Below are 55356 nucleotides of genomic sequence, written 5' to 3'. Positions count from 1 at the left end.
CGGCGGGATCTGCGATTGCGGCGGCGGGGCATCGCCATAGGCCAGCTCGGCCGGGATGCGCAGCGTATACTTTCCGCCCTTCTCCATCTGCTTGAGCCCCTGGTAGAAGCCTTCGACCATCTGGCCGGGCTGGATCAGCATCGGGATTCCGTCAGGGAACACGCCCGGAGGGAACGGCGAGGAATCGGCTTCATCGAACACCGTGCCATCGTCCAGCATGCCCTTGTATTTGATAAAGGCCACATCGCCATCGGACGGGCTGGCGCCGGTCCCAGCGGTGATTTCTTCGACTTCGATTCCCGTCGGCAGGGCCGACCACGCAATGCCCGCACCGATCAACACCGCTACGATCACCCCCAGCCACAGCTTGGTGAGCGAGCCTTTTTCGATCGGCTGGATGGGTACGCGGGTAACTTCGGCCATGGATATCAGTCCTGCTGCATGAAAACGGGCGCCGGATGCGGGAATGCAAAAGGGCGCGGAATCGAACCGCGCCCTGATGGCTTATCGTGAAGATGCGTTCAAGCTGGAAAGCTTGGCCACAGACGTCTTACTTGACGCCGTCGCGTTCCATCCGCTTGCGCTCAAGCTTGCGCGCACGGCGCACGGCAGCAGCCTTTTCACGGGCGCGCTTCTCGCTCGGCTTCTCGAAGTGGCGGCGCAGCTTCATTTCGCGATAGACGCCCTCGCGCTGCAGCTTCTTCTTGAGCGCGCGGAGAGCCTGGTCGACATTGTTATCGCGAACGATGATTTGCATAAATTCCTATACCTCACAGCAATGAAACAGTGCCCGCATGCGCGCGGGTTGCCCCACTTGAAATTCAACGAAAATGCGCCGAATCCGCACCGCGGTCGGCCCTATCGAGGGGCGCCCTAGCCAAATCACTCGCTTTTGGCAAGGCTTAGCACGCAAAAAGCGCCGCTAGGCAGCAGGCCCAAGCGCCGTTAAGGAGGGCCGCAATGTCCGCCGCCCTATCTCCATTCGCCGCCAGCCTCAACGTCGCCATCGGCGGCGGAGTGGGCGCGCTGCTGCGCTACCAGCTGGGGCGCGGCATGACGCACTGGCTTGGCCCGCAGGTTGTCACCGCGTTCCCTTGGGCCACGCTCGCCGCCAATGTGATTGGCAGCCTGGCAATGGGCCTCCTCGCGGGATGGCTGGCGCGCCACGGATCCACGCATGGCGAACAATGGCGTCTGTTGCTGGGTGTGGGCCTGCTGGGCGGGTTCACCACTTTCAGCGCTTTCAGTATGGAATTGATGGTGCTGATCGAGCGCGGGCAGGCGGCGACCGCCCTGACCTATGCCGGGGTATCGGTGCTCGCCGGGCTGGTGGCGCTTTATCTCGGCCTGATCGTGATGCGGGTGGCAGCATGAGCCAGCCACGACCATCAAGCGAGGTGCGCCAGTTCACCATCGATGCCGATGACGATGGCGTGCGGCTCGACCGCTGGTTCAAGCGTCACTTGCCGCAGATCGGCTTCGGCACGGTCTCCAAATGGGCGCGCACCGGGCAATTGCGCGTCGATGGCAAGCGGGTGAAGCCCGAAGATCGCCTCAGCGCCGGGCAAGTTCTGCGCGTACCGCCCGGCGGGGAGGAGGCTGGACGCACCAAGCCCAGGCCCCAACGCCAGCTTTCGCCCGATGAGATCGCCGAAGCGAAGGCGATGGTGATCAAGGAAACGAAGAGCGCGATCGTGCTCAACAAGCCGCCGGGCCTGGCCACACAAGGCGGCAGCAAGACCCACAAGCATGTCGACGGATTGCTCGACGCCTTCGTCGAGGGCGATGCGCCGCGCCCGCGCCTGGTCCACCGGCTCGACAAGGATACTTCCGGCGTGCTGCTGATCGCGCGCACGCCCGGCAGCGCGGCAAGCTATTCCAAGCGCTTTTCCGGGCGCAGCGCACGCAAGATATACTGGGCGCTGATCGTGGGCGTGCCCGATGTGAAGGAAGGCACGATCGACGCGCCGCTCGCCAAGCAGCCGGGCACTGGCGGCGAGAAGATGCATGTCGACATGGAAGGCGGGCAACCGGCCAAGACGCGCTATCGCGTGGTCGATACCGCGGGCAAGAAAGCCGCCTGGGTCGAGCTGGAGCCGCTGACCGGGCGTACCCACCAGCTGCGCGTCCATATGGAAGCGATCGGCCATCCGATTGTGGGTGACGGCAAATATGGCGGGCAGGATGCCTTCCTGACTGGCAGCATCAGCCGCAAGATGCACTTGCACGCGCGGCGGCTGGTGATCGGCGAACCGGGTGGCGGCAAGCTGGACGTAACCGCAGAGCTTCCCGAACATTTCGCGGCAAGCATGGAGCAATTGGGCTTCGATCCGGCGATGAGCGATGCCTCGCCGGTGCGCGAGGACATCACCGAAAAGACCCGCGCCGAGAAGAAGCAGGCCGCGCGCCAGCATGCCAAGCAGTACCGCAAGAGCCAGCGCGGCCCGCGCCGGGCGCGCGGCGGGGCCAGCAAGCCCAAGGGGCCGGCGAAGGGCAAGAAGCGCTGATGCATCCCAATCCCGCCTATCACACCGATGATCGCGAACTGATGGAAACGCTGATCGAACAGATCGGCTTTGCGATGGTTTTCGCGCAAACGCCCGACGGGCCGCGCGTCGCCCACACTCCGGTGCTGTTGCTGCGCGAAGGCGATCAGGGCACCAACAGGCTGCAATTTCACCTCTCGCGCGGCAACGCCCTGACCCGGCATCTCGATGGCTTGACCGCGCTGGCGGTCGTCAACGGGCCGGAAGCCTATGCCAGCGCGCGCTGGTACGAAGACCCGACGCAGGTGCCGACCTGGGATTATGTCAGCCTGGAGCTTGAGGGGCGCGTGCGAAAGCTGGATGACGCTGAGCTGTTCCAGCTGCTGGAGCTGCTTTCTGCGCGGCAGGAAGCACGGGTTGAAGGCGGGGAGCCATGGACCATGGCCAAAACGCCACCGGAAAAGCTGCGCAAGCTGCTCGGCGCGATTGCCGGCTTCGAACTGGAGATCCAGGCCTGGCGGCCGACCTTGAAATTGCACCAGAAGGCACCGCAGCACGAACGCAAGCGGGTGATCGCCGGGCTGGAGGCGCAGGGATCGCAGGCGGTCGCGGCCTTGATCGGGGGACTGGCCAAATGAGCCGCCGCCTGGCGATCTTCGATTGCGACGGTACGCTGGTGGATGGGCAGGCGCATGTGTGCGACACGATGGAGCAAGCCTTTATCGAAGCAGGCCTGCCTCCGCCCGATCGCAACGAAGTGCGCCGGTCGGTCGGGCTGAGCCTGCCGGTCGCCATCCGCAAGCTCGCCCCCGAAGTGGACGATGCGCTGAATGCGCAGCTGGTGCATGCCTACAAGCAGGGCTTCTTTGCCCGCCGGCAGGAAGGGTTGATCCATGAGCCGCTTTATGACGGCATCCATGATTTGCTGCACAGGCTCGCGAGCGACGGCTGGCTGTTGGCCGTCGCCACCGGCAAGTCCGAACGCGGGCTCAACGCCTGCCTTGCCCAGCACGGGCTGACCGAATTGTTCGTCTCGCTCCAGACCTCGGACCACCACCGCTCCAAACCGCATACCGATATGCTGGAGGCGGCGCTGCTGGAAGCTGGCGTAGCGGCGAATGCGGCGGTGATGATCGGCGATACCACATTCGATATCCTGATGGCGCGCGATGCCGGGGTGCGCGCGCTGGGCGTGGCCTGGGGCTATCACACGCCCGAGGAATTGCTGCAGGCTGGCGCCGAACACATCGCCGGCGTGCCGTCAGACCTGGAAAAGCTGTTGTGATCGACGATCAGGAAGCCTTGGCACGAAAGCGCTTCATGGTCATGAACCTGATGCGCGTGAGCGGGTTGGTACTGGTGCTACTGGGCATCGCCATAGCTCGCGGCGTGATCGACCTGCCAGCTCCGGTCGGCTGGGTGCTGGCCGCGATTGGCCTGTTCGATTTCTTTTTCGTGCCTTCCTTGCTTGCAAGAAGCTGGCGCAAGAACGACCGATGAAGCGCTTTTATCGCAATGTAGAGGTCGCCGCAGGCGATGGCGGCTGGCAGGTGCAGCTCGACGGGCGCGGCCTCAAGACCATCGGCGGCAAGCCGCAGCTTGTGCCCTCGCACGCACTGGCAGAGGCGCTGGCGCAGGAATGGGCCGAGCAAGGCGAAGAGATTGACCCTGCCTGCTTCATCCTGCGCGACCAGGCCGATTATGCGATCGATATCGTCGCGCCGGATCGGGACGCGACGATCGCCACCCTGCTGGGCTTCGGCGAAACCGACACGCTGTGCTATCGCGCCGATCCGGACGAGCCGCTCTACCCCCGCCAGCTGGAAGAGTGGGAGCCGCTGGTCGAGCGGATTGAAGCGCGCCATGCCATGCGCTTCACCCGCATCAGCGGGATAATCCATCGCCCGCAGCCGCCCGAAACTTTGGCGCAATTGCACGCGCAGTTGGAAGAGTTCGATCCCTTCACGCTGGCAGGACTGCACGGCATGGCATCGCTCGCCGCGTCGCTTTGCATCGCACTGCTGGCGCTGGAGGAAGACGCCGACGCCGCCAGCCTGTGGCGCGCCGCCAGCCTTGAAGAGGAATGGCAAGCCGATTTGTGGGGCCGTGAAGAAGAGGCGGAAGCACGCCGTGCAAAGCGCCAGCGCGATTTTCTGTCGGCTGAGGAATTCGTGCGGCTGGCGCGCAGTTAGCGCGGCCTATTTCGCCCAGTCCGCAACCTGCCGCGCCACTTCATTGGCAGCGCGGTTGAGCGCCGCCCCCACCGGACCAGGTTCGGCCAGCACGCCTTCCTCGACCGCTTCGAACCGTTGCTGGCGCACAGAGCCGTCTTCGCCCAGCAGCGTGGCATCATAACGCACCACGACGGCGGACCGCGACGCGTCATAGCCGAATTCGGTAAGGCTGCCGCGCAACTGCATGCCGCCGCGCGCGGCCGGATCGCCGCCGGCCAACACAACCTTCTCGCTGCGCACGCGGATGGTTTCCGCCAGCACCCGCCGGAATAGCTGCGCGGGCCGCTCCACCCACACGGCATGCTTCAAATAGGCCAGGTTGGAACTGTCGATCTTCACCGGCACGCGCAGCACGTCGATCTCGGCCGGGACTGTTGGCTCATGCAGGGCAATCGTTTCCGCTTGCGAGGCATTGAGCGCGCTGCCCGCCGGGGCCGACATTTCAGGGGTCAGCGTCAGCAGACTTTCGGGTGGCTTGGCACCGCCCAGGCTAACGCAGCCCGTGAGCGCCAGCAGGGCCGCGGCCAAGCCGAAACGGGCCAAGGCGGAAGATCCGGGAGCGGGAATGCAGCATAGCGCGATCTTTCGTCATGGCGGTTCTCATGGCTTGTAATCCGGCAGGCTTTCGCCCTTCAGCACCGCGCCCGCGCCCTGGCTTTCGAGCCGTTCGGTCACCTTGCGAAGTGCACGGCTGGTGGCTTCAAGATCGCGCAGCGTCGCTTCCGCAGCGGGAATCGTCGTTTGCGACAACTGTTGCGCCGCCGGCTGCGCCGCGTCGAGCGTTTTTGCCAATGATGCAGAAGCGGCATTGAGCGACTGAAGCGTACCGCGCAGCTCCTTGGCCAAAGCCTGCCCTTCCTTGTTGATCACCTGGTCGGTCGACCCCATCACCTTTTCGAAGGCGTCAAGCGCTTCGGCCGCTTCCTTCAGTGTGACCTGCAGGTCTTGCAGCGAGGCGTTCACCTCTGGCGCGGTTTCGGCAAAACTGGCGGTCATGGCATTGGTGTTGCGCAGGATCGCTGCGATCTGGTTCTGGTTGTCGTCCGACAGGACCTGCGTCATCCGCTCGGTCAGCGTGGCCAGACGTTCCAGCAACACCGGGGCGCTGGCCAGGATTTCGTTGAAACCGCCGCGCGCGGGCGGGATCAGCGGATAGCCTTCCGGGCACGCCGTGGTGTCACAAGTGATCGGCGGGGCGTCCTTGCGCGCGCCATCGAGCAGGATGGTCGAAACGCCGGTAAAGCTCGCCTGGATGGTCGCGGTGGTACCAACCAGTACAGGCACATCGTCTTTCACCTTGATCCGCACGCGCACGAATTCGGGATCCTGCCGCCACAGCGCGATTTCGCTCACCTGCCCCACCGGGACGCCGGCAAAGGAGACCTGGCTGCCATTGGCAAGACCGGACACCGATTGCTGGAACAGGATGTCGTATTCGTTCTGGGCGCCTTCACCCAGTCGCGCGATCCAGACGATAAAGGCCGCCAGCGCCGCCAGCAGCGCCAGCGTGACTGCGCCTACCCAGATATGATTGGCCCGAGTTTCCATTCGCGTTCCTTATGGCCTTCCCGGCTGGCAATTGTCCATCGACTTACCGCTTCGCATCGGCCCGGTCCTTGCTGTCGCGCGCCGCTCGCCCGCGCGGCCCGTTGAAATATTCGTCAATCCAGGGGTGATCGATTTCCAGCAGTTCGGGAATCGTCCCCACCGCGATGATGCGCTTGTCCGCAATCACCGCCACCCGGTCGCAAATCTCGTAAAGGGTGTCGAGATCGTGCGTGATCAGGAACACGGTAAGGCCGAGGGTTTCCTGCAATTCCTTGGTCAGCCGGTCGAAAGCGGCGGCACCGATCGGGTCGAGGCCCGCGGTCGGCTCATCGAGGAACAACAGTTCCGGGTCGAGCGCCAGCGCACGCGCGAGCCCGGCACGTTTCCTCATCCCGCCAGAAAGTTCGGAGGGGAATTTGTTCACCGCGCTTTCGGGCAGGCCCGACAGCAGCACTTTGTAGCGCGCGATTTCGTGCCGCAATTCGTCTTCGATGCTGGGATAGAATTGCTTCAACGGCACTTCGACGTTTTCGCCCACGGTAAGCGTCGAAAACAGCGCCCCGCCCTGGAACAACACGCCCCAGCGACGGCGAACGCCGATCTTCTGGTCGAGATCGACGCCGCTGATGGTCCGGCCCAGCACTTCGATGTGACCGGCAGCGACCGCCTGCAGCCCGATGATCGCGCGCATCAGTACTGACTTGCCGCTGCCCGATCCGCCAACCACGCCCAGGATTTCGCCCCGGTTGACCGAGAGCGACAGGTTCTCATGCACCACGTGCTCGCCGAAAGCGGTCTTGAGCCCCTCGACCACGATCGGGTGATCGCCGCGAAAGCGTTCGTGCTGTTCCGGTGCGGTTTGTCCCAGCAGGCTCATCCCCAGCCAATCTCCGTGAAGAACACCGCGAAAAAGGCATCGAGCACGATCACCGCGAAGATGGCCGAAACCACCGCCATGGTGGTGCGCAGGCCGACCTCTTCGGAATTCCCGCGCACCTGCATGCCATGATAACAGCCCGCCAGCGCCACGATCAGGCCGAACACCGGTGCCTTGATCAGGCCGACCCACAAATCATGCGTGGGCACCACCTCCTGGATGCGAATCAGGAAGGTCCAGAACGGAATGCCCAGCAAGAGGTCACCCACCACCGCGCCACCAACGATCGCCACGACCGAGCTGTAAAAGCCGAGCAGCACCATCATGAAGGTACAGGCCAGGATGCGCGGCACCACCAAAGCTTCGATCGGGAAATGCCGATCGTGCGCATGGCGTCTATTTCCTCGGTCAGCTTCATCGTGCCGATCTGCGCGGCAAAGGCCGAACCGGACCGGCCGGCCACCATGATCGCCGTCATCAGCACGCCCAGTTCGCGCAAGGTGATGCGCCCGACCAGGTTTACCGTCAGCGATTCCGCCCCGAACTGTTCGAGCTGGACTGCGCCCTGCTGGGCGATGACGATCCCGATCAGGAAGCTCATCAGCCCGATGATCGGCAGGGCGGACACGCCAACCAGCTCCATCTGGCGGACGAAGGCCTTGCCGCGAAACCGGCTCGGATGCGCGATCAGGCTGCCACAGGCGATCAGGATCTGCCCGAGAAAACCGATAACGCCGACAATGCCGTGCCAGCTCTTGAAGATCAGCTCGCCCGCGGCCTCCGGCACGCGTTCCCACAGCGGCAAGCGCGGCGGGGCGATATCCGCATCGCTGCGCGCCGTGCCGACTGCCTTGAGCAGCCGCTGCGCGCGATCATCCGCCCCGCTTATCTCGGCATAGAGCCGCGCTGCCAGCTGCAAGGCGACCCAGGCGCCGACCGTGTCGATTTCGGTGACGCCGGAGATGTCGATCTCGTCGAATTCGCCTTCGATCCGGGCCAGGTCCTGGTCGATCGCGCCGATGGTCGAGACGAGATATGGCCCGGTGAGGACCAGCCTCGCCGCACCGCCACTGTCATGCTCGATGGAAAATTCGGCCCCGCCGCTCATGGTGGCAGGGTATGCGGGGAAAATCGAACCATAACAAGCGCGCAGTTGCCGCGGCACGTTTGAATCGTTGCACCTGGCGTCCCTCGCTGGCAAAGGCGCTGACCGTAATGACCAAAGAACTCGACAAGACTTTCGACCCCGCCGCAATCGAGGCGAAATGGTATGCCCATTGGGAGCAGACCGGCGCATTCCGCCCGTCGCGCCCCGATGCCGAGCCGTTCACCATCGTCAACCCGCCGCCGAACGTGACCGGCAGCCTCCATATCGGTCACGCGCTCGACAACACGCTGCAGGACGTAGTGATCCGCTATGAGCGGCTGCGCGGCAAGGATGCGCTGTGGGTGGTGGGCACCGACCATGCCGGGATCGCCACGCAAATGGTGGTCGAGCGCCAGCTTGAGGAACGCCAGGACAAGCGGACCAACTACTCGCGCGAGGAATTCGTGCAGAAGGTGTGGGAGTGGAAAGAGGAAAGCGGCGGCACCATCACCCGCCAGCTGCGCCGCCTGGGTTGTTCGATGGACTGGTCACGCGAGCAGTTCACCATGGACGAGCACTTCACCAAGGCGGTGCTCAAGGTGTTCGTCGATCTTTATAACAAGGGCCTGATCTACCGCGACAAGCGGCTGGTGAACTGGGACCCGAAGCTCAAGACCGCGATCAGCGACCTTGAGGTGGAAAGCCGTGACGTCAATGGTCACATGTGGCACTTCAAATACCCGCTGGAAGGCGGAGAAACCTATATCTACATCGAGCGCGATGCGGACGGGAATATCGTGCTGGAAGAAGAGCGCGACTATATTTCCATCGCAACTACGCGGCCCGAAACGATGCTGGGCGATGGCGCTGTAGCAGTGCATCCCGATGACGCGCGCTATGCGCCGATCGTGGGCAAATTGTGCGAGATCCCGGTCGGTCCGAAGGAACACCGGCGGCTGATCCCGATCATCACCGATGAGTATCCTGATCCCGATTTCGGATCGGGCGCGGTCAAGATCACCGGTGCACATGACGAGAACGATTTCGGCGTGGCCCAACGCAACCGCATTCCAATGTACCGCCTGATGGACGAAGCCGCCGCGATGCGCAGCGACGGCTTGCCTTATGCAGAGGCCGCAGCAAGGGCGCTGGAAATAGCGCGAGGTGCAGAAGCTGACGCAGCCGAGATCGACGCGCTCAACCTTGTGCCGGACGAATATCGTGGGCTCGACCGTTATGAGGCGCGCAAACGGGTCGTGGCGGACATCGACGCCGATGGCTTGATGATAAAGGTCGAAGACAAGGTCATCACCCAGCCCTTCGGCGATCGCGGCGGCGTGGTTATCGAGCCGATGTTGATGGACCAGTGGTATGTGAATGCTGCCGAACTGGCGAAGAAGCCGATCAATGCGGTCAAAAGCGGCGAGATCGAGATAGTCCCCAAGAGCTGGGAAAAGACCTTCTTCAACTGGATGGAGAACATCCAGCCGTGGTGCGTTTCGCGTCAGCTGTGGTGGGGCCACCGGATTCCAGCGTGGTATGACGCTGAGGGCAATGTGTTCGTGGCTGAAACCGAGGCGGAAGCGCAGGCGCAGGCCGGTGACGGCGTTGCCCTAACCCGCGATGAAGACGTCCTCGACACGTGGTTCTCTTCCGCGCTGTGGCCCTTCGCGACACTCGGCTGGCCGGAGCGGACCGACCTGCTCGAAAAGCACTATCCCAACGACCTGCTGATTTCCGGCTTCGATATCCTGTTCTTCTGGGACGCGCGGATGATGATGGCGGGATACTTCAACATGGGCGAGCGCCCGTGGAACAAGCTGTACCTGCACGGACTGGTGCGCGCGGCAGACGGACAGAAGATGTCCAAGTCCAAGGGCAATGTCGTCGATCCGCTGGGCCTGATCGACAAATATGGCGCGGATGCACTGCGGTTCTTCATGGCGGCGATGGAAAGCCAGGGCCGCGACATCAAGATGGATGAAAAGCGGGTCGAGGGATACCGCAACTTCGCGACCAAGCTGTGGAACGCCACGCGCTTTTGCCAGGCGAACGGCATTGGCGCTTCGACCACGATCAAGGCGCCGGAAGCGCGGCTCGCCGCCAATCAGTGGATCATCGGCGAAGTCCAGCAGACGGTCGAAGCGCTCGATGCCGCGATGGCCGATCTGCGGTTCGACGCGGCGGCGAACACGATCTACCAGTTTGCCTGGTCGCGTTTCTGCGACTGGTACCTTGAGCTGATCAAGCCGGTGTTCGCGGACGGCGCGAGCGAAACGGCCGCTGCAGAAACCCGCAAAGTCGCCGGCTGGGCGCTCGACCAGATCCTGGTGATGCTGCACCCCTTCATGCCCTTCATCACCGAAGAGCTGTGGCACGCGCTGGGGACCCGCCAATATGACCTGATCCTGGCGCAGTGGCCCAATCCGCGCGCAAACGTCAGCAAGCCGGCAACCGACGCGATCGACTGGGTGATCGACCTGACCACCAGTGTCCGCAGCGCCAAGAACGAACTCGGCATTCCGCCGGGCGCCAAGCTGGTGGCATATCTGCCCGCACCTTCCGACCTTGCGAGCAGCACTATCGAGCGCAGCAGTGCGGCGATCGAACGGCTAGCCCGCCTGACACCCGTAACGCTTGGCGATGCGCCCGCCGGCCCGGCGATGCAGGTCACTGCTGGCAGCGATGTGTTCGTGATCCCGCTTGAAGGCATCATCGACATCGATGCCGAACGCGCCCGCCTCGAAAAGGCGCTGGCCGCCAGCCAGAAGGAAGCGAAATCGCTCGAAGGGCGGCTCGGCAATCCGAACTTCGTCGAGCGCGCCGCGCCCGAAGCGGTCGAGAAAGCGCGCGCCGACCACGCGCACCATGCAGCCGAAGCCGAGCGGCTGCAGGCGGCGCTGGAGCGGCTGGGGTAGGATGAATTGGCGTTAGTCCTAGCTACAGACGATACCGGTGGAGCCGAGATTTTCGCCAGCCTGCAGGGCGAAGGGCCGAGCGCGGGGATGCCGGTCGCCTTTGTCCGCCTGAGCCGGTGCAACCTCGCCTGCACCTGGTGCGACACCGCCTACACCTGGCATTTCGAGGGCGATAACCGCCCGCACCGCGATGGGGTGACCTTCGATCGCAAGGCCAACCAGGTCACGCTGGAAGTGGCCGATGTCGCTGCGCGCATTGCGGCGCTGGGCCAGAAGCGGCTGGTGATTACAGGCGGCGAGCCATTGCTGCAGGCGGGCAAGCTTGCCGAACTGCTCGAATTGCTGCCGGACATGACAGTCGAGATCGAAACCAACGGCACTGTCGCCGCGCCCGCGCGGCTCGATATCCGCGTCGACCAGTACAACGTCAGCCCCAAGCTCGCCCATTCGGGCAATGACGCCGAACTGGCGCTGATCCCCGAACGGCTGGACGCTTATGCCACCGATCCGCGTGCCTTCTTCAAGTTCGTGATCGCGAACCCGGACGATGTCGAGGAAGTGCTGACGCTGCAGCGCCGCTATCGCTTCCGCCCCGGCCATGTCTACCTGATGGCCGAAGGTACCGACAGCGCCACGCTGCGCGGGCGGCAGGCATGGCTGAGCGAGCTATGCCTGCAGCACGGTTTCCGGATGAGCGACCGGCTGCATATCCACCTCTACGGGGATACCAGAGGTACCTAGCTATGCTGGGATGAAACCGTTCGCGACCAGCGGACGGCAAAGGGCGACCGCCCGCCCGCAGCGGGTGCAGCTTGCTGCACGTCTAGCGAGGACGCACCCACGGAGGCGGGTGCGAAACTCAAGGGTCAGCCCTGGCTTCTCCAGCGTTGCACGACGCGGTGGACGACTTCCTCCTCGCCGCCGCTGGTGCTCCACAGCTCGACGAAGCTCGGGTCTTCCGAAGCCGGACGCTTGTTTTCCTCGAGGTTGTCGAAGGCCACGCGGATGGGAATTGCCACACCCTCGCCGCAGACGATGCATTCGCGGTTGCGCAGGGCGGGAATCGAATCGAGGAAGCCGCGCGCGCCTTCGGGCATGGCCGCGCGCACGAAGGCCTGGTCGCGGTCGTTGTTGAGGCGCATCGAGATGATCGTGCCGCACTGCGACAGCACGCCTTCGGCAAGGTCAGACGGGCGCTGCGTGATCAGGCCCAGCGAAATGCCGTATTTACGGCCTTCCTTGGCGATGCGACTGAGGATGCGGCCAACCGAAGAGCCATCGGCGTTCTTCTCGTTCGGCACGTAACGGTGCGCCTCCTCGCACACCAGCAGGATCGGTCGGGTGCGATCGTCGCGGCCCCAGATGGCGAAGTCGAACACCAGCCGGCTGAGCACCGCCACCACCGTGCTGGTGATGTCCGACGGAACGCCCGACACGTCGATGATCGAGATCGGCTTGCCTTCGCCCGGCATGCGGAACACCTTGCTGATGAATTCGACCATGGTGTCACCCACCAGCATGCCCGAGAACATGAACTGGTAGCGCGGATCGGCCTTGAGCTCGTCGAGCTTGTTCTTGATCCGCATATAGGGCGCAGACGATGTGGCCTTGTCGAGCTTGCCCATCTCGTCCTGCAGCTTGTTCGACAGGTCGGACAGCAGGTAGGGGATCGGCGAATCGACGGTGATCTTGCCGAGATGTTCAGCCAGGCGGTTCTTCGACCTTGCGTGCAGCAAACACTTGGCAAGGATGTCCGAATCCACCTGGCGTTCGTTACCCGCGCTGGTCAGCAGCACTTCGCAGTGTTCTTCGAAGTTCATCAGCCAATAGGGCATCTGCAGGTTCGACACGTCGAGGATCTGGCCGGTCTGGCGGAACGCCGCCGAATATTCGCCGTGCGGGTCGATCATGACGATGTGACCTTCGGGCGCAGCCTGGCAGATCCGGTGCAGGATCAGCGCGGCGCTGGTCGACTTACCGGTACCGGTGGAACCCAGCAGCGCGAAGTGCTTGCCCAGCATGGCATCGATATAGAGGCCGGCGCGGATGTCCTTGGTCGGGAAGACCGTGCCGATTTCGATATTGGCGCGCCCGTCGCTGGCATAGACCTGCTTGAGGTCCGTGGTGGTCGCCGGATAGATCATCGCGCCGGGAATCGGATAGCGCGTCACACCGCGGCGGAAGCCGCGCAGCCGTCCGGTGAGCTTTTCCTCCACGCCTTCGCCAAGGAAGTCGATATTGGCGAGGATCCCGCCGCCGCTGCGGCGATCCTTGCGCTGGTTGCGCACGCTGGCGAGCAGCCAGCTGTCACCCACGCGGATCTTGATCTGGCTGCCGACCTGCCCGGCTAGCGCCACCGAGGGATCGTCATCCTCCATGCATTCGTTGATGCGTTCGACATCGAGCGCAATTTCCGAACCGGAGCCGGCGATCTCCAGCACCACGCCGATCGGCAGGCGGGCGTTATCGTTCGGCATGTCGCCAGCTTGCGGTTGCGCTGCCGGGGCGGCAGGCGCGGCTTGCGGCTGCTGGCCAGCGGCGCGGTTGAACTGGTCGAAATTCTGATTGCCCATATCGGTCATGCAATGGCCCCAAAACGCGTGGATTCACTCGCCCGCGGAGTTAGCCCGACGAGGTTAAAATCGCGTCAACGATAGTGGCCGATTGGCTATCAGATATAGGCGAACAGGCGCCCGGCGAGCCACCCCATGCCGATCGAAAGGGCGACGGCAGCCAAGCCGTACCACAGCGAATAGGCCTGCGAGAAAACCTCCACCAGCCGTTCGAACCCTACTTTGCGCACTTCGACCTCCGCAATCGCCGAGGCGATCACCCGCCCGTCACGAATGGCAAAGGTTTCAGCGGTATAGGTGCCGGTTGTGACATTCGATGGCAACTCGATTCGGGCCTGATACAGCACCTGTTCGCTGATCGTCACCCCGCCCATATCCTCCTGATAAAGGCCCAGCCGCTGGCGCAGGTCGACAAGGCCGGCTGCAAAGCGCGCCTGCTTCTCCGGCTCGATCTGGCCGGTTGGAGAAAGCTGGATGAATTCGGTCCCGAGCTCGTAAATCGCCGCAGTGCGTTCATCCACAATCTCCAGCACCGGGCGTGACGCAGCGACTGCGAAAAATGACGGAGCGGAGCGGAAATCGGAAGATTCGGCGTTCATCCAGATACCGAGGATGCGTTCCTTCTCGCGGATCCTGATCGGCTCGGTCGGACCTTTCAGCACCACGACGATATCGTATTCCGCGCCGCCACGCTGCCCGCGCGGATCGAGGATCGCCCCGTAAAGCAGCAGTTCGGTGCCGGTAAAACCCTGCCGCACCTGCACCTCGCTTTGCGATACGGCGGGCACCAGGATCGCATCGCGCTGCCCCATCAGCATGAAAGCGGCAAGGATCAGCAACAGCGCCCTCATAGCGGCGCCACCGTATATATCTCGTCAGGGCGGATCCCCAGCCCGAACAGCATCCGTGCCGCGACAGCGAGTACGATGGCCGCCAGCACCAGCCGCAGGATTTCCGGCCGCGCCTTCATGGCGATCTGCGTGCCGAATTGCGCGCCCATCACCGAACCCAGCAAGAGCAGCCCGGCGAGTACGATGTCCACTGCCTTGGTGGTGAGCGCGTGCACCATGGTGGTGGCCATGGTCACGAACAGGATCTGGAACAGCGAGGTGCCGACGACGACATTGCCGCTCATGCCCAGGATATAGAGCATCGCGGGCACCAGGATGAACCCGCCGCCCACGCCCATCAGCATGGTCAGGATACCGACCAGCAGGCCCATGATGAACGGCGCAAGCGGCGAGATGTAGAGGCCCGAGCGATAAAAGCGCCAGCGCATCGGCAAGGCCGCTACCAGCGGATGGTGGCGGCGCTTGCGCACTTGTGGCCCCTTCCCTTCACGCGGGCGCAATACGCTGAGCGCCTCCTGCATCATCAGCGTACCAATCGCCCCCAGCATGATGACATAGAGCACGTTGATGATCACATCGATCTGGCCGATCGACTGGAAAAAGCGGAACAGCAGCGCGCCAATCAAGGCCCCGAAAATGCCGCCGCCGACCGCGACAGCACCGAGGCGGTAATCAACCCCGCCGCGGCGGTTGTGCGCCAGTACGCCCGACACGCTCGCGCCGGTCACCTGTGTCGCCGCCGAGGCAGCCGCCACTGTGGGCGGGATACCGTAAAAGATCAGCAAGGGGGTGGTGAGGAACCCGCCGCCCACGCCGAACAGGCCGGACAGGATGCCGGTCAGCCCGCCCAGGGCAACGATCAGCAGACCGTTCACCGAGAGATTCGCAATGGGCAGGTAGACGTCCATCCCTGACGCCTAGCCCAGCGCTGTTGCGGTTTAAAGCCGCACCGCGCGGCTAGCTGGCTAAAACCGTGTCGAAAGCGTCAGAGCTACGCCCGAAGGGGGCTCCGCATCGCCCGCCACGCGTTCGCGGTAATCAAGCGAAAGTCGCGCCGACGCCTTGCCTATCGCCAGATCCAGGCGCGCGCTTGGCCCCACATCGAGCCGCTCCGCCCCTTTTTGTGCTCCGCCCCAAGCCGCCGCACCAAGGCTCAGCTGCCCAAGGTCAAATTCTTCCAGGCTGCGCATGACATGCAACTGCCCATCGGCAAAAGCGGTGGCCGCCTTACCACCGACATAACCAGCCTGGGCATAGCCCTCTGCGCGAAGACCCAATGGCAAGCGCGCCACCGGCAGTTCGGTTGTGACGAAGGCCGAAGGGCGCAGCTCGGTTGAATTGCTGAACTGCGTTACCCGCACTTCGGCATGGGCACGCAGTGGCACGCGCGGAAGCGGGCGCGCCGAGAGCCCGGCGGCCAGCTCGCTTTCGCCACCATCAATCAGAGCCCGGTAGGCGCGGGTGTAGGCCTGCGGCTCGTTGCCGCTGCCGGGCGACAGCCGATACCGCAGCACCGCCCCGGCCTGGCTTGCGCCATAAGTCGGGGAGCGACCGGGTGCGGCCAATGCACGGCCGGATTTCTCTCGCCAGAGCAACCAACCATCAAGCGACCAGCGATCAACCCGCGGGAGATCGCGCGCGGGCACTCGTGTACCACTTACCGGCGATCGAGGGTCGACCTGAGCCAGTTGCTGCCCCAAGGCTCGAGGCACCGGCAAATGCGACATCGCTGCCATCCACAACAGCTGGTGTCCTCCCGCCGTATGGACTGCGTCCTGGAGAGGCGGCGCGGCAGGCTGCTGCCAAACGAGTGGCGGTGCTGCGTTGCCGGGATTCACTGCCGCAACCGGAATCTCGATGCTGACTGGCTGATCGGATCGCTGAGGCAAACTGGGAGGCACGGCGGTGATCTGCGGACGTTCCTGATCTGCATCGACCGCCATCGTGGGCACCGCGCGTGTGACCAGCTCGTCAATCCGTGGCCACGGCGCCTCCCACATGAAAACACGCGCGCCGGTCCAGATCGAGAGCAGAACGGCCAGCATCACCAGTGGCTGACCACGCCGTCTCGAAGAAGTCTGCCAGCCGCTCATGCCGTCGCTTTGGCCAATGGAGCCATGGCAGGCGAGGATCGGCTGGGATGGTCGAAATGCGGAGTCTTGTCCCACACGACGTCTTGCCCGGCGAGCGAGCGAACATAGGCTGCGAGAGCGCGCCGACCAGCCATGATGGCAATGATGTTGGTGATGGGGATGCGCAGGACGGCGCGAAATCCTTCGGCAAGCCCGAACTCGCGCGCCGTAAAGCCGAACCGCCAGCCCGCCCGCCAGACAAAGGCGGCAAAATTGGCGGCCAGCAACAGCTTGATACCGGTCGTCAGCTCGATTGTCGGCGCCCGGCCAATGGCCGCCGCAAGGCCCGCAAGCGCCGAAAGCACCAGCAACAGGTAGCCGGTGAAAAGCACCAGCGCGGTAAGCGGGCCGCGCCGGTCGCGCATCCGCATCCACTGCTCTGCCAGATGGATTTTCCCACTCGAGGCGTTCCAGCCCAGCCTGTCCCAGCCCTGGAATGCGATCCCGTGGATCCAGCGGGTCTTTTGCCGCACGACATGGTCAAGCCGGGCGGGAAAATAGGCACGCGTTGCGATAAGCTCGCCATTGAGGTGGCGTTTGCGAAGGAAGCGGCAGCGCCCGCCCTGCTCGGCAATGCGCAGGCCCATCTCGTAATCTTCGGTCAGGGATTCGGCTTCGAACGGCGCATCGCCGCCGCGCGCTTCGGCCAGTCGTGCCACCGCCGCGCGGCTGGCGGCGCAGCCGACCCCTGCCGACGGGATGGCCGCCCCCAATGCATCGCGCACCACCAGGCCCTTGGCATGCGCCTCGGCAAATTCTTCGCAGTAATGGCTGCCAAGCCAGCGACTGTTCGCCTGTGGCAATGGCAGTACCGGCAGCTGGACGAATTCGGCACTGCCGATTGCCTCATCCAGCAGCTTGAGCGCGGCCGGATCGACCATGTCCTCGGCATCGTGAAACACCACCATGCGCGCCATGCAGCCGGTGCGCGCTTCATCCTCGAGCAGTGCGCGATAGAGCCGGTTGAGGCAATCCGCCTTGGTACTCGGGCCGGGGCGGTCGTGGATCACGAGCCGCAAACGCGGATCGCCCGGCGCGGCGGACATGACTGCGGCGATCGTTTCCGCGTCATTGCGGTAACAGCCGACATAAAGCCGCAGATTATCCTGCGGCCAGGCGCCGAGCGCATGTGCGATCGTGTCGCGAATCACACCGGCTTCGTGCCAGGTCGGCACGAAGATCGCTGCAGAGCCAGCCAGCTCGGCAGTCGCAAGTTGTGCTCCGTCAACCCGCTTAGACCGGGCGCGCCCGGTTAGCTTGAGCCATAGCCACACCAAATCCACCGCAAAATCGTCGATTGCCCCAAGTAAAAAGAAAATCCCGGCGAACAGCAACATTTCATGCTGGAAAAGAACCAGCAGTTGCCACGGTGTAATGTCCAGTATTGGCAAGGCGACCCCCAACCCTTGGACTTGCAGACTAACGCGAACAATCACCCCTTGCAACGGCGAAGAAAATCCGAGAGAGCGCTGCCCTGTCATGGCCAATCAGAACTCACCGCTTCGATCGATCTTCGCGCCCGTGCGTGCCCTGTTTGTCAGCGATGCTTCGGCTGGTGTCCTGCTGATACTGGTGGCCGCTGCGGCTATGCTGGCAGCCAATTCGCCGCTGGCAGGGGAGTATCGCCAGCTGTTCTATGGTGACCTGGCCTGGACCCCGATCGCCAAGCTCGACGATTTGCACCTGTGGATCAACGATGGCTTGATGGCGATCTTCTTCTTCGTGGTGGGCCTTGAGGTAAAGCGCGAGCTGATCAGCGGGCAATTGGCCGATCCGATGAAACGCCGCCTGCCCGTGCTGGCTGCCGCAGCTGGCATGTTCGCTCCGGCCGCGGTCTACATGCTGGTTTCGGGCGGCGGACAATATACCAGCGGCTGGGCGATCCCGGCCGCCACCGATATCGCCTTTGCGATGGGCGTCCTTGGCCTGTTGGGCAACCGTGTGCCGGCTTCGTTGCGGCTGTTCCTGCTGACGGTGGCCATCGTCGACGACATCGGCGCGGTCATGGTGATTGCGCTGTTCTATACCCCGACGATCAAGCTGGTGTGGCTGGTGGCATCGGTGGTGGTGGTGGGCCTGATGGTGGGCCTCAACAAGATGCGCGTCAGCGTTCTATGGCCTTACCTCCTGATGGCAGTGGTCTTGTGGTATTGCGTGCTCAATACCGGCGTGCATGCCACAATTGCCGGCGTGGTGGCGGCGCTGACCATCCCGATGCAGCGGCGTGATGGCAATTCGATGCTCGAGAAGCTGGAACACAGCCTCGCCCCGTGGAGCGCCTATCTGGTCGTTCCGGTTTTCGGCTTCGCTAATGCCGGGGTTTCACTGCAGGGCCTGGGAATCGAGGCGCTTCTGGATCCGCTGCCCTATGCGATTGCGGCAGGCCTGGTGGTCGGCAAGCAGGTCGGTATTTTCAGTGCAGTGTGGATCGCAGTGAAGACTGGTTTCGCGCAAAAGCCCGATCATGCCACATGGATGGAGATCTACGGCGTGTCCGTGCTGTGCGGCATCGGCTTTACCATGTCGCTGTTCATCGGCGGGCTCGCCTTCCCCGGCAATCCGCTGCTGGTGGACGAAGCCAAGATCGGCATCCTCACCGGCTCAGCCATTTCGGCGATCCTCGGCTATATCGTGCTGCGGCTAACGACGACGCACCCTGAAGAGGATTGCGACGACCAGGGCAACCAGCCCAGCGAAGCCTGAACCGGCTTACCAGCTGCCGCTATTTTCCATGCTGGCCCAGGGTTCCTGCGGCGGCAGGTGGCGTTCCTGCAGCAATTCCACCGATATCCCGTCTGGCGATTTGACGAAGGCCATGTGCCCGTCGCGCGGCGGGCGGTGGATGATATGCCCGGCATTCATCAGCCGCTGGCAAGTCTCGTAGATGTTTTCGACCCGATAGGCGAGGTGCCCGAAGTTGCGCCCGCCGGTATATTCTTCTCCCGGGCTGCCGTCAGCAGGCGGCCAGTTATAAGTCAGCTCTACTTCGGCGACACCCTCCTGCCCCGGTGCTGCGAGGAAGATCAACGTAAAGCGACCAGCCTCGACATCGAAGCGCCGGACTTCCTCAAGCCCGATCAGCTTGAAGAACGCCACAGTGGCGTCGGGATCGCTCACCCGGATCATGCTATGGAGATATTTGACCATAAGGCGGCCCTTCCATTCAAAAACGGTTCATCGACAGTAATGCACATTTCGTCGCATCACCCAACAGGAAAGGAAGATGCGATGAACCAGCCAGCCGCGCAACCCGCAAGCCATCATAATGGCAAAGAATTCTTGCGCGACCCGGCAACGATGCGCTGGTTCGGCACCGCCCTGATCGCTGCCTTCGGCCTTACCAGCGGCGGATACCTGCTGGGCAATGGGCTGCTGCGAGCGAAGGACGCCGACCGAGCCGTGACAGTGCGCGGCCTGGCAGAGCGCGACGTTGTGGCCGATCTGGCAACATGGACCATCTCCTATTCGGCGACCTCGACCAGCCTGGCTGAAGCGCAAGCGAAGATGCGCAGCGACACCAAGGCGATCGAAGACTTCTTTGGCTCGCTGGGCTTCCCAAAGGACGCGCTGCAGCCAACCGGCGCAAACGTATTGAGCTTCACGAACGACGGAATCACCCAATACACGGTGCGCCAGCGCATGGCCTTGCGGAGCAATGACATTGAGCGGGCGCAAAAAGCTGTCGCCCAGCAGTTCGACCTCGTCGGTCGCGGCGTGTTCCTAGAGGAAGGTTCGGCGATGTCCTATAGCTTTACGAGGCTCAATGACATCAAGCCCGATATGGTGGCCGAGGCAACCCGCGATGCCCGCGCGGCGGCAGAGCAATTCGCAAAGGACAGTGGCGCGGGCGTCGGCGAAATCAAGGACGCGACCCAGGGCTATTTCTCGATCGAAGCGCGCGATGGCGATAGCGGCGGCTGGGGTGTGAGCGATACCCCCTATAAGAAGGTTCGGGTCGTCACGACGGTCAATTTTGCGCTGGATTGAAGGCGGCAGCAAAAAGGGGCGCCGGCCGTTTGGCCAGCGCCCCGTCCCTGCATTTCAATTGCTGGCTGGTGATCAGAAGCTTGCGCTCAGTGTGAACACGATTGCATCGTCAGCAAAGTCATAATTGCCGGGCAGGATATCGTCTTCCGCGCCGACATAGGCAACGCTGGCGCTGAACGGGCCATACACGGCCGCTTCAAGGCCAATCGACCAGTCGAACGCCTTGCCGTCATTGGTGAAGGTCAGGAACCCGTCGGTGTAGCCAAGGTGCGCCGTCAGTGTCAGCGGCGTTTCTGGGATACCAAGCGACCAGTCATAGTAGATGTAGAAATTGTCGGTGCCGCCCAGCGAGTCCTGATCGGGGGCGTAAGCAACGCCGATGGTCGATTCTGCCGGGCCGATTGCGAAGCCGACCGAGCCATAGACTTCGAAATAGTCGAAATTGCCTGCGCCCGCATCTGGGTAGAGATAAGCGATACCGCCAATGTCGAAGCTCAGCCCTTCGCTGAACTCGCCGCTGAAGCCGGCATAGATATCGAGTTCCATGTCGCCATAGCCGACGGTGTCGTCATCGAGATTGGAACCCCAAACACCGACATAGAGGCCGGAGCTGTGGTTGATATCGAATCCGCCCTGAACAGCAATATCGCCGCCCGAAAGGTCAATGCCGCGGAAGCGATATTCGCTGGCCAGCGCCACATTGGCCGAAAACTTCGATCGTGCTCGTTGCACCGATCATGCTGACTTTCTCACCGACTGGCTCGGTAGCCACACCAAGATCAGCGACGTCGATGGTGACATCCTTGGCCGCTGCAACGGCAGCGAGATCGAAATCAGCGGGAATTGCCGAATCTTCGGCGAATGCCGGTGCCGCGGAGAGAGCGAGCCCGGTAGCAATACTTGCGGCAGCGAGGCCGCGAATGGACGTGAGCATGACAACTTCCTTTGTTGTGTTGTTGCTTCGTCCCACCTGCGTATCCGACGGCCGCCTCTTCAAACGGGCGATCTCTGCCGGAAACGCAATATTCGTGCATGTTTTCGCTGCAATGCACAAGGGAAATTGCGCCAATTTTCCCAAAGCTGCGGGAGTGTTGATTTTTGGCACCAGTCACTGTGGCCAACACCACGGCCTGCGGTGCCGGTTGCCGTTGCGGCCGCGCTGGCCTAAGGGCTGGAAAGCACAAGCTGCCCCAAAACCATGATACTCGCCCGCCTCAACAGTCTGTTCCGCCGCAGCGCCGAACGCGCCGACTTGCCCTGCGTCCCGCCGGGCGAGCGCTATTATGTCGTGGGCGACATCCATGGTCGCATGGACCTTTTCGACGCCCTGATCGAAGCGATTGAGGAAGACATCGCCGCCAGCCCCGAGGTGGAATCGCATGTCGTCCTGCTCGGTGACCTGATCGATCGCGGCCCCGACAGCGCTGGTGTGATCAAGTCCGCTCGCAAGTGGCGCAAGCGGCGCACGGTCAGGATCCTGGCCGGCAATCACGAGGAAATGTTCCTCGAATCCTTCCAGGATGCGGAAGTCTTGCGGCATTTCCTCAAGCACGGCGGCCGCGAAACCATCCTGAGCTATGGCCTGCCGCGAAAGGAATATCGCAAGCTGACGCTTGACGAATTGTTCGAGCGGCTACCGCAGTTGGTGCCGCAAAAGGACCGCGACTTCGTGTCGGGATTTGAAAACATGATCGTTGCGGGCGATTATGTCTTCGTCCACGCGGGGATCGACCCGAACGTGCCGCTGGACCAGCAGCGCCGCAGCGACCTCTTGTGGATCCGCGAACGCTTCCTGCGGCACAAGGGCCCGCTCCCCAAAGTCGTCGTCCACGGCCATACCATTTTCGACGAGGTCGAAGCCGCCCAGCACCGTATCGGTATCGATACCGGCGCATTCCCGCACCGGCGTGCTGACTGCACTCGTACTTGAAGGCAGCACACGGCGAACCATTCAGGCGGTCCAGAAAGAGGACCGGGTCAAGATCAAGCGCAAAGAGCTTGTCCCGAATTGAGACGCAAAACCCTTCTGCCGTGCGTTAGCCAACAAAATTATTTGAATTTCCTAGCGAATATGGATTGACCTCGCTTCCGAGAATCCGGACGTTCATCCCATCTTAATCGCACCGATTCTCGCGCCCTTCACCCTCTCGCACGTGCCGGGCGCTGCGACCCGGATCGGCGCGCAAGAGAAGGGGACTGAGAATGATCAAGAAGAATTTGCTGCTTTCGGCTGGCGCGTTCGCACTTCTTGCGGGGCTCGCTTCGGCACCTGCCACCGCACAAGATGAAGCATCCGGGGAAATCGCAACGGAGGCGCAGGGGGACTTTGCCGGCTTCGTTGCCGCGCCGGTCATGGTCGCGCGCAGTTTCAACCAGTCCGACCTGAGCTTTGACATCAGCAGCTATGTCCGCACATCGCGCGGCTTTACCGGATCACCCGTCGACCCAGACGCCGAATTGATCGTGCGCGACGATGTCGGCATTGGCGGTGCTGTCGATGTGAACAACACACTGCCATCCGTTGTACAGATTTTCGTACAGAACAATGCGACGGGCGGAGTTTTCTTCAATTGTACGGGCACGATAATCAACCCTCGTACCGTCTTGACGGCCGCGCATTGCGTCAACAGCCAGTCTTCCGAGGCTTATGGCCTGCCTGGCGTTGCAGCCAGCACCATGCTGATTTCTACCGGCGTAAATTCGGCAACGCGGCTATTCAACTATCTCGGGACCGGCAATGGCTATGCAGCAGGGGGCGTAGCGAGCAGCACCGACGTAGTGATCCACCCTTCTTCGAACATAGGCGACGGCGGCTTGGATTTCCCTTGGGCTGATGTCGCCTTCATTGCGCTCGATGCACCCGTTACAGACGTACCTGCGATGCCGCTGCTGCTGACGCCGCTCGACCAGCTGACCCATGTCATCCAGGTCGGTTATGGTACCAACGGTACAGGCGACACTGGCGGCACCAACGCTGGCAACCGCTTCCTGCGCCGCGTCGGCGAAAACATGCTCGATATGATCGGCTCGAATGCCGACTACATTGATGGCGTCTTTTCGGCATTCAATCCCAGTTCGCAGACGCTCGGGGTGGAAACCCAGGTGCTGTATTGGACCGATTTCGACGATCCCACGCGCACTCCGGCCGACACCGCGGGTTGCACCTTTACCGGAACGAATATCAGCTGCACCACACTGGACGCGGTGAAAGCAATCGACTGGTTTGGGGGCGACGCTTTGCCGCAGGAAGCCGGCACCGCGCCCGGTGATTCCGGTTCACCAATCATTGTCGACCAGCTGTATGATTTCCCGGTGATCGCCGGCGTGCTGAGTGGCGGCTACGACTTCTTCCGCATCAACAATCGCTACGGTGATGTCAGTTTCTACAACCCGCTGTTTCCCTTCTTCCAGTTCATCACTCAAAACACGCCGTACAAATATGTCTCGGCCAAATCTGGCAATGGCAATTGGTCCGATCCCAACCACTGGACGCAGGATCTCGACCCCGGCTTCTTCATCGACGATGGCAATGGCAATCTGGTGAACGGCATCCCCGGCGGGACTGAGCGCGGCGTTTATGAAACCGGGCCCAAGCTCGGTTCCGTGCTGGGCGACGATGTGTCAGACAATCCGGCCGATCCTTCGTTCGTGCTTCCGCCGGAAGGCACGCCCAATTTCGGCGGAAACCTGCCTGCGTCATCGGTGCTGCTTGGCCCCGGCTCGACCGGCTTCGTGCCCAACAACACGGACGGAACGCCGGGCGTATCCTTCGCCAATCCGGCGCAGTATTTTGACGTCTTGCTGCTCAACCCGGGCACGACCTCAGTCGACATGGATGTCGAAATCGATCGTTTGACCATCGACGGCGCGCAGACCGGCTTTGATCTCTTGCAAGGTTACACCCTCACCAGCCTGATCGGGGTGGAGCAATATCGCGGGTCGGCCAATGTCGATGGCACGCTCGTCGCGGGGAATGTCCTGCAGTTCGGCGGCACCTTTGGTGGCAACGGAACGGTCGCGACACCGAATTTCTTCAATGTTGCGGGCGCAGTCCTGCCAGGTGGCAACAATGCGGTGGGCCAGCTGACGATCGACGGCAATTATATCCAGTCGTCAGGCGGCGTGCTGGCGATCGACATCCGCAACAACAAGGGTACGCTGGAAAGCGACCTGCTGAGCGTAACCGGCGCAGCCATCCTTGATGGTGCGTTGTTCGTCTTCCCGACGGCGCGGGGCAAGCTCTCTTATGGAACCCAGTTCATCGTGCTCGAAGCGGGGCTGGTCGATGGCCAGTTCGCCGAAGTCCTGACTCAGTCGAACTCGCCTGTGCTGTATTTCGAACAGGTCGTCAGCCCGACCAGCATCGCGATCGAAGTTAAGGCCAATTCGATCCAAGGCCTGGTTGGCAATAACAGCAACCTGGCTTCGCTCGGCGCAACGCTCGATGCATTGCGTTTCGGCGGTCGTTATACCGACTTCTCGCGCCTGTTCGGCGTGGTTGACGGGGCCGGGTTCGATCAGTTTGGGGCCACCCTGTTCGGCCTCACGCCGACCAGCGGCTTCATGCAGACCGAAACGGCGACGAATTTCGCACGGCGCTTCTCCGGCCACATCGCCCAGCGCACGCTGGCTTTGCGCGGGGCGGGCCAAGCGGCTGCGGGCTTCTCCAGCTTCGGTTCGGCATCCTTTGCCCAGGCAGGCGATGCCCCGGCGGAAACCGGCAAGCTCGGCTTCTTCGGTTCGGTCAGCGGTTCCTTCCTCGATAGCGCGGAAGATCGCAACTCGGGTGCGCGCGCCCTGCAGGACCTGGCCTATAGCGAGGCGGGCGAACTCACGCTTGGCGCAGACCTGAAGGTCAGCGACAATGTGACGGTGGGTATGGCAGTCAGCAATATCCGCGACAGCGCGTCGAGCCTAGGCAATGGCCAGCCCAGCAGCAGCCAAAGCCTGGCGACCGCGGCCTATGCCGCAGTCGGCTTCGGCCAGGGGTTTGCCGATCTGTACGTCGGCTTTGCCGATCAGCGTTACGGGCTCGAGCGCGGGGCACAGGGCCTGCTGGAGGACGAATTCCGCAGTGCTGCAGGCCTTGCCGATGGCCAACAGACGATGGCCGGGGCGCGCGTTGGCTATGCCTTCGCTCCCGCCAAGGGCGTCACGATCGGCCCGGTCGCATCGCTCGATTATGTCCGGTCCGAGCTTGAGGGCTATCGCGAGACAGAGGCTGGAGATTTCAGCCTTGCCATCCACGACCGGACCTACACTTCGATCGGCGCAAAGCTCGGCCTGATAGGCGCGCTTGACGTGAAGATGGGCCAAACCAGCAAGCTGAGCCTGTTCGGATCGGTGGCATATGCCCGCGAATTGGGTGACCGGGTCGACACGGTCACCGCCAACTTCCTGGGAGCGGAAGACCTGCCCTTCGCAATCTCGCGCCAGCTGGCAGAAGATTGGGTCGCCGTGAATGCCGGTGCACAGCTGCAGCTGTCGGACCACGTCACAACCCAGTTCAGCCTCAGTTCCGACCTTGGTCGTGACGAGCTGAGCAATCATCAGGGCCGGGCCACGCTGAACTGGAAGTTCTAAGTCAGCCTTAGCCCAATCGCAAAAAAAGGCGCTCCGGGAGCAATTCCGGGGCGCTTTTGCTTTAAGGGATGCCAGGGGGCCTGTAAGCCGGGTTCTGTCCTGCCCGCGGTATCTCCGAAGAGACCGGCCGCGCAGGGGCAGCCATTCATCTAGGCCATGGATCGCTCCATGGCTCAAGCAGCCAACCCGGGCCTCTCGGGGCGAAACGCCCCTGCCTTTTACGGCGCGAGGCCCCTATTTGGCCTTGCTCCGGGTGGGGTTTGCCATGCGGGCGCTGTTGCCAGAACCCCGGTGCGCTTTTACCGCACCCTTTCACCCTTGCCTGTGCGCTTTAGGCGCCATCGGCGGTATACTCTCTGTGGCACTTTCCCTGTGGTTGCCCACGGCGGGCGTTACCCGCCACCCTTGTTTCGTGGAGCCCGGACTTTCCTCGATACCCTTGCGGATAGCGCGGCTGCCCAGCCCCCTGGCCCTTCTTATCTAGTCACTCCGCGGTCACGATCCAAGAGCAATTGGAACAGGATCGCGCCCACATGCTGATCGATGATCCCGTCGATCAGCTCGGGCTGCCAGCGGCGCTGGAACGCCTCAACCGCCATATAGCCGTCGGTGATGTCATAGCCGAACCGCTCGAGCGCGAGGTAGAATGCCCCGTCATTGTCGAACGGATCGCCCAGATCGAGTTTTTGCGGCCGCTTCAGGCACAGCCCGTATTCGGCCAGCCGTTCCCACGGGAACAGCTCGCCCGGATCGGTCTTGCGCGCCGGGGCAACATCGGAATGACCCACCACATTGGCGCGGGGAATATCATATTGCTTCACGATCCGGTGCAGCAACGGGATCAGCGCATCGATCTGTGCCTCGGCGAATTCGCGATAGCCCAGCGCATGGCCGGGATGATCGAGCTCAATCCCGATGCTGGCCGAATTCACGTCCTTGTGCCCGCGCCAATAGGAAGCGCCCGCATGCCACGCGCGCTTTTCTTCAGGCACGAGCCGGGTGACTTCGCCTTCCTCGCTGATCACATAGTGCGCGGAAACCTGCGCCTCGGGATCGCACAACCGCTCGATTGCGCTCTCGACCGGCTTCATTTCAGTATAATGCAGCACGACCATGCTGATCGGCAGCGTGCGCTCATTGAAATTGGGCGAGAGCTGCTCGCGATGGACCAGCTCATCACTCATCTCAGCCGATCATCCCTTCGGGCTGCGGCAGCACCGCCCCCATGACCAGAGCCGTGTCGGTGCGCTGGTATTGCAGCCCGCCGCCCAGTTCCTCGGCCAGCATCGCAATCATATGCGCGGCGGCGGTGCGGCTGGACAGTTCGCCCGGTGCCAGTTCGCCTTGCAGCGCGCGGCCGATCGTTTCGTCAAACGCGATCCGGTCACCACTGGCGCGCACCACGATCTCGTAGTTTCCGTCATGCAATTCCGCCCCGATATCGAGCGTGCCGCCGCGGATCAGCGCGTCGAGCCCGATCTGGGAAAGGTTGAGCATGACTTTCACAGCCGGCTTGGGCAGGCTCGATGCGGAAATCGCCCAATTGGCTTCCACGCCGCGCGCCTCGCCAACCAGCGTGTCGATCACGCCCTGCGCTTCTTCCACCGGCACGGCATCGCCAAAGCCGCCGGCAGCGCCGAAGGCGAGGCGGAAAAACTTCAGCTTGGCGGTGCTGATCCGGGCGCTCTGTTCGAGGAGTTCGATGCAGCGCGCGCGCATTTCCGGGTCTTTCTCGTCAGCGAGCAATTCCAGCCCGTTGGACAGCGCGCCGACAGGCGAAAGCATGTCATGGCAGAGCCGCGAACACATCAGCGCGGCAAGTTCGGTCTCGGAAGTCGAATTCATGTAGCGGTGTCTATTTCTGAATGATGGAACACTTGGAACACAGTCCTAAAGCCAAAAACCGGCGCTCGCCACCCATGGCAGTCACGATGGCCCAGAAATAGTCTGGCGGGCGTGTGGGTGGTGTTTTCCATGATGCAGGATTACCCCGCGATCTCGACGTAGGAAAGCAGCTGGAAGCCTGCAGCATCGTCTCGCCAGAAGCGGATTTCCCCGGTGGCAATAATCGCCCAGACCCGGCCATCGCCCGCCGCCATTGACTGGTCTGTGGCGGAAGGTTCCGCCGTGCCGGTCGGGTGAGAGTGGTAATAACCCAGCACCTGAGGGCCACCTTCGCGCGCGGCGCGATGCGCGTCGATCAACGCCTGCGGATCGATCTCGAAATGGCGCGCAGGCTCAGCATGGACATTCCGCGTCGGCAGGGCCCGGGCAATGCATGCTCCCTCGCCCAGCAATATCCCGCAGCATTCGTGCGGATGGACGGCGCGCGCTTCGTCGCCGATTTGTGCGATCACTTCGCTTGCTACTTCGATATGCATCGCGCATGCCCCTAGCATGGCGGAAGGCGAAGTCATCACCGGAACCATTCAGACAGCCGATCGCCTGGACAAGGCGTTGGCCGAGGTAACCGATCTGTCGCGAGCACGGATCCAGGCGCTGATCGCCGAGGGGATGGTGGAGATCGGCGGGCAATTGGCAATCAGCGCCAAGGCCAAGGTTGCGGCAGGCACGAGTTTCGCTATTCGCGTGCCACCCGCTGCCGAAGCCGAGGCGCAGCCGCAGGACATCCCGCTCAAGGTCGTTCATGAAGACGAGCACCTGATCGTGATCGACAAGCCCGCCGGTATGGTGGTGCATCCGGCAGCGGGCAATCCTGACGGAACGCTGGTCAACGCCCTGCTGCATCATTGCCGCGGGCAATTGTCCGGCATCGGCGGTGTCGCGCGCCCCGGCATCGTCCACCGGATCGATAAAGACACATCCGGCCTGCTGGTCGTGGCAAAGACCGACAAGGCACATGAAGGCCTGGCCCGCCAGTTCAAGGACCATTCGATCGAGCGGCGCTACCTCGCTGTCTGCTCCGGCTACCCCACCCCGCTTGAAGGCACGATCGCGACGCGAATCGGCCGGAGCGACTCGAACCGCAAGAAAATGGCAGTGCTCGACAAGAATTCCTCGCGCGGGAAACACGCCGTTACACATTATAAGGTGCTGGAAAGGTTGAGAGGCGCCGCCCTGATCGAATGTCGGCTGGAAACCGGGCGAACCCACCAGGTGCGCGTTCACTGTGCATCAATCGGTCATCCGCTATTGGGGGACCCGTTATATGGACGCACACCAAGCGATTTACGCCCTGTTCTCAAGGAGTTGGGCTTTGAACGGCAAGCTCTGCATGCGGCCAGTCTCGGCTTCGAGCATCCGGTAAGCGGCAAATGGCTCGAATTCCGCTCGGAACTGCCCGCAGACATGCAGGAACTAATCGGTCAAACCGCTCGTTGAAATCGATGAAACGCACTGCAAATCGCGGGATTTGCGTCTATATGTAACCACGTGGCCCACAACCACGGATGCCCATCAGGGGTCCGAAAGCGCGGGTCGACACAGAAAGGTTAGGGAAAGAGTGAGCAACAAGACTACCCCGTCGGTCCCGGCATTGAGCGGAGAGCAGAGCCTCAACCGCTATCTCGCCGAGATCAAGAAATTCCCCGTGCTGACGGCCGAGCAGGAATACATGCTGGCCAAGCGCTATGCCGAACATGACGATCCGGAAGCCGCCGCGCAGCTGGTGACCAGCCATTTGCGGCTCGTGGCCAAAATCGCGATGGGCTATCGCGGATATGGCCTGCCGGTGTCAGACCTGATTTCCGAAGGCAATGTCGGCCTGATGCAGGGCGTGAAGAAATTCGAGCCCGATCGCGGCTTCCGCCTCGCGACCTATGCGATGTGGTGGATCAAGGCCAGCATCCAGGAATTCATCCTGCGCAGCTGGAGCCTCGTGAAGATGGGCACCACCGCCGCGCAGAAGAAGCTGTTCTTCAACCTTCGCCGGATGAAGAAGCAGCTTGAGGCGTATGAAGATACCGACCTCTCGCCTGAGGACGTGACCAAGATCGCAACCGACCTCGGCGTGCCCGAGCAGGAAGTGATCAACATGAACCGCCGGATGATGATGGGCGGCGATGGCTCGCTCAACACGCCGATGCGCAATGGCGAGGAAGGTTCGGCCGAATGGCAGGACTGGCTGGCCGATGATCGCCCGCTGCAGGACGAAATGGTCGCCGATGCCGAAGAGGCTGACCTGCGCCACGAGATGCTGGCCGAAGCGATGGATGCGCTCAACGAGCGCGAGCGGCACATCCTGGTCGAACGCCGACTGACCGAAAACCCGCAGACGCTGGAAGAGCTCAGCCAAGTTTACGATGTCAGCCGCGAGCGTATCCGCCAGATCGAGGTGCGCGCATTCGAGAAACTGCAGAAAGCGATGCAGCGCATCGCTGGTGAGCGTTTGCTGCCCGGGATTGCCTGACTCCTATCGAACGGTTCCGGCGTAAGTGAAGGGAAAGGGGCGGCGCAGCGCCCCTTTTCTTTTCTACTGTAATTCCGTACCTCTATTCCGCCGTCGTCGGGTCGATGATGGTGCGGACTTCGGACACCGAATTGGCCGGAAAACCGGCGGTTGCGGCATGCTGGCGAATCTGTTCGGCGTCATCTGCGCGATAGATGCAGTAGATCTTGTCATCGGTGACGTAGGAATGGACCCACTGGATCGCCGGGCCCATATCGCGCAGCACGCTGCAGGATTGTTGCGAAGCGCCTCTTAGCTCATCTGGCGACAGCGATCCTGCGCCAGGCATGTCACGTTCGATCACGAATTGCGGCATCGAAAGTCTCCAGTCTCGCGACCCTACCGCAAGCTATACGCCCAACGGAACGAGTCGGCGAAGCGGATTCTTCTATGGCCTACTCTGGCTTGGCGAGGTCCAGCACCGCAGCGATCATCGCGCGCGTGCCAACGGTGATCGATTCCTTCGGCGCGATCTTGAACAGCGGCGAGTGGTGCGAGGGCACGGGCGGGCCGCCATTGGCAGCGGCATCGAACGCGGCTTGCGGCGTTCCGCCGACCGCGAAATAGTATCCCGGCACGCCCAGATCTTCTGCCACGAAGAAAGCAAAATCTTCCGCCCCCATACCCAGTTGCTGGAAGGGCGGCACGGCCGCCTCGCCAAAGGTTGCCTTCATGACGCCATTGAGCCGCCGCGCCAGCGCCGGGTCGTTGTAAGTCACGGACGTGCCTTCACTCACGGTCACGCGCGGCAACATGTCTTCCGGCAGGCCGTGCGCGCGCCCGACATTGACCGCAACCCGCTTCGATCGCGGCGAGCGTGGCGGCGCGCACCTTTTCGTCATTGGCGCGCACGGTCAGCTGCAAATCCGCGCGGTCGGAAATGATGTTGTGCTTGGTGCCCGAATGGAACGAGCCGACCGTGATTACCACCGGATCGAGCGGCATGGTTTCGCGGCTCACGATCGATTGCAGCGCGGTGACGATTTGCGAGCCGATGTAGACTGGATCGCGCCCAGCGTGCGGGCTGGCGCCATGCGCGCCGATGCCCGGCACCACGATATCGACCGAATCCGCGCTCGAATACTGGATCCCTTCGGATGCCGAGACCATTCCGGTGGGGAGGACCGAGGAGACATGGAAAGCCAGCGCATAATCGGGCTTGCCGAAGCGCTCATAAAGCTCGTCCTCGATCATCGCCTTGGCCCCGCCGACGCGTTCTTCGGCGGGCTGGACCACGAACATCAGCGTGCCGCGCCACTGGTCTTTCATGGCCACCAGCCGCCGCGCGGTACCCACCATGGAGGTGATATGGGTATCGTGCCCGCAGGCGTGCATCACCGGATATTCGACCCCGTCCTGACCCACCTGCCGGGCAGTCGAGGCATATTCCAGGCCGGACTTCTCTGGCACTGGCAGCCCGTCCATATCGGCGCGCAGCAGGATCAGCGGCCCTTCGCCATTGCGCAACATGCCCACCACGCCGGTGCCGCCGACGCCCTCGGTCACTTCAAGCCCGGCAGCGCGCAATTCTGCTGCCATGCGCGCCGCCGTCCTGGTTTCAAGGAAGGACAATTCGGGATTGCGATGGAAATGCAGGAACAGATCGTCGAGATAGGCCTCGTAATCGGCTTCTACTGCCTGTGCGATCGCATCCGGTGCTGCCATGGCCGGGCTTGCCATCCACGCCGTGGAACAAAGCGCTGCCGCCAGCACTGCCTTGCTTATCGCATTCATCGAGTCTCTCCCCGTTTATTCTCGTTCACGGCTTTCCAAGCAGCTTCTCTGGAAAGGCGCAAGCATCGCAATTGCGCAAACCCCGCGCCGCCATTAAGCGCAAGCCCATGGCCGCTGCCGCACGCAATATCCCGCGCACACTCGCCCGCTGGCTGGGCAAGGCAATCCTGTGGTTCATCGGCCTGAGCCTGGCGCTGGTCCTGATCTACAAATGGGTACCGGTGCCGATCACCGCCACGATGATTCTGGACGGCAAGGTGTGGGAAAACGGCCTGACCAAGGATTGGGAATCGCTCGACAATATCGATCGCAACCTCGTGTCAGCCGTGATCGCCGCCGAAGACGGCAAGTTCTGTAGCCATAACGGCTTTGATGCCGAAGCAATTGCCAAGGCGGCCGCGCGCAACGCCCAGGGCGGGCGCATCCGGGGAGGCTCCACCATCACCCAGCAGACCGCCAAGAATGTGTTCCTGTGGCAGGGCGGCGGCTATTTCCGCAAAGGTCTGGAGGCGTGGTTCGCGTTCCTGATCGAGCAGGTCTGGGGCAAGCGCCGGATCATGGAAGTCTATCTCAACGTCGCGGAAACCGGCATTGCCACTTACGGCGCGGAAGCGGGCGCGCAGCGCTATTTCGGGCATTCCGCGGCGCGCCTGACCCGCACTGAAGCCGCGCGCATGGCCGCCGCCCTGCCGCTGCCCAAGCAGCGCCCGGTCGTCAATCCGAGCGGTTTCACAAGGCGTTACGGCAACATGATCGCCGCCCGTATGGGTGTGGTGAGGCGTGACGGGCTCGATTCCTGCGTCTATGAGTGACCGCAATGGGAGCGGGTCACGCACATAGCCACCGCGCCGGACACGGCCACAGCCATGATCACCATCATGCGCATCACCATGCACCGGCCGATTTCGGGCGCGCGTTCCTGGTCGGTGTGGTGCTCAACAGCGTCTTTGTTGTGGTCGAGGCGACCTATGGCTTCCTGTCCGGGTCGATGGCGCTGGTGGCCGATGCCGGGCATAATCTGTCCGACGTGCTGGCGCTGCTGCTGGCATGGGCGGCCAGCATTGCCGCGCAGAAGCCCGCATCGCCGCGCTTCACCTATGGCTTCAAGAGCTCGACCATCCTGGCCGCGCTGGCCAATGCCATGCTGCTTGCGATTGCGATCGGGGCGATCCTGTTCGAAACGATCAACCGGCTGATCGATCCCGCGCCGGTGCAGGGCATGACGATGGTAGTGGTCGCGGGTATCGGGATCGCCATCAATACCGCCACCGCGCTGATGTTCCTGCGCGGCCGAAAGCATGACCTCAATATTCGCGGCGCCTTCCTGCACATGGCCGCCGATGCGCTGGTTTCTGTGGGCGTGGTGGTGGCAGGCGTCGCGATCCTGCTGACCGGCCAGTTGTGGATCGACCCGGTTACCAGCCTGCTGATCGTGGTGGTGATCGCATGGGGCACATGGGGGCTGGCGAAAGACAGCATCAAGCTGGGGCTCCACGCCGTACCTGATGGGATCGACGAGGCGGCGGTGCGCGCGCAACTGCTTGGCCAGGCAGGCGTCGAAGCAGTGCACGATCTACATATCTGGCCGATGTCGACCACGGAGACGGCACTTACCGCACATCTGGTAATGCCTGCCGGGCATCCGGGCGACGCCTTCCTGCGCGAGGTCGCGCATGGCCTCGAGCACAATCACGGCATCCGCCATGTCACGCTGCAGGTAGAAACCACGCGTGACTGCGCCGCACCGGGGTGCTGCTGATGACTGACGCCGCCAGCGAAGCGCGCGAGCAGCTGAAGTCCGCCATGGCGCGGCTGGCTGCGGGCGAGCGCGACGCGCTGGAACAGGTTTACCGGATGACCCGAGTGAAGCTATTCGGGATCTGCTACCGTATCTTGGGCGACAGGAAGGAAGCCGAGGACGCATTGCAGGACGTCTACGTCAATCTGTGGCAGCGGGCCGACCGCTATGACCCGCAGCGGGCCAGCCCGATCAGCTGGCTCGCCACCTTCGCGCGCAATCGGGCAGTTGATCGCCTGCGCAGCGGCAAGGTGCGGCAAGGCGCAGTGGAATTGGACGAGGCTTTTGGCCTGGCTGATACGGCTCCGTTGGCTGACAGCCTGCTGATCGATGCCGAACGACAGGCCCGCGTCCACACCTGCCTTGATAGGCTCGAGACGAACCAGCGCGGCAATATCCGCGCGGCTTACTTCGGCGGGCAGACCTACGCCGAACTGGCGGAGGCGCAAGGCGTGCCGCTGGGCACGATGAAGAGCTGGATCCGGCGCGGGCTGGCAAAACTCAAGATATGCCTGGAGGCGGGCGAATGACGCAGGATCCACGCCTCGACGAATTGAGCGGCGACGAGCTGCTGGCGGCCGAATTTGCGCTTGGCCTGCTCGAAGGCGAGGAGTTGCTCGCTGCGCGCGGCCGGCTGGCGCGCGATCCCGAATTCGCAGCGAAGGTGGCGGTTTGGGAAGGCCGGCTGGCGCCGCTGCTGGACGAAGTTGCAGGCGCGGAACCTTCGGCAGATGTGTGGCGGCGGATCAATGCGGAGATAGAGGCTCGCGATATCGCACCGCAGGGCAGCAATGTGGTTGAACTAAGCCGCCAGCTGACGCGCTGGAAATGGGCCGCCGGAATTTCTTCCGCCGCCGCCGCCGTAGCGCTGGCATGGCTGGCTTTCACACCGTCCACCACTGCACCCGGCCCTGCGCCAGCCGCGCAGCTGGCATCCGCTCCGCTGGTCGCCTCGATCCCCATCGCCGACACGCCGTTGCGGCTGGGCGTGACCTACCTCCCAGGCTCGCAAGAGATGCTGGTCTCGGCCAGCGGGCTCAGCGCTGATGGCGTGCACGATCACGAGCTGTGGCTGGTGCCCGGCGACGGCAGTGCGCTCCAATCGCTGGGGGTGGTTGTACCGGGCGAAGAACGCCGGGTTGCCCTGCCCGCCGAAGTGACCCGCAATATGGCCGACGGGGCCCAGCTGCTGCTGACCCGCGAGCCGCTGGGCGGGAAGCCGCCCGATCGCGATGCCGGCCCGGTCGTGGCCGAGGGCAATTTGCGCCTGATCTGAAATAATTTTCCGTGCCGGTGCATCCGCGGGCAGACCGATGCCGTAACTCCTTGTGCAAGCAGGACGGGGCTTGGCACCAAAGGAGATTATTGATGCGTAGTTCAAACAAGCTCAAAGCCGCCGCCTTCGCCGCGATTGCGGCCACCACCGCGCTGGCTGCCACCACCGCTTTCCCGGTCGCGGCCCACAATCACAAGGCCGCCAAGGCGCAGCCGAATATCGTGTCGGCCGCGCAAGGAACCGGCGTCCACAACACGCTGGTGGCCGCGGTGCAGGCTGCAGGCCTGGTAGAAACCTTGTCGGGCCCTGGACCTTTCACGGTTTTCGCGCCGACCGATGCCGCCTTTGGCAAACTGCCGGCTGGCACGGTCGAGACGCTGGTAAAGCCTGAAAACAAGGCCACGCTTACAAAGATCCTTACCTATCACGCGGTACCGGGGAATGTGACCGCTTCAGACGTGATCGGGCTGATCAACGCGGGCGGCGGCATGGCGAAAATCGATACGATTGCCGGCCAGCAACTGACCGCACGGCTGGTCAACGGCAAGGTCGTGATCACCGATGCCAAGGGCGGGAAGTCGACCGTAACGCAAACCGACGTCAAGGTTTCCAATGGCGTGATCCATGTAACCGACGGCGTGTTCCTGCCGGCTTAAGCCGTCGATCACTCCTGCGCTGCTGCTGCGGCTTCCCCCCTCACCCGCGCAGCGGCGCAAACAAAACCCCGCCCGGCTTCCTCCAGCCGGGCGGGGTTTCCTTTTCCCGAATGCGGCGAAGCTTATCCGCCGAAGTTGAACTTCATACGCAGGCCGATCTGGCGCGGCGGCAGGATGTGGGTCGAGAAGCCACGGGAGTAAACATCCCCGCCGTCAAAATCGCTCACGATCTGGCTGACCAGCTCGGTACCGATCGCGCCCGTTTCCGCAAACTTGTCAAACACATTGTCGACAAACAGCGTCGCAGACCACCGCTCTGCCTCATAGGTCACCGCCGCATTGGCAATGCCATAACTGGCAAGCGTGAGCCCGTTACCGCGGCCGCCGGCACGAGTGAGTACGTTGCCCTGATAGGAATAGCTGGCGTTGAACACCACGCTATCGCCATTCGCCAGCGGATAGTCATAGGCGCCAAAGATCGAGAACTGGGTCTTGGGCGAGCCGGGCAGGCGGTCCCCATCCTCACCGTCTTCGAAATCCGAAGCAAATCCCGGAGGGGTGATGGTGCGGATAAGGTCCGGCGTAAGCGTGGTCAGCTGCGAATCGACGTAGCTGAAATTGCCGCGAATTTGCAGCCGGTCGCTCGCCCGCCAATTGGCTGAAAATTCAACCCCTTTGGATTCGGCACCGCCGCCATTCACCGTGATCGGGATGTTGGCGTTGACCGTGGACGAACCCAGCTGCGGATCAATCCAGTCGATGTAATACAAAGCGCCGTTGAACGTCAGGTCACCTTCCAGCAATGTCGACTTGAAGCCGATTTCATAGTTGCGGGTCTGGTCAGGCGTATATTGGCGCTCGTCGCGGATCGAGATATCGCCCGGGTTCGGGCCAAACTGCTGGCCCGGTGCCAGGGCACAGGCGCCCTGCGTAGCGTTCGGATCATAGGCGTCGCATTCGCCAACGCCGTTTACCCCGCCGATACGGTAACCTTCGCTGACCGTGGCATAAAGCAGCAAGTCGTCGGACGCTTCCCATGACAGGTTGAACTTGTAGAGGAAGCCGTTGTCCGACTGGGCAAGGGCTGGATCAAACGGATTCTGCTCAATCTCGTTCAGGGTCTGCGGCGCATAGCTGAGCGGTTCAAAAAGCGGGAAATCCACCGAGGACGCGGCCTTCAGGCTATAATCGTAATAGCGCCCGCCAACCGTCAGTGTCAGCTGGTCGAAGAACTTGTAGCTGACCTCACCAAATGCAGCCAGTTCGACCAGGCGCTCGCGATCGGTCGAGAAATATTCCAACGCATCCGGCCGATCGGTCAGACCGAAGTCCAGCGCGGGCTGGTTCACGTAAGGAACATAGTTCGGCACGAACTCGGACGAAGATGCAGCCAGGTCGAACCGGTTGTAATACCCCCCGACGATCCAGTTGAACGGCCCGTCATTCTTGGAAACAAGGCGCAGTTCCTGGTTGATCCGTTCTTCCCGGCCCACTTCGCGCGTGAAGGCGGTGAAAGCAGGGAACAGTTCATAGCTGTATTCGAGCGTGATCAGCAACGTCGTTTGATCGCGCTGGCCATCGTCCTTGAAGGTGCTCCAGCCGGTGGCTGAAGTCAATTCGGCAAAGCCGAGATCTGCGACCATTTCCAGCGCGATCAGATCGTTGGTGATCTTGTTCGGTTCACGCACGCGGAACGCGTTTTCATAGCGGCCGACGCTGGGCGTGCCATCAAGCAGACCCGGCACGATATCGCGATAGTGCGACACGCGGCGCCCTTCGATATCGGCTTCCTGATAGTAATAGGTCAGCGTGGCGTCGAACCAGGGAGCAGGCTCCCACCGGGCGGCGATGCGGCCGGAAATCGTTTCTTCGCCGTCGGCGTCCTTGACCCGGTTCAGGCCTTCAGCGGTGTCAGGATTGGTCACGCCGATCTGGTCAACGACATTGACGTAATCGATGAAGCCCGAATCGTTCGACCAGTCGAGCGAGCCGCGGATCGCGAAGGTATCGGAGATGCCGAAGTTGATCGTGGTGCCGACCTCATGGCTGAGGCTTGAGGCCTTCGAGTACTTCGAACCTTCCGCGCGCACCTGGACGCTCGTTTCGCCGAACTGGGGCTTGCGAGGGATGTAGCGAATGGCGCCGCCAAGCGTGCCTGCGCCGTACAGCGTCCCCCTGCGGGCCAAGCAGCACTTCGACCCGCTCAAGGTCATTCAGCTTGAGGTCCACGAACACCGGAATTTCGCCAAGATAGGTGGCAACCGTACCGCCGCCGTTGTTGTTGCCGTCACCCGATCCGATTGCGTCGACGTTCAGGCCGCGCACGATGATCGGGTTGCCCTGGCGTCCGCCGCGGTCGACGATATTGATCCCGGGAACGAAAGGCAGAAGGTCAGACAGCTCGGTCAGGCCCTGCTCTTCAATCTGCTCAGAGCCGACAGCCGCAATGTTGAGCGGGATATCCTGCACCGATTCAGCGCGGCGCGTGGCGGTCACGATAATGACATTGTCATCGGAGGCGTCGCTTGCACCAGCATTCGACTGCGCAAAAGCAGGGGCTGCCTGTGCGGCGGCGATGATCGTGCTGCCAAGCAGCATGGCACGCAAAGTTGGGTTTGTTTGAGTGAGTTTCATGGATTACGATCCCTCAGCAATATTTTATCAGGATTCAGCCCCGATGTTGCAACGCAACATAGGCATTTGGTGACAAGCGCGTTACGCCTTGTCAACCAGAGGACCGGAGACAATCGATAGTTTCGCTCGAAACCCTGCTAGATGATGCTCGAAAACAACTGTTTTCGGGCCAGATGCGCGAGGCGCACGCGGCGGCGCAGCAGGCCCTGCGGGTCAATCCGCAGGCGCATGAGGCAGTGCTGGTGATGGCGGCGATCGCCATCGAGCATGGCAATGCACCGGGCGCAGTCAAGCTATGCCATTTGCTCCGCGATACAGGGCATGACAGCTGCTGGCTTGCGGTACTGGAGGCGCGGGTCGCACTGCTCATGCAGGATCAGGAGCGGGCCCGCGAACGGGCGATCGCTGCGCTGCAAATCGGAACCGACGATCCGCAGATCGCCAACCAGCTGGGCGTGGTGCTCTCGCGCGGCGGCTGGCACGAACAGGCTGTGGCCCCGTTCGAAACGGCCGCGGCGGGCGAACCAGCCAACCCGGACATGCGTTACAACCTTGCGGTGGCGCTGCAGTTCTCAGGCGACCTGACGCGGGCAGAACAGCAATTCCGGACGCTGATCGAACTGAAGCCTGACCACGCCAAGGGCTGGCTGGCGCTTGCCCAACTGGCAAAGCAGCCTGACGAAGACTGGCAGGACCGTCTTGAAGCATTGTTTCAGCAAGAGCGCGATCCCGATGCCCGGCTGACGGTCGGCCATGCTCTTGCCCGCCTGGGTGAAGACAAGGAAGAGTGGGATGCGTCGCTTGCCTGGCTCGACCGCGCCAAGCAGGCGAAACGCGCTGCCGTCCGCCATGATCGCTCATCCGCCGAGGCTATCGCCGATGCCGCGATCACTTCGGCACGGGAGGCTTTGATCGCACCTAAGCCGGAAGGTGACGAGCGGCCGCTGTTCATCGTCGGCATGCCGCGCAGCGGGACGACGCTGGTCGAACGCATACTGTCGTCGCATCCAAAGGTACGGTCGCTCGGCGAATTGTCCGACTTCGCGATCCTTTTGAAGCAGCACCTGCGCACCCCCGGCCCGCTGGTGCTGGAAGCTGCGCTGATCGATGCCGCAACCGACGCCGACATCGGCGCGGTTGGCCGCGCTTATCTGGAACGGGCCGCCGCCCTCGGCGGCGATGCGCCGCGCTTTATCGACAAGATGCCGTTCAACGCATTCTTTGTGCCGGCGATCCTGCGTGCGCTGCGGGGGGCGCGGGTGATCTGCTTGCGCCGGTCCCCGTTCGATGTGCTGTTCGCCAATTACCGCCAGCTGTTCGCGACAGGATTCAGCTATTACAGCTATGCCTATGATTTCGGCGACACGGCGCATTTCGTGGCGCAGTTCGAGCGTATGGCCGATGCCTATGCGCAAACTCTGCCAACCGGGCGCTTCCTGCCGATCCGCTATGAAGACGTGATTGCCGACCAGCGCGGACAGACCGAGCGGCTGCTGCAATTCTGCGGATTGGAATGGGACGATGCCTGCATGCGCTTCCACGAAAATGCCCAGCCGGTGGCGACTGCCAGCTCAGTACAGGTGCGCTCGCCAATCTATACCAGCAGCCTCGAGAAGTGGCGGCGGTACGATGAAGGTTCGCAGCGCGCGATCACCGAATTGGGCAAATACGGCATTACGCCTTGATCGTTTGCTGAAAGCTCAGGTGTCGCCCCTTTGCGCCTGTGCCCAGCGTGCCAGGAGCCAGAGGACCAGACCCTGAGCGGCAAGAAACACGAGGCATACCAGAACCATTCCGACCGATGGATCGCCGTTTTGCAGTTCCGCAGGCACGAGATGAAACAGGGTGCCGTACCCAGCGATCAACAGCGAAAAGAGCACTGGCAGCAGCCAGGCCATCTGACGTCGCGGATCAAGCCGGGTGGCGCGCCCTTTGAAATCGTAATGACCGGGAATACGGTCGAAGCAGGAATACCGCCGGTTCGTCCACCAGCCTGACCAAATCAGGGCCACGATCGAAAGCGCGGCAAATACCATGGCGCCAAGGCCTAAGCCCTGGCCTTCCATAGTCAGGCCGCCTCGTCCTTCTTGCCCTTCTTGGCGTCGCCGGAGAGCACGCGGACCGGATCCTTGCGGCCTTCGACCACATCCTTGTCGATCACGATCTCGGTTACACCGTCCATGTCGGGCAGGTCGAACATCGTGTCGAGCAACAAGCCCTCAACGATCGAACGCAGGCCGCGTGCGCCGGTCTTGCGCAGTATCGCGCGCTCCGCAATCGCCCGCAGTGCTTCGTCGGTGAACGTCAGCTCGACGTCCTCAAGCTCGAACAGCTTGCGGTACTGCTTGACCAGTGCGTTCTTCGGCTCCTGCAGGATCGTGACCAGCGCATCGACATCAAGGTCATGCAGCGTGGCGATCACCGGCAGGCGGCCGACGAATTCGGGAATCAGGCCGAACTTCAGCAGATCTTCCGGCTCGCTCTTTTCCAGCAGCTCGCCGATGCGGCGCTTGTCCGGATCGGCGACGTTGGCACCGAAGCCGATCGAACGCTTCTGCAAGCGGTCGGCAATGATCTTGTCGAGGCCGGCAAAGGCACCGCCGCAGATGAACAGGATGTTGGTGGTGTCGACCTGCAGGAATTCCTGCTGCGGATGCTTGCGGCCACCCTGCGGCGGGACGGAGGCGGTGGTACCTTCCATCAGCTTCAAGAGCGCCTGCTGCACACCCTCGCCCGAAACGTCGCGCGTGATCGAGGGGTTTTCCGCCTTGCGGGTGATCTTGTCGATCTCGTCAATGTAGACGATGCCCTGCTGCGCCTTCTCGACATTGTAGTCGGACGCCTGCAGCAGCTTCAAAATGATGTTTTCAACGTCTTCACCGACATAACCCGCTTCAGTCAGCGTGGTTGCGTCGGCCATGGTGAAGGGCACATCGAATGTGCGTGCCAGCGTTTGCGCCAGCAGCGTCTTGCCCGAGCCGGTCGGGCCGACCAGCAGGATGTTCGACTTGGCAAGCTCGACATCGTTGCCCTTGCCGCTGTGCTTCAGCCGCTTGTAATGGTTGTGCACCGCAACCGAGAGCACGCGCTTGGCACGGTCCTGCCCGATCACATAATCGTTGAGCGTTTCGAAAATGTCCTTGGGCGTGGGGACTTCGCCTTCCTTGCGGCCGGCGATCCCTGCCTTGGTTTCCTCGCGGATGATGTCGTTGCACAGCTCGACGCACTCATCGCAGATGAACACGGTAGGCCCGGCAATCAGCTTGCGCACTTCGTGCTGCGATTTGCCGCAGAAGCTGCAATACAGGGTGCTCTTGCTGTCAGTTCCGCTCAATTTGGTCATTTCCTAAACTTCCCAAATCCCCAAATCATGGGGATTCGGCGACTGTATAGCCGCATAATCCTGAATCAACCTATAGCGCGCGCTTTTCGCAAACCGGCCTGGCGATTCCGCTGAATATCGCGGTTTACGTGCCCTTAATGTCCCGCCAAGGGGCGAAAACCCGCGCAAATCCTTACTCGGGCGCGCCGCCCGAGCCGCTCTCGTCACCGGTTTCTTCCGATTCCGGGCGGGACTCGAAGACCTTGTCGATCAGGCCGAATTTCAGCGCTTCCTCAGCTTCAAGGAAGGTATCACGGTCCATCGCATTCTCGATATCGGTCAGGCTCTTGCCGGTATATTTGACATAGAGATCGTTCATCCGCTTGCGGATGCGCAGGATTTCGCGCGCCTGGATCTCGATATCGGAGGCCATGCCGCGCGCCCCGCCCGAAGGCTGGTGGACCATGATCCGCGCATTGGGCAGCGCGATCCGCATGCCTGGCTCGCCCGCTGCCAGCAGGAAGCTGCCCATCGAGGCAGCCTGGCCGACGCATACGGTCGACACGCGCGGCTTGATGTATTGCATGGTGTCATGGATCGCCATGCCGGCGGTCACCACGCCGCCCGGCGAATTGATGTACATGCTGATCGGCTTCGACGGGTTTTCGCTCTCGAGGAACAACAACTGGGCGACGATCAGCGACGCCATATTGTCCTCAACCTGGCCAGTGACGAACACGATCCGTTCGCGCAGCAGGCGGCTGAAGATATCGAAGCTGCGCTCGCCGCGGCTGGTCTGCTCGACCACCACCGGCACCAGCGCGCCGGTTACCGGGTCACGGGTGAACTGGCCCTGGCTGGCGTAACCGTCGGTGCCGAACAGATCGATCATGAAATCTTCCTTGTGCTTTGCGTTGAGCGCCTATTTCGGACGCCACGCCGCGATGTTCAAGGGCATTAACCCTCAGCGTCCGATTTCGATGTGGAAGCTTGCATCCGGACAGGATGATGGCAGTGTGCATTCAATGAGACAAACCTCCCTCGCCGTGCTGGCTTTCTCCTTGCTCGCGTTTCCTGCTCTGGCAGACGATCACCAGGATGCTGCTACCAACGCCGAACAACAGCTCGAGCGAATTGCGTCACTCGATGATGCAGGCCCCATGCTCAATGCGGTGATCGTGTTCGAGCCGGAAGCGCCAAATTACGCCAATGAGGCGAGCGAGGCAGGCATGCCGCTGGACGGGCGGACCGTTCTGGTAAAGGACAATATCGAAACCTTCGAATGGCCCACCACTGCTGGCTCGATAGCGCTGGCGGGCAACGGAACTGGGCGCGATGCGCCGCTCATCGCCAATATCCGGGCCAACGGGGGCGTGATCCTGGGCAAGACCAATCTTTCAGAATGGGCCAATATCCGCGACAACAATTCGACCAGCGGATGGAGCGCGGTGGGCGGCCTGACGCGCAATCCGCATGCCACCGACCGCAATGCCTGCGGATCATCCTCGGGCAGCGGGGCGGCGGTGGCCGCAGGCTTTGCCTGGGCGGCAATCGGCACGGAAACAAACGGCTCGATCACTTGCCCTGCCAGCGTGAACGGGATCGTCGGCTTCAAGCCCACCGTGGGCATGGTCAGCCGCACCCATGTGGTGCCGATCAGCGCGACCCAGGACACGGCCGGGCCGATGACGCAAAGCGTTTACGACGCAGCGCTCCTGCTCAGCGCAATGGCAGGTAGCGATCCGGCCGATCCAGCCACTGCAGATGCGGACAAATATCGCGGTGACTTTACCGAGGGCCTTGCCGATTACTCGCTCAAGGGCGTGCGGATCGGCGTCATGCGAAACCAGATTGGCAGCCGCGCTGGCGTGACCGCGCGGTTCGAACAGGCGCTAAGCGATCTCGAAGCGGCAGGCGCGGTGCTGGTCGATGTGAAATATGACTGGCCAGAGGGTTTCTGGGGCCGATCGCTTACAGTGCTGCTGTTCGAATTGCAGCGCGACATGAACGCCTATCTCGGCACGCTTGCGGACCCTGCCATGCCCGATACGCTCGCCGATCTCGTCACATTCAACCGCGCGCATGCCGCTGAGGAAATGCGATGGTTCGGGCAGGACCTGTTTGAGCAGGCGCTGAAGACGACCGATGCGGCCGCCTATCGAGAAGCGCTGGAAACGAACCTCAAGGCTACGCGCGAAGACGGCATAGACCGGCTGATGGCCGAGCATGACGTACAATTCCTGGTGGCCCCGACCACCGGCCCGGCATGGTCGACCGATCTCGTCAATGGCGACAATTATGGCGGCGGGATCGGCGCGGGTTCACTCCCGGCGATCGCTGGCTATCCGCACCTGACGGTGCCGATGGGCGCGGTCGAGGGGCTGCCCGTCGGCCTCAGCATCTTTGCCGGGAAGTGGCAGGACCACGCGGTGCTGAAAGCTGGCGCCGAATACGAAAGGGCGCGAACAGCCAAGCTGCCCGCGCCCTCGTTCAAGCCGTGGAGCCCGGCGGAATAACCGCCAACCCCTGGCTGATCACTTCTTCGCCGCTGCCTTCTTGGCCGGTGCCTTCTTGGCTGCAGGCTTCTTATCGGCAGCTGGCTTTGCCTCGGCCTTTTTCGGCTCGGCCTTTTTGGCCGGAGCTTTCTTGGCGGCAGGCTTTTCTTCCTTGGAAGCTTCCTTCTTGGGAGCTTCCTTCTTGGCCGGGGCCTTCTTCTTCGGAGCAGGCTTTGCTGGAGCGCTTTCTTCCGCTTCGATCGCAGCTTCCAGCTCTTCCTGCGTCACTTCACGGGTCGTGACTTCGGCCTTGTCGAACAGGAAGTCGACCACCTTGTCTTCGTAGAGCGGCGCGCGCAGCTGGGCGGCTGCCATCGGCTCTTGCCGGACATAGTCGATGAAGCGCTGGCGATCTTCAGGGCGATACTGCTGTGCCGCCTGCTGGATCAGCATGCTCATTTCCTGCGCCGTCACTTCCACGCCATTGGCCTGGCCGATTTCGGAGAGCAACAGACCGAGGCGCACGCGGCGCTCGGCGATGTTGCGGTAATCGTCCTTCTCGGCTTCGATTTCCTTCAGCGCCGCGGCAGGATCATCCTCGCGCGCGGCTTCCTGCTGCAACTGGGACCAGATCTGTTCGAATTCGGCGTTGACCATGCCTTCCGGCACTTCGAAGTCGTGTCCGGCAGCCAGCAGGTCAAGCAGCTGGCGCTTCATCTGCGTGCGGGTGAGCCCGGCGGTCTGCTGTTCCAGCTGCCCGCGGATCAGGCCCTTGAGCTGCTCCAGCCCTTCGAGGCCGAGCGACTTGGCGAATTCCTCGTCCACCTTGGTTTCGGTTTCGATCTTCACCTGCTTCACGGTGATGTCGAATTCGGCTTCCTGCCCCTTGAGGTTTTCAGCCGCGTAATCTGCCGGGAAGGTGACCTTGATGGTCTTGGCATCGCCCGTCTTGGCGCCCACCAGCTGCTCTTCGAAACCGGGGATGAACTGGCCTGAACCGATCACCAGCGGCGTGTCTTCTGCCTTGCCGCCTTCGAATTCCTCGCCATTCAGCTTGCCGACGAAGTCGATGATCAGCTGGTCGCCTTCAGCGGCTTTCTTCGTCTTCGGGGCGTCCTTGTAGCTTTTCTGCTGGCCGGCGATGCCCTGCAGCGCCTCGTCGACGGCTTCGTCGGATACCGGCACTACCAGCTTTTCCAGCTTCAGCCCGTCGGTTGACGGTGCTTCGATGCTGGGCAGCACTTCCAGCTCGACCGAAAGTTCAGCGTCCTTGCCTTCTTCATAGCCGGCGCCAAGATCGATCTTGGGCTGCATCGCGGGGCGCAGCTCCTTGTCCTTCATCAGCTTGTCGACCGATTCGCGGATCACGTCGTTCACGGTCTGCGCATGCAGCTGTTCGCCATGCATCTTCTTGACGAGATTCGCCGGAACCTTGCCCGGGCGGAAGCCGGGCATTTTCACCTGCGGCGCGATCTTCTTGACCTCGGCCTCGATCCGGGCGGCGATATCCTTCGCGCCGATAGTGATCTGGTAGGCGCGCTTGAGGCCCTTGTTTACGGTTTCATTGATCTGCATGGGACTAAAACTGAAGCCTTTTCAACAATTTCGCTATGGTCTTGCGATATCTTGGGCCACGTTCGAGCGAATTGGTGCGGGCGAAGGGACTCGAACCCCCACATCTTACGATACTGGTACCTAAAACCAGCGCGTCTACCAATTCCGCCACGCCCGCTAGCCCGAACGAAGCCGCGCGCACGGCAAGCCGCTACGCGTGTAGGGGAGCGCCATTAGTGTGGCGTGCGCAAAAGGGCAAGCGTAACCGGCTTGTGATCTGCCATTGAGGCGACTAATGCGCCCGCCCATGAGCGAACAGACATCCCAGGACACCCCGCCCGACCGCATGTCGGTCAACCCGCGCAGCGAGTATTTCGATGCCGAAAAGCTGCAACGCGGCGTTGGCATCCGCTTCAAGGACCGCGTGCGCACCGACATCGAGGAATATTGCATTTCCGAAGGCTGGGTGCGCGTGCAGGCCGGCAAGACGATGGACCGCAAGGGCCAGCCGCTAACGATCAAGCTGACCGGCCCCGTCGAAGCCTGGTACGAAGACCTGGGCGAAAATCCGCCGGTCGCGAAGCTGGGCTGATCCTGTGCATGGCTTGCCAAGTGGCAGGTTAAGCGCCACTTGCAGTCACACATGAAACCGCAGGTCATCATCATCGGCCGGCCCAATGTCGGCAAGTCCACGCTGTTCAACCGGCTGGTGGGCAAGAAACTCGCGCTGGTCGATGACCAGCCGGGCGTAACGCGTGACCGGCGCATGGGCGATGCCGAAATCGCCGGCATGCAATTCACCGTGGTCGATACCGCGGGTTGGGAGGACGAGGATCCCGAAACCCTGCCGGGGCGGATGCGCAAGCAGACCGAGGTCAGCCTGGAAGGGGCGGACGCGGCGCTGTTCGTGATCGATGCCCGGGCCGGACTGACCCCGCTCGATGAAGAAATCGCGCGCTGGCTGCGCGAGCAGCAGGTGCCGGTGGTTTTGGTCGCCAACAAGGCCGAAGGGCGCGCCGGCGAGGCGGGCGTGCTGGAAAGCTATTCGCTGGGCCTGGGCGATCCGATTGCGCTGTCGGCCGAGCACGGTGAAGGTGTGGCTGACCTCTTTGGCGCGCTCTGGCCGCTGATCGGCGCCAAGGCTGACGCTGCGGAAGCAGCCGCCGAATTCGCCGCAAGCGAAGAGGGAGACGCCGTTTCCGGCCCGCTCAAGCTCGCCATCGTGGGGCGCCCCAATGCGGGCAAATCGACTCTGATCAACCGCTTGCTAGGCGAAGACCGGCTGCTGACGGGCCCCGAGGCCGGGATCACCCGCGATTCGATTGCGGTCGACTGGCAATGGACCGATCCCAAGACCGGCGAGACACGCGACATCCGCCTGATCGACACCGCGGGCATGCGCAAGAAGCGCAATGTGGTGGAGAAGCTGGAAAAGCTCAGCGTCGCCGACGCGCGCCGCGCGGTCGATTTTGCCGAAGTGGTGGTGCTGCTGCTCGATGCCACCCAGGGCCTCGAGCATCAGGACCTGAAGATTGCCAGCATGGTGCTGGAAGAGGGCCGCGCACTGATGGTGGCAATCAACAAGTGGGACATTGCCGGCACGGTCGGCACCGACGATCCCTCCAAACTGTTCAACGGCATCCGCCACGCGCTTGATGAAGGGCTGGCGCAGGTTCGCGGGCTCCCGCTGTTTGCCGTCAGCGCCAAGACCGGCAAAGGTCTCGACGACATGTTGCGCGCCGCCTTCGAAATCCGCGAAAGCTGGAGCCGGCGTGTACCCACCGCGGCGCTCAACCGCTGGTTCGACGATGCGCTGGAAGCGAACCCGCCGCCCGCGCCCAAGGGCAAAAGGATCAAGCTACGCTATATCACGCAGGTCGGTACGCGTCCGCCGCGCTTCGTGGTGTTCGGGAGCCGGCTCGACATGCTGCCGACCAGCTATGAACGCTATCTCATCAACGGCATCCGCAAGTCGCTCGGTTTCGATGCGGTGCCGGTGCGCGTGACGCTGAAAAGCCCGAAGAACCCGTTCAAGAACGACTGACGATGCTCGACCTGCTCGCCTCCAACGCCAATCTCGCGACCGAACTGCTGGAACGGACCTCCAGCACGCTGCGGGTGCAGGAGATCGTGCGGCTGAGCCTGGCCCCGGTGTTCCTGCTGGCAGCGATCGGCGCGATCATGAATGTCATGATGACGCGGCTGATCTGGGTCGCCGACCGGATCGAACGGCTCGAACATCGGATGGAGCAAGAGCACACGGCGCGCGAAGAGCGCGAGCTCGAGTGGCTGCGCCATCGGCGCAAGCTGGCCCAGCGCGCCGTCATGTTCAGCACCGGCGCCGGTCTGACGATTTGTGTGGTGGTGGCGTTGTTGTTCGTCAGCGCTTTCATCAGGCCGCAGATCGGTACGCTGACGGCCATCGCGTGGATCGGCACGATGATCTTGCTGATCACCGGGCTGCTTTTGTTTGCGCGGGAGACGATCGTCGCCGCGCGCGGTTACCGCGGCAAGGACCAGCCCTGACCCGCATGCGAAAAGGGCGGAGCGTTACGCCCCGCCCTCTTTCAATTTGTCAGGATCGATTAGGGCTTCATGCGCAATTCGCGCAGGACGTAGGTGCCCTTGATCTTCCGGATCTTGTTGTAGAGTTCAAGCACCGTCTTGTTGCTTGAGGCCTGGTTGGCCTTGCCCCAGGCATCCATGAACTTGTCATACTCCGCCTTGTCGGCATCAAGCGAAGCCATGCTTGGATAGGTTATCCGCAGCACCAGGTTCACTTCATTGCTGCCATAAGGGACGACGTAGATGCCATAGGATGACACCTGGCCGATCGATTTGGCCGCTTCATTGGCCCTGACCCAGGTTTGCCGCAAACCTTCAAGATAGGTGTTGAGCTGCCCTTCATCGACCTTGACGTATGTCAGCTCGATCACTTCCTTTTGCGGCGTGTAGTCTTCCCATTCCTGCAATTGTGCAGCGGCAGGTGTCGCAAGTGCCATAGCCGTGGCTGCCACGGCTCCAAGCCCGATCGTCTTGAGTATTCTCATTTCGTACCCCTCGTAGTTCAGGTGACTGCGACCCGAAACTGGATGGTGTACGACCCCTTACGTCTCTGTCCCTTCCGATGGTGAAGCTGGACCCCAATGCCCGCAAAGTCAACAGCTTGCCGCCGCATTGTAAGAATACGACATTCAACCGAATGCTGCAGCGTAGCGCCAGCCCGGCAGGTCCTCAGTCCTCCGCCGGCTTGCTCTGCAGCTGGACGTAATTCTGGAGGCCCATGCGGGCGATCATGTCGAACTGGGTTTCCAGGAAATCGACATGCTCCTCCTCGCTTTCGAGGATGTCGGCAAACAGATCACGGCTAACGTAATCGCGCACTTTCTCGCAATGCTCGATCGCATCGCGCAGCAGCGGGATCGCCTCTTCCTCCATCGCCAGATCGGCCTTGAGGATTTCCTCGACCGTTTCGCCAACCTTGAGTTTGTGGATCGCCTGGAAGTTGGGCAGCCCGCCGAGGAACAGCACCCGCTCAGCCAGTTTGTCGGCATGCTTCATCTCGTCGATCGATTCGTGCCGCTCATATTCGGCCAGCCGCGTCACACCCCAATCCGCCAGCACACGATAGTGCAGCCAATACTGGTTGATCGCGGTCAGCTCATTGGTGAGCGCCTTGTTGAGGAAATCGATGACTGTCGCGTCGCCCTTCACAGCGGGCCTCCTTGTTTGTCTGGGTGGAATTCGCGCGCACTTATGCTGCGTTTTGCCGCAAACGACAAGTCGGGAGAATAAAAAATCTCGGAAATTCCGCTACTTGCGAGCGCTTCGCACTAGCGGGTCAGCGCGTCATGCTGCGACCGGTTTGCAACCCAGCTCACGTTCTTCGAACAGGATCGCGTCAGCTTCCATCAGGCAGGAGCCGCAATTGGGCCTTTTGCCCAGCGCCGCATAGGCCGCCTCGGCATCGCCAGCGGTGTGCCGCGCCACACGGCGGAGGTCGGTTTCGCGGATGGCATTGCAGATGCAGATATACATCGGCGTGGTTCTCCTGCGAGTGATTCGCAGTAGCCAACTTATGCGAACTATTCGCAATAGCAAGTGATATTAGCGTCGCAGCGGGAAAATCCGCCCATAGGTCAGGCAGCGCCACGAGCCATTCGAGCGGGCCGTAGCGAAAGCGCGCCAGCCACGGCTTTGACCAGGTCAGCATGACGATCCAGGCCAGCACAACCACGAGGTAAAGCTGCGGGCGGTTAAGTTCACCGAACAGTCCCAATGCCCAGCCGTGGAACATGAACAGCATGACAATCGAAGTGCCCAGGTAATTGGTGAAAGCGGCTCGCCCTGCTGCACGGACGCGCTCGGCCAGCCATCCGGTCCAGCGCGGCGAGTAAGTCACCATCAGTGCAGCCAGGCCGATTACCATCAGCAACCGGGGCATGGCACTGAATCCGATAAAGGCGGCGAGTGTGCCGTAATAGGTAAAGCCGGCCTGCCTGGCCCATAAGGCGATCGCGAGATGAAGCACCGCTCCAACCAGCAGCCCTGCCCAGCCCAAGGCGATCATGCGATGCCGGGCAATTCCGCTGCCAAAGAAACCGATCCGGTAGAGCGCCATGCCGATCAGCATCAGCGGCAGCGATTCAAGCCCGAACAACAGCACATTTGTCAGCGGATCGAGCGTGTGTTCGGCAAACCGGTGAGCGACGAACCCGCCATAATCCCCACCAGAGATCAGCGCCGCTTCGACGGCATCGTCGGCCATGATTTCCGCTTGCCCCTGCTCCAGCCCCTGGCGCATCTCGGCAAAGGGCTCTTTCTCGCCCATCGGCGTATCCGCGATAAATGGCAGCGGGCCCATCATGGCGGCGTAGGCAATAGCGCCCAGCAGGTAGCTCGACAGTCCTACCAGCAGCTGCGTTTTCGCTTCCCAGCGAAGGCATAACAGCAGGATAAGGCCGCATAGTGCATAATAGGTCAGGATATCGCCGAACCAGATCAGGAAAAAGTGAGCGAGGCCGAACAACAGCAGCCAGAGCAATCGCCGCGCCTGAAGCCAGCGGGTTGCGCCCTGCGCCCAGGCACGCTCCATGAACAGATAGACGCCCGCACCGAAGAGAAGCGTGAACAGGCCGCGCATCTTCCCATCGATCAGAACGAACTGCGCCACCCATAACCAGCCGCCGGGGTCCCCGCTGGGAACCAGGAATGCGTCGGGAAACATATAGGCGCTAGAAGGCTGCCCGAACGCGACGATATTGGCTGCCAGGATGCCCATGACGGCAATACCGCGAATGAAATCCAAGCTGCTGATCCGGTCACTGACACCTACGGGAGAGGTAACGGATCCGCCGATCGCGTCGTTTGAATCGCTCACTATCACCGAATTCCCCTCTGTCGCAGTGTTTTGCCGGAATAACACGCCCGGCCCGGCTCACAAGGTTTGTTCTTTCGAAGGCTCAGAATATCGGCTTGCACTCAGGCGTTTGCCGGGCTCGCCGCAGCAAACCCGTTAACCCAAAATTAGGGGTATCCTGCCATCCCCTGCTGGAAGCCGCTTTTTGTTGCGGCCCCGTGTTTAGGGCTAACCAGGGGGAACCAGGCCTTGCGAGTACTAGCTTTGGCATCGCAGAAGGGCGGATCGGGCAAGACGACCCTGTCCGGCCACCTCGCCGTCCAGGCCCAGCGCGCCGGCGCTGGCCCGGTCGTGCTGATCGATATCGACCCGCAAGGGTCGCTGGCCGATTGGTGGAACGAGCGCGAAGCGGAATATCCCGCCTTTGCCCAGACCACCGTCGCACGGCTGGCGAATGACTTGCAGGTGCTACGCCAGCAGGGCTTCAAGCTGGCAGTGATCGATACGCCGCCGGCGATCACCATGGCGATCCAGTCCGTGATTTCGGTCGCCGAACTGATCGTCGTCCCGACCCGCCCCAGCCCGCATGACCTGCGCGCCGTGGGCGCCACGGTTGACCTGTGCGAACGCGCCGGCAAGCCGCTGGTGTTTGTCGTCAATGCGGCAACCCCCAAGGCCAAGATCACTTCGGAAGCCGCCGTCGCACTTTCGCAGCATGGCACCGTCGCGCCGATCACGCTCCACCACCGCACCGATTTTGCCGCATCGATGATCGATGGCCGCACGGTGATGGAAGTCGATCCGGAAGGCCGCAGCGCCGCCGAAGTCACCGCGCTTTGGAAATATATCTCCGACCGTCTCGAAAAGAATTTCCGCCGCACCGTGTTCGCGGCGCCGGGTTCGCAGTCGCAATTGCCAGGTGTGCATCGTCCGGCCGGTGGTTTCGGCCGCCGCGTTGCCCAGTAAGGAGCGCGCGCCATGTCCGAAGCCAGCTTTGCTTCCCTGAACCCAACGCTGCTGGCACGCAAAGGTGGTGCCAAGCCGGCGATGCGTCCGCAACTGGCGCCGATCCCCGATGCCTCCCCCGCCCATCTCGAGGACCTGGGCTGGAACGACATGGGGCATGACGAGCACGCCAATGTTGTGCCGATCAACCCGCCGTCGAATGATGAAGTGCTGCCGGTAGCGCTAGCTGCCAAGCCTTCGCGCGCGCCGGCTGTCCGCCGCTCGGCTTTGAAGCGTGGCAAACGCGCCGCTTTCACATTGCGGCTTGATGCCGAACGCCACCTCAAGCTGCGCCTTGCCGCCACCATCACCGGCGACAGCGCGCAGCAAATCGTGACCGACGCGCTCGACCGCGCACTCGCTGAAATCGAAGACCTGGATGCGCTTGTCGCGAAGATGACGCGCAAGTGACCGGAACTGCGTTGACCAAGGGGATCACCCAATGAGCCACACCGCCACCAACAAGCCGAAGATCGCGCTGGCCCTCAGCACCGCGCTCGTCAGCATCGCCCTGTCGGGCTGCGCCAATTCGGTTGCGCCGCCCGCAAGCGCTTCCATGGCGAAAGCACAGGTCGCGCTGGAGAAGGGCCATGCCAGCAAGGCTGTGGCGCATGCCGAGAATGCTGTGCTGGCCGATCCGCGCAATCCCCAGACCCGCGCATTATTGGGCGCTGCCTATCTCGAGGCTGGCCGCTTCCAGGCCGCAGCCACCAGCTTTTCCGACGCCATCCAGCTGGGTGACGAAGATCCGCGTACGGTGCTGAGTTATGCGCTGGCGCAAATCGCGCTGGGTAACCAGCAGGAAGCGCTGGCCTCGCTTAACCAGGCCGAACGCGATCTCGACCCGGCCGATTACGGCCTGGCGCTGGCCCTTGCCGGCAACGCCGATCGCGGCGTGATGGTGCTGGCCGATGCGTTGCGCAACGGCGAATCGACCGCCAAGCTGCGCCAGAACCTCGCCTATGCCTATGCGCTGCAAGGCAATTGGCGTGCAGCACGCATTATGGCCGCTGAAGACGTTCCGGCTGACATGGTTTCCGATCGGATCGCCGAATGGGCTGCGCAGGCCGCGCCCGAGCAGTTCCAGACCCGCGTTGCCAGCCTGTTGCAGGTGCAGCCGGTGTTTGATAGCGGCCAGCCAGCACAACTCGCGCTGAACAATTTCCCCAGCAATGGCCAGATGGTGGCCGATGCGGCAGCGGATATTGAAGCGCCTGCCTATGCGGGCGGTGAACTGCCGCAGCTGGCCTACGACGAACCGGCCGAAGCACCTGCGCCGGCACCCGCCCCGGTTCCCGCACCTGCACCCAAGCAGAGCGTGGCAGTGGCTTTCGCCCCCGAAAGCGCTGCAGCAAAGCCCGCCCCGGCAGTTGCCGCCAAGGGACCGGTGGTCCAGTCGCTTCCGGCCGATTACAAAGCAACAAGCGCCAAGCCAGCCCCGGCTTCGCGCCTCGCGGCCAGCTCGTCGCAGCGCCGCATGGCAGCGACCGCCGATAGCTCGAGCGGCACGCATCTGGTGCAGCTGGGCAGCTTTGCCAGCCGTGCTGGTGCCGAGCGCGCCTGGAGCATCTACCAGACCCGCTATCCGCAGCTCAAAGGCCGCGACGTCGTGATCACTGAAGCCGTGGTCCGCGGCAAAACCTACTTCCGCGTCGCTGCCGCCGGTTTCGGCGCGCGCAGCGCCAGCGCCATGTGCGGCACGGTCAAGGCAAGCGGCAAGGGCTGTATCGCCCATGCGCAAAGCCGCCCGCTGCCCGGCGCGGTCGATCGCGGCATTCGGGTCGCTTCACGCTGAAGCTTTCCTCCCAGACTCAGCGAAGACTGCCCCCGGTGCTGCAAAGCCCCGGGGGTTTTCTTTTCAGCCGATCCTGACGCCGCCCTTCCACAAGGCAGTAGCGCGACCTTGCGTGGGCTGCCCGTCGAACGGCGTGTTGCCCGCGCTCGCAGCCATCTTGCCGCTGTCGATGATCCACGGCTTGTCCGGATCGACCAGGGCGATGTCCGCTTCATTGCCCACCGCGATCGCGCCTGCTTCCACACCCAACAAGCGTGCCGGATTGGCCGCCATCAGGTCGAACGCACGCGGCAGGTCGATCACGCCGTCGCGGACCAGCGTCAGCACCATCGCCAGCAGTGTTTCCGCACCCGCCATGCCCGGTTCGGCATCGGCAAAGGGCAAGCGCTTGTCCTCCGGCCCGCGCGGGTCGTGCCCGGAGGCCACGACATCAATGGTGCCATCGGCGATTGCGGCGATCACCGCTTGCCGGTCGGCCTCGCTGCGCAGCGGCGGGGAGAGCCGCGCGAAAGTGCGGAATTCGGCGGTGGCAAGGTCTGACAGCATGAAATGCGCCGGAGTGACCCCGGCGGTCACATTGACCCCGCGCCGCTTGGCGGTGCGCACAAGTTCCAGCGCGGCAGCCGTCGTAACCTGCCGCAAGTGGAGCCAGGCGCCGGTCATTTCGGCCAGCGCGATATCGCGGGCCACGGCGAGTGCTTCCGCCTCCGCCGGCGCGCTTGGCAATCCCAGCCGCGTCGCCATTTCACCGGCAGTTGCTGCCGCATCACCGGCCAGCCCGGCATCCTCGGCATGGCTCACCACCACCAGATCGAGCATCGCCGCATATTGCAGCAGGCGCAGCATGACGCCGCTGTTCGAGATCCAACGCCGACCGGTGGCGACGCCGCGCGCGCCCGCATCCTTCATCAGCCCAATTTCCGCCAGCTCGCTGCCTTCAAGCCCACGGGTCGCAGCGGCCAGCGGATGCACCCACAGATCAGGTTTACCGCTTTTGGCAATGTAGCTGACCCGGCTGGGCAGATCGAGCGGCGGGGACTGGTC

56 protein-coding genes, 1 tRNA gene, 1 other RNA gene and 2 pseudogenes (2 of these 60 cut by a window edge) are annotated in these 55356 nt (G+C 62.6%); 27 read left to right on the top strand and 33 right to left on the bottom strand.

All coding sequences use genetic code 11. The annotated features are described in order from the left end of the window. Together G6N82_RS12225 and rpsU are read right to left on the bottom strand one after the other, a co-directional pair. Positions 1 to 423 carry the 5' portion of an FKBP-type peptidyl-prolyl cis-trans isomerase gene (locus G6N82_RS12225; RefSeq protein WP_165196829.1) on the bottom strand. 156 nt of this gene lie to the left of the window's left edge, so 423 of the gene's 579 nt are visible here — the first part of the coding sequence; its start codon is at positions 421 to 423; its stop codon lies beyond the left edge, outside the window. Between the two features lie 127 nt (positions 424 to 550). Then, entirely contained in the window at positions 551 to 757 is a 207-nt protein-coding gene (gene rpsU, locus G6N82_RS12220) for a 30S ribosomal protein S21 (RefSeq protein WP_021690322.1), read from the bottom strand. Between the two features lie 203 nt (positions 758 to 960). On the opposite strand from rpsU, the gene crcB reads away from it, so the two are divergent. The 6 genes from crcB to G6N82_RS12190 are packed head-to-tail and all read left to right on the top strand — an operon-like array spanning position 961 to position 4678. After that, positions 961 to 1374 carry a fluoride efflux transporter CrcB gene (gene crcB / locus G6N82_RS12215; protein WP_165196827.1) on the top strand — a complete coding sequence of 138 codons (414 nt, stop codon included), beginning with the start codon at positions 961 to 963 and terminating at the stop codon, positions 1372 to 1374. Next, a complete protein-coding gene (locus tag G6N82_RS12210) occupies positions 1371 to 2507 on the top strand; it encodes an RluA family pseudouridine synthase (RefSeq protein ID WP_165196825.1) in 1137 nt (378 codons plus the stop codon). The genes crcB and G6N82_RS12210 overlap by 4 nt, the downstream gene beginning before the upstream one ends. Then, entirely contained in the window at positions 2507 to 3124 is a 618-nt protein-coding gene (locus G6N82_RS12205; protein WP_165196823.1) for an FMN-binding negative transcriptional regulator, read from the top strand. Before G6N82_RS12210 ends, G6N82_RS12205 begins: the two co-directional genes overlap by 1 nt. Further along, entirely contained in the window at positions 3121 to 3771 is a 651-nt protein-coding gene (locus tag G6N82_RS12200) for an HAD-IA family hydrolase (RefSeq protein WP_165196821.1), read from the top strand. The genes G6N82_RS12205 and G6N82_RS12200 overlap by 4 nt, the downstream gene beginning before the upstream one ends. Then, complete coding sequence (locus G6N82_RS12195) at positions 3768 to 3986, top strand: hypothetical protein (protein ID WP_165196819.1); 219 nt, start codon at positions 3768 to 3770, stop codon at positions 3984 to 3986. Before G6N82_RS12200 ends, G6N82_RS12195 begins: the two co-directional genes overlap by 4 nt. Continuing rightward, complete coding sequence (locus G6N82_RS12190) at positions 3983 to 4678, top strand: ATP12 family protein (RefSeq protein WP_165196817.1); 696 nt, start codon at positions 3983 to 3985, stop codon at positions 4676 to 4678. The genes G6N82_RS12195 and G6N82_RS12190 overlap by 4 nt, the downstream gene beginning before the upstream one ends. A gap of 6 nt (positions 4679 to 4684) precedes the next feature. Here G6N82_RS12190 and G6N82_RS12185 read toward each other — a convergent pair whose 3' ends face one another. The 4 genes and pseudogenes from G6N82_RS12185 to G6N82_RS12170 form a co-directional block, all read right to left on the bottom strand. Next, a complete protein-coding gene (locus tag G6N82_RS12185; RefSeq protein ID WP_241255096.1) occupies positions 4685 to 5263 on the bottom strand; it encodes an ABC-type transport auxiliary lipoprotein family protein in 579 nt (192 codons plus the stop codon). A gap of 57 nt (positions 5264 to 5320) precedes the next feature. Then, entirely contained in the window at positions 5321 to 6268 is a 948-nt protein-coding gene (locus tag G6N82_RS12180) for an MlaD family protein (protein WP_165196815.1), read from the bottom strand. Positions 6269 to 6311: 43 nt separating this feature from the next. Beyond that, on the bottom strand, positions 6312 to 7145 hold the full coding sequence (locus G6N82_RS12175) for an ATP-binding cassette domain-containing protein (protein ID WP_165196813.1): 834 nt from the start codon (positions 7143 to 7145) through the stop codon (positions 6312 to 6314). Beyond that, a pseudogene (locus G6N82_RS12170) lies at positions 7142 to 8253 on the bottom strand (ABC transporter permease). The gene G6N82_RS12175 and the pseudogene G6N82_RS12170 overlap by 4 nt, the downstream one beginning before the upstream one ends. A gap of 107 nt (positions 8254 to 8360) precedes the next feature. On the opposite strand from G6N82_RS12170, the gene G6N82_RS12165 reads away from it, so the two are divergent. Next, the gene (locus G6N82_RS12165) at positions 8361 to 11150 is read left to right on the top strand and encodes a valine--tRNA ligase (RefSeq protein WP_165196811.1); all 2790 of its coding nucleotides are present in this window, start codon (positions 8361 to 8363) and stop codon (positions 11148 to 11150) included. A 6-nt stretch (positions 11151 to 11156) separates the two neighbouring features. Then, positions 11157 to 11891, top strand: coding sequence for a 7-carboxy-7-deazaguanine synthase QueE (locus G6N82_RS12160; protein WP_165196809.1), 735 nt, complete (start codon positions 11157 to 11159; stop codon positions 11889 to 11891). Positions 11892 to 12016: 125 nt separating this feature from the next. Here G6N82_RS12160 and G6N82_RS12155 read toward each other — a convergent pair whose 3' ends face one another. The 5 genes from G6N82_RS12155 to G6N82_RS12135 all read right to left on the bottom strand — a co-directional run bounded on the left by G6N82_RS12155 (position 12017) and on the right by G6N82_RS12135 (position 18097). After that, on the bottom strand, positions 12017 to 13627 hold the full coding sequence (locus G6N82_RS12155; protein WP_241255264.1) for an ATP-binding protein: 1611 nt from the start codon (positions 13625 to 13627) through the stop codon (positions 12017 to 12019). A gap of 194 nt (positions 13628 to 13821) precedes the next feature. Next, positions 13822 to 14574 carry a TIGR02186 family protein gene (locus G6N82_RS12150; RefSeq protein WP_165196805.1) on the bottom strand — a complete coding sequence of 251 codons (753 nt, stop codon included), beginning with the start codon at positions 14572 to 14574 and terminating at the stop codon, positions 13822 to 13824. Next, complete coding sequence (locus tag G6N82_RS12145) at positions 14571 to 15482, bottom strand: sulfite exporter TauE/SafE family protein (RefSeq protein ID WP_165196803.1); 912 nt, start codon at positions 15480 to 15482, stop codon at positions 14571 to 14573. Before G6N82_RS12145 ends, G6N82_RS12150 begins: the two co-directional genes overlap by 4 nt. Before the next feature lie 57 nt (positions 15483 to 15539). After that, positions 15540 to 16619 (bottom strand): hypothetical protein, encoded by a 1080-nt coding sequence (locus tag G6N82_RS12140; protein ID WP_206520196.1) that lies wholly within the window; start codon positions 16617 to 16619, stop codon positions 15540 to 15542. 44 nt (positions 16620 to 16663) lie between these two features. Next, entirely contained in the window at positions 16664 to 18097 is a 1434-nt protein-coding gene (locus tag G6N82_RS12135) for a glycosyl transferase family protein (RefSeq protein ID WP_241255095.1), read from the bottom strand. Between the two features lie 88 nt (positions 18098 to 18185). Here G6N82_RS12135 and nhaA point away from each other — a divergent pair, with 88 nt between their 5' ends. Further along, on the top strand, positions 18186 to 19409 hold the full coding sequence (gene nhaA / locus G6N82_RS12130) for a Na+/H+ antiporter NhaA (RefSeq protein ID WP_165196797.1): 1224 nt from the start codon (positions 18186 to 18188) through the stop codon (positions 19407 to 19409). A gap of 6 nt (positions 19410 to 19415) precedes the next feature. On the opposite strand, the gene G6N82_RS12125 is transcribed toward nhaA, so the two are convergent. Continuing rightward, positions 19416 to 19853 carry a VOC family protein gene (locus tag G6N82_RS12125; protein WP_165196795.1) on the bottom strand — a complete coding sequence of 146 codons (438 nt, stop codon included), beginning with the start codon at positions 19851 to 19853 and terminating at the stop codon, positions 19416 to 19418. A gap of 150 nt (positions 19854 to 20003) precedes the next feature. On the opposite strand from G6N82_RS12125, the gene G6N82_RS12120 reads away from it, so the two are divergent. Further along, positions 20004 to 20693 carry an SIMPL domain-containing protein gene (locus G6N82_RS12120; RefSeq protein WP_165198219.1) on the top strand — a complete coding sequence of 230 codons (690 nt, stop codon included), beginning with the start codon at positions 20004 to 20006 and terminating at the stop codon, positions 20691 to 20693. Between the two features lie 72 nt (positions 20694 to 20765). On the opposite strand, the gene G6N82_RS12115 is transcribed toward G6N82_RS12120, so the two are convergent. Then, complete coding sequence (locus G6N82_RS12115) at positions 20766 to 21425, bottom strand: TorF family putative porin (RefSeq protein ID WP_241255094.1); 660 nt, start codon at positions 21423 to 21425, stop codon at positions 20766 to 20768. Then, positions 21355 to 21798, bottom strand: a complete 444-nt coding sequence (locus tag G6N82_RS15060) for a hypothetical protein (protein ID WP_241255093.1) — start codon at positions 21796 to 21798, stop codon at positions 21355 to 21357. The genes G6N82_RS12115 and G6N82_RS15060 overlap by 71 nt, the downstream gene beginning before the upstream one ends. A 93-nt stretch (positions 21799 to 21891) precedes the next feature. Between G6N82_RS15060 and G6N82_RS12110 the strand changes: the two genes are divergently transcribed. Together G6N82_RS12110 and G6N82_RS12105 are read left to right on the top strand one after the other, a co-directional pair. Beyond that, a complete protein-coding gene (locus tag G6N82_RS12110; protein WP_346773733.1) occupies positions 21892 to 22623 on the top strand; it encodes a metallophosphoesterase family protein in 732 nt (243 codons plus the stop codon). Positions 22624 to 22895: 272 nt separating this feature from the next. Further along, the gene (locus G6N82_RS12105; protein WP_165196793.1) at positions 22896 to 26276 is read left to right on the top strand and encodes an autotransporter domain-containing protein; all 3381 of its coding nucleotides are present in this window, start codon (positions 22896 to 22898) and stop codon (positions 26274 to 26276) included. A gap of 67 nt (positions 26277 to 26343) precedes the next feature. Here G6N82_RS12105 and rnpB read toward each other — a convergent pair. The 4 genes from rnpB to G6N82_RS12085 form a co-directional block, all read right to left on the bottom strand. Beyond that, an RNA gene (gene rnpB, locus G6N82_RS12100) (RNase P RNA component class A) lies at positions 26344 to 26746 on the bottom strand. A 6-nt stretch (positions 26747 to 26752) separates the two neighbouring features. Further along, positions 26753 to 27460: an N-acetylmuramoyl-L-alanine amidase gene (locus tag G6N82_RS12095; RefSeq protein ID WP_165196791.1), complete on the bottom strand. Its 708-nt coding sequence runs from the start codon at positions 27458 to 27460 to the stop codon at positions 26753 to 26755. A gap of 1 nt (position 27461) precedes the next feature. Continuing rightward, the gene (locus G6N82_RS12090) at positions 27462 to 28121 is read right to left on the bottom strand and encodes a histidine phosphotransferase family protein (RefSeq protein WP_165196789.1); all 660 of its coding nucleotides are present in this window, start codon (positions 28119 to 28121) and stop codon (positions 27462 to 27464) included. A 140-nt stretch (positions 28122 to 28261) separates the two neighbouring features. Further along, the gene (locus G6N82_RS12085; protein ID WP_165196787.1) at positions 28262 to 28657 is read right to left on the bottom strand and encodes a M67 family metallopeptidase; all 396 of its coding nucleotides are present in this window, start codon (positions 28655 to 28657) and stop codon (positions 28262 to 28264) included. A 16-nt stretch (positions 28658 to 28673) separates the two neighbouring features. On the opposite strand from G6N82_RS12085, the gene G6N82_RS12080 reads away from it, so the two are divergent. Then, positions 28674 to 29618, top strand: coding sequence for an RluA family pseudouridine synthase (locus G6N82_RS12080; RefSeq protein ID WP_165196785.1), 945 nt, complete (start codon positions 28674 to 28676; stop codon positions 29616 to 29618). Positions 29619 to 29739: 121 nt separating this feature from the next. Continuing rightward, positions 29740 to 30645: an RNA polymerase sigma factor RpoH gene (rpoH, locus tag G6N82_RS12075; protein ID WP_241255092.1), complete on the top strand. Its 906-nt coding sequence runs from the start codon at positions 29740 to 29742 to the stop codon at positions 30643 to 30645. Positions 30646 to 30727: 82 nt separating this feature from the next. On the opposite strand, the gene G6N82_RS12070 is transcribed toward rpoH, so the two are convergent. The 3 genes from G6N82_RS12070 to G6N82_RS12065 form a co-directional block, all read right to left on the bottom strand. Then, complete coding sequence (locus tag G6N82_RS12070) at positions 30728 to 31000, bottom strand: DUF4242 domain-containing protein (protein WP_165196783.1); 273 nt, start codon at positions 30998 to 31000, stop codon at positions 30728 to 30730. 79 nt (positions 31001 to 31079) lie between these two features. Beyond that, positions 31080 to 31403 carry a hypothetical protein gene (locus G6N82_RS15055; protein WP_241255091.1) on the bottom strand — a complete coding sequence of 108 codons (324 nt, stop codon included), beginning with the start codon at positions 31401 to 31403 and terminating at the stop codon, positions 31080 to 31082. A gap of 10 nt (positions 31404 to 31413) precedes the next feature. Then, the gene (locus G6N82_RS12065; RefSeq protein WP_241255090.1) at positions 31414 to 32418 is read right to left on the bottom strand and encodes an amidohydrolase; all 1005 of its coding nucleotides are present in this window, start codon (positions 32416 to 32418) and stop codon (positions 31414 to 31416) included. 107 nt (positions 32419 to 32525) lie between these two features. Between G6N82_RS12065 and mtgA the strand changes: the two genes are divergently transcribed. From mtgA to G6N82_RS12040, 5 genes are all read left to right on the top strand, one after another. After that, positions 32526 to 33230 (top strand): monofunctional biosynthetic peptidoglycan transglycosylase, encoded by a 705-nt coding sequence (mtgA, locus tag G6N82_RS12060; RefSeq protein WP_206520194.1) that lies wholly within the window; start codon positions 32526 to 32528, stop codon positions 33228 to 33230. A gap of 5 nt (positions 33231 to 33235) precedes the next feature. Continuing rightward, positions 33236 to 34177, top strand: a complete 942-nt coding sequence (locus tag G6N82_RS12055) for a cation diffusion facilitator family transporter (RefSeq protein ID WP_165196779.1) — start codon at positions 33236 to 33238, stop codon at positions 34175 to 34177. Next, positions 34177 to 34746, top strand: coding sequence for a sigma-70 family RNA polymerase sigma factor (locus G6N82_RS12050; RefSeq protein ID WP_165196777.1), 570 nt, complete (start codon positions 34177 to 34179; stop codon positions 34744 to 34746). The genes G6N82_RS12055 and G6N82_RS12050 overlap by 1 nt, the downstream gene beginning before the upstream one ends. After that, complete coding sequence (locus G6N82_RS12045; protein ID WP_165196775.1) at positions 34743 to 35492, top strand: anti-sigma factor; 750 nt, start codon at positions 34743 to 34745, stop codon at positions 35490 to 35492. The genes G6N82_RS12050 and G6N82_RS12045 overlap by 4 nt, the downstream gene beginning before the upstream one ends. Before the next feature lie 92 nt (positions 35493 to 35584). Then, positions 35585 to 36148: a fasciclin domain-containing protein gene (locus G6N82_RS12040; protein WP_165196773.1), complete on the top strand. Its 564-nt coding sequence runs from the start codon at positions 35585 to 35587 to the stop codon at positions 36146 to 36148. A 122-nt stretch (positions 36149 to 36270) separates the two neighbouring features. On the opposite strand, the gene G6N82_RS12035 is transcribed toward G6N82_RS12040, so the two are convergent. Then, positions 36271 to 38238, bottom strand: coding sequence for a TonB-dependent receptor (locus G6N82_RS12035; RefSeq protein ID WP_206520193.1), 1968 nt, complete (start codon positions 38236 to 38238; stop codon positions 36271 to 36273). Then, positions 38189 to 38782: a Plug domain-containing protein gene (locus tag G6N82_RS14880; protein ID WP_206520191.1), complete on the bottom strand. Its 594-nt coding sequence runs from the start codon at positions 38780 to 38782 to the stop codon at positions 38189 to 38191. The genes G6N82_RS12035 and G6N82_RS14880 overlap by 50 nt, the downstream gene beginning before the upstream one ends. Before the next feature lie 173 nt (positions 38783 to 38955). Between G6N82_RS14880 and G6N82_RS12030 the strand changes: the two genes are divergently transcribed. Continuing rightward, positions 38956 to 40467 (top strand): sulfotransferase, encoded by a 1512-nt coding sequence (locus G6N82_RS12030; protein WP_165196771.1) that lies wholly within the window; start codon positions 38956 to 38958, stop codon positions 40465 to 40467. Between the two features lie 15 nt (positions 40468 to 40482). On the opposite strand, the gene G6N82_RS12025 is transcribed toward G6N82_RS12030, so the two are convergent. The 3 genes from G6N82_RS12025 to G6N82_RS12015 form a co-directional block, all read right to left on the bottom strand. Then, the gene (locus G6N82_RS12025; RefSeq protein ID WP_165196769.1) at positions 40483 to 40848 is read right to left on the bottom strand and encodes a hypothetical protein; all 366 of its coding nucleotides are present in this window, start codon (positions 40846 to 40848) and stop codon (positions 40483 to 40485) included. A 2-nt stretch (positions 40849 to 40850) separates the two neighbouring features. Continuing rightward, complete coding sequence (gene clpX, locus G6N82_RS12020; RefSeq protein ID WP_165196767.1) at positions 40851 to 42125, bottom strand: ATP-dependent Clp protease ATP-binding subunit ClpX; 1275 nt, start codon at positions 42123 to 42125, stop codon at positions 40851 to 40853. A 172-nt stretch (positions 42126 to 42297) separates the two neighbouring features. Further along, on the bottom strand, positions 42298 to 42996 hold the full coding sequence (locus G6N82_RS12015) for an ATP-dependent Clp protease proteolytic subunit (RefSeq protein WP_165196765.1): 699 nt from the start codon (positions 42994 to 42996) through the stop codon (positions 42298 to 42300). Positions 42997 to 43129: 133 nt separating this feature from the next. Between G6N82_RS12015 and G6N82_RS12010 the strand changes: the two genes are divergently transcribed. Beyond that, positions 43130 to 44620: an amidase gene (locus G6N82_RS12010; RefSeq protein ID WP_165196763.1), complete on the top strand. Its 1491-nt coding sequence runs from the start codon at positions 43130 to 43132 to the stop codon at positions 44618 to 44620. An 18-nt stretch (positions 44621 to 44638) separates the two neighbouring features. Here the strand turns inward: G6N82_RS12010 and tig are convergent, their stop codons facing one another. Then, positions 44639 to 46174 carry a trigger factor gene (gene tig, locus G6N82_RS12005; RefSeq protein WP_165196761.1) on the bottom strand — a complete coding sequence of 512 codons (1536 nt, stop codon included), beginning with the start codon at positions 46172 to 46174 and terminating at the stop codon, positions 44639 to 44641. A 72-nt stretch (positions 46175 to 46246) separates the two neighbouring features. After that, positions 46247 to 46331, bottom strand: a tRNA-Leu gene (locus G6N82_RS12000). Positions 46332 to 46460: 129 nt separating this feature from the next. Between G6N82_RS12000 and G6N82_RS11995 the strand changes: the two genes are divergently transcribed. From G6N82_RS11995 to G6N82_RS11985, 3 genes are read left to right on the top strand one after another with little or no spacing between them, the layout of a single operon-like run. After that, the gene (locus tag G6N82_RS11995) at positions 46461 to 46745 is read left to right on the top strand and encodes a DUF3297 family protein (RefSeq protein WP_165196759.1); all 285 of its coding nucleotides are present in this window, start codon (positions 46461 to 46463) and stop codon (positions 46743 to 46745) included. A 51-nt stretch (positions 46746 to 46796) separates the two neighbouring features. Further along, positions 46797 to 48197 carry a ribosome biogenesis GTPase Der gene (der, locus tag G6N82_RS11990; protein WP_165196757.1) on the top strand — a complete coding sequence of 467 codons (1401 nt, stop codon included), beginning with the start codon at positions 46797 to 46799 and terminating at the stop codon, positions 48195 to 48197. 2 nt (positions 48198 to 48199) lie between these two features. Continuing rightward, positions 48200 to 48679, top strand: coding sequence for a DUF2721 domain-containing protein (locus G6N82_RS11985; RefSeq protein ID WP_165196755.1), 480 nt, complete (start codon positions 48200 to 48202; stop codon positions 48677 to 48679). Positions 48680 to 48738: 59 nt separating this feature from the next. Here the strand turns inward: G6N82_RS11985 and G6N82_RS11980 are convergent, their stop codons facing one another. From G6N82_RS11980 to G6N82_RS15050, 4 genes and pseudogenes are all read right to left on the bottom strand, one after another. Continuing rightward, positions 48739 to 49203 (bottom strand): hypothetical protein, encoded by a 465-nt coding sequence (locus G6N82_RS11980; RefSeq protein ID WP_165196753.1) that lies wholly within the window; start codon positions 49201 to 49203, stop codon positions 48739 to 48741. 184 nt (positions 49204 to 49387) lie between these two features. Continuing rightward, complete coding sequence (gene bfr / locus G6N82_RS11975; RefSeq protein ID WP_165196751.1) at positions 49388 to 49867, bottom strand: bacterioferritin; 480 nt, start codon at positions 49865 to 49867, stop codon at positions 49388 to 49390. Positions 49868 to 50002: 135 nt separating this feature from the next. Then, complete coding sequence (locus G6N82_RS11970; RefSeq protein ID WP_165196749.1) at positions 50003 to 50191, bottom strand: (2Fe-2S)-binding protein; 189 nt, start codon at positions 50189 to 50191, stop codon at positions 50003 to 50005. Positions 50192 to 50363: 172 nt separating this feature from the next. After that, a pseudogene (locus G6N82_RS15050) lies at positions 50364 to 50723 on the bottom strand (DUF418 domain-containing protein); the annotation flags it as partial. A gap of 1038 nt (positions 50724 to 51761) precedes the next feature. Between G6N82_RS15050 and G6N82_RS11960 the strand changes: the two are divergent. Genes G6N82_RS11960 through G6N82_RS11950 form a run of 3 tightly spaced genes read left to right on the top strand, consistent with a single transcriptional unit; the run spans position 51762 to position 54312 of the window. Next, a complete protein-coding gene (locus G6N82_RS11960) occupies positions 51762 to 52478 on the top strand; it encodes a ParA family protein (RefSeq protein ID WP_165196747.1) in 717 nt (238 codons plus the stop codon). A 12-nt stretch (positions 52479 to 52490) separates the two neighbouring features. Continuing rightward, positions 52491 to 52928 (top strand): hypothetical protein, encoded by a 438-nt coding sequence (locus G6N82_RS11955; RefSeq protein ID WP_165196745.1) that lies wholly within the window; start codon positions 52491 to 52493, stop codon positions 52926 to 52928. Positions 52929 to 52959: 31 nt separating this feature from the next. Beyond that, positions 52960 to 54312 (top strand): SPOR domain-containing protein, encoded by a 1353-nt coding sequence (locus tag G6N82_RS11950; protein ID WP_165196743.1) that lies wholly within the window; start codon positions 52960 to 52962, stop codon positions 54310 to 54312. A 63-nt stretch (positions 54313 to 54375) separates the two neighbouring features. Here G6N82_RS11950 and G6N82_RS11945 read toward each other — a convergent pair whose 3' ends face one another. Continuing rightward, a protein-coding gene (locus tag G6N82_RS11945; RefSeq protein WP_165196741.1) for a dihydroorotase crosses the window boundary here: on the bottom strand, positions 54376 to 55356 show its 3' portion. 249 nt of this gene lie beyond the right edge of the window; 981 of the gene's 1230 nt are visible here — the last part of the coding sequence; its start codon lies beyond the right edge, outside the window; its stop codon occupies positions 54376 to 54378.

Origin of the sequence: Altererythrobacter sp. BO-6 (assembly GCF_011047315.1) — a bacterium.
Classification (GTDB): domain Bacteria; phylum Pseudomonadota; class Alphaproteobacteria; order Sphingomonadales; family Sphingomonadaceae; genus Erythrobacter.
Note: the sequence above shows the minus strand (reverse complement) of the source record. Positions and strands in the feature narration are given on the sequence as shown.

What these genes read in the sequence shown, in the direction of transcription:
- rpsU (WP_021690322.1), bottom strand. Translation starts at nt 757, where the DNA reads ATGCAAATCATCGTTCGCGATAACAATGTCGACCAGGCTCTCCGCGCG.
- crcB (WP_165196827.1), top strand. Translation starts at nt 961, where the DNA reads ATGTCCGCCGCCCTATCTCCATTCGCCGCCAGCCTCAACGTCGCCATC.
- G6N82_RS12210 (WP_165196825.1), top strand. Translation starts at nt 1,371, where the DNA reads ATGAGCCAGCCACGACCATCAAGCGAGGTGCGCCAGTTCACCATCGAT.
- G6N82_RS12205 (WP_165196823.1), top strand. Translation starts at nt 2,507, where the DNA reads ATGCATCCCAATCCCGCCTATCACACCGATGATCGCGAACTGATGGAA.
- G6N82_RS12200 (WP_165196821.1), top strand. Translation starts at nt 3,121, where the DNA reads ATGAGCCGCCGCCTGGCGATCTTCGATTGCGACGGTACGCTGGTGGAT.
- G6N82_RS12190 (WP_165196817.1), top strand. Translation starts at nt 3,983, where the DNA reads ATGAAGCGCTTTTATCGCAATGTAGAGGTCGCCGCAGGCGATGGCGGC.
- G6N82_RS12180 (WP_165196815.1), bottom strand. Translation starts at nt 6,268, where the DNA reads ATGGAAACTCGGGCCAATCATATCTGGGTAGGCGCAGTCACGCTGGCG.
- G6N82_RS12175 (WP_165196813.1), bottom strand. Translation starts at nt 7,145, where the DNA reads ATGAGCCTGCTGGGACAAACCGCACCGGAACAGCACGAACGCTTTCGC.
- G6N82_RS12165 (WP_165196811.1), top strand. Translation starts at nt 8,361, where the DNA reads ATGACCAAAGAACTCGACAAGACTTTCGACCCCGCCGCAATCGAGGCG.
- G6N82_RS12155 (WP_241255264.1), bottom strand. Translation starts at nt 13,627, where the DNA reads ATGCCGAACGATAACGCCCGCCTGCCGATCGGCGTGGTGCTGGAGATC.
- G6N82_RS12150 (WP_165196805.1), bottom strand. Translation starts at nt 14,574, where the DNA reads ATGAGGGCGCTGTTGCTGATCCTTGCCGCTTTCATGCTGATGGGGCAG.
- G6N82_RS12145 (WP_165196803.1), bottom strand. Translation starts at nt 15,482, where the DNA reads ATGGACGTCTACCTGCCCATTGCGAATCTCTCGGTGAACGGTCTGCTG.
- G6N82_RS12140 (WP_206520196.1), bottom strand. Translation starts at nt 16,619, where the DNA reads ATGCTGGCCGTTCTGCTCTCGATCTGGACCGGCGCGCGTGTTTTCATG.
- nhaA (WP_165196797.1), top strand. Translation starts at nt 18,186, where the DNA reads ATGGCCAATCAGAACTCACCGCTTCGATCGATCTTCGCGCCCGTGCGT.
- G6N82_RS12125 (WP_165196795.1), bottom strand. Translation starts at nt 19,853, where the DNA reads ATGGTCAAATATCTCCATAGCATGATCCGGGTGAGCGATCCCGACGCC.
- G6N82_RS12120 (WP_165198219.1), top strand. Translation starts at nt 20,004, where the DNA reads ATGCGCTGGTTCGGCACCGCCCTGATCGCTGCCTTCGGCCTTACCAGC.
- G6N82_RS12110 (WP_346773733.1), top strand. Translation starts at nt 21,892, where the DNA reads ATGATACTCGCCCGCCTCAACAGTCTGTTCCGCCGCAGCGCCGAACGC.
- G6N82_RS12105 (WP_165196793.1), top strand. Translation starts at nt 22,896, where the DNA reads ATGATCAAGAAGAATTTGCTGCTTTCGGCTGGCGCGTTCGCACTTCTT.
- G6N82_RS12095 (WP_165196791.1), bottom strand. Translation starts at nt 27,460, where the DNA reads ATGAGTGATGAGCTGGTCCATCGCGAGCAGCTCTCGCCCAATTTCAAT.
- G6N82_RS12090 (WP_165196789.1), bottom strand. Translation starts at nt 28,121, where the DNA reads ATGAATTCGACTTCCGAGACCGAACTTGCCGCGCTGATGTGTTCGCGG.
- G6N82_RS12085 (WP_165196787.1), bottom strand. Translation starts at nt 28,657, where the DNA reads ATGCATATCGAAGTAGCAAGCGAAGTGATCGCACAAATCGGCGACGAA.
- G6N82_RS12080 (WP_165196785.1), top strand. Translation starts at nt 28,674, where the DNA reads ATGGCGGAAGGCGAAGTCATCACCGGAACCATTCAGACAGCCGATCGC.
- G6N82_RS12070 (WP_165196783.1), bottom strand. Translation starts at nt 31,000, where the DNA reads ATGCCGCAATTCGTGATCGAACGTGACATGCCTGGCGCAGGATCGCTG.
- G6N82_RS12065 (WP_241255090.1), bottom strand. Translation starts at nt 32,418, where the DNA reads ATGAATGCGATAAGCAAGGCAGTGCTGGCGGCAGCGCTTTGTTCCACG.
- mtgA (WP_206520194.1), top strand. Translation starts at nt 32,526, where the DNA reads ATGGCCGCTGCCGCACGCAATATCCCGCGCACACTCGCCCGCTGGCTG.
- G6N82_RS12055 (WP_165196779.1), top strand. Translation starts at nt 33,236, where the DNA reads ATGGGAGCGGGTCACGCACATAGCCACCGCGCCGGACACGGCCACAGC.
- G6N82_RS12050 (WP_165196777.1), top strand. Translation starts at nt 34,177, where the DNA reads ATGACTGACGCCGCCAGCGAAGCGCGCGAGCAGCTGAAGTCCGCCATG.
- G6N82_RS12045 (WP_165196775.1), top strand. Translation starts at nt 34,743, where the DNA reads ATGACGCAGGATCCACGCCTCGACGAATTGAGCGGCGACGAGCTGCTG.
- G6N82_RS12040 (WP_165196773.1), top strand. Translation starts at nt 35,585, where the DNA reads ATGCGTAGTTCAAACAAGCTCAAAGCCGCCGCCTTCGCCGCGATTGCG.
- G6N82_RS14880 (WP_206520191.1), bottom strand. Translation starts at nt 38,782, where the DNA reads ATGAAACTCACTCAAACAAACCCAACTTTGCGTGCCATGCTGCTTGGC.
- G6N82_RS12030 (WP_165196771.1), top strand. Translation starts at nt 38,956, where the DNA reads ATGCGCGAGGCGCACGCGGCGGCGCAGCAGGCCCTGCGGGTCAATCCG.
- G6N82_RS12025 (WP_165196769.1), bottom strand. Translation starts at nt 40,848, where the DNA reads ATGGAAGGCCAGGGCTTAGGCCTTGGCGCCATGGTATTTGCCGCGCTT.
- clpX (WP_165196767.1), bottom strand. Translation starts at nt 42,125, where the DNA reads ATGACCAAATTGAGCGGAACTGACAGCAAGAGCACCCTGTATTGCAGC.
- G6N82_RS12015 (WP_165196765.1), bottom strand. Translation starts at nt 42,996, where the DNA reads ATGATCGATCTGTTCGGCACCGACGGTTACGCCAGCCAGGGCCAGTTC.
- G6N82_RS12010 (WP_165196763.1), top strand. Translation starts at nt 43,130, where the DNA reads ATGAGACAAACCTCCCTCGCCGTGCTGGCTTTCTCCTTGCTCGCGTTT.
- tig (WP_165196761.1), bottom strand. Translation starts at nt 46,174, where the DNA reads ATGCAGATCAATGAAACCGTAAACAAGGGCCTCAAGCGCGCCTACCAG.
- G6N82_RS11995 (WP_165196759.1), top strand. Translation starts at nt 46,461, where the DNA reads ATGAGCGAACAGACATCCCAGGACACCCCGCCCGACCGCATGTCGGTC.
- der (WP_165196757.1), top strand. Translation starts at nt 46,797, where the DNA reads ATGAAACCGCAGGTCATCATCATCGGCCGGCCCAATGTCGGCAAGTCC.
- G6N82_RS11985 (WP_165196755.1), top strand. Translation starts at nt 48,200, where the DNA reads ATGCTCGACCTGCTCGCCTCCAACGCCAATCTCGCGACCGAACTGCTG.
- G6N82_RS11980 (WP_165196753.1), bottom strand. Translation starts at nt 49,203, where the DNA reads ATGAGAATACTCAAGACGATCGGGCTTGGAGCCGTGGCAGCCACGGCT.
- G6N82_RS11970 (WP_165196749.1), bottom strand. Translation starts at nt 50,191, where the DNA reads ATGTATATCTGCATCTGCAATGCCATCCGCGAAACCGACCTCCGCCGT.
- G6N82_RS11955 (WP_165196745.1), top strand. Translation starts at nt 52,491, where the DNA reads ATGTCCGAAGCCAGCTTTGCTTCCCTGAACCCAACGCTGCTGGCACGC.
- G6N82_RS11950 (WP_165196743.1), top strand. Translation starts at nt 52,960, where the DNA reads ATGAGCCACACCGCCACCAACAAGCCGAAGATCGCGCTGGCCCTCAGC.